Origin of the sequence: Ensifer sp. MJa1 (assembly GCF_037026475.1) — a bacterium.
GTDB lineage: Bacteria > Pseudomonadota > Alphaproteobacteria > Rhizobiales > Rhizobiaceae > Ensifer.
In genome coordinates this window covers 1-55395 of sequence record NZ_JAKUMO010000013.1, presented here as the reverse complement: position 1 = coordinate 55395, position 55395 = coordinate 1, and the positions used below count along the sequence as shown (strand labels likewise).

Below are 55395 nucleotides of genomic sequence, written 5' to 3'. Positions count from 1 at the left end.
ACGGTTTTCATGTCCGCGGACCAGGGCTGCGGCTTGTCGGTGCCGAACAGCTTTGCCCAGATGTCGGCGGCCGACAGGATCTCGAATTCCGGGTTGTCCTCGCAGAAACCGTAGACCTGGGTCTCGTTCTCCTCGGGAAGCACCGAGCAGGTCACGTAGATCAGGTGGCCGCCCGGGCGAACGAACTGGGCGGCACTCGCCAGCGCCTCTTCCTGCTGCGAGACGCGTTCTTCGAGGTTTTTCTGGTTGAGCCGCCATTTCGTGTCGGGACGGCGACGCCAGGTGCCGGTGCCGGTGCAGGGCGCGTCGACCAGCACGCGGTCGAAGCGGCCGGCAAGCGGCGCAAGACTGTCGGTGGATTCATGCACCTGGACATTGCGGGTGCCGGCACGCTTCAGCCGCTCGATGATCGGTGCGAGCCGCTTGCGGTCGGTGTCGTAGGCGTGCACCTGGCCCTTGTTGTTCATCGCCGCCGACATGGCGAGCGTCTTGCCGCCGCCGCCAGCGCAATAGTCGAGCACCTGCTCGCCCTCCTGCGGGAAGGCGAGGTCGGCGACGATCTGCGAACCTTCGTCCTGGACCTCGAACCAACCCTTCTGGAAGGAAAGCTCGGCGGTCACGTTCGGCAGGCGCGAGGCGCCTTCGCCGGCAGGAATGCGAATGCCGTTGCGGGCGATGGTCGCAGGCTCGGCGCCGCTGCGCTCCAGTGCCTTCAGCACCTTGGCGCGCGAGGCCTTCAGCGTGTTGGCACGCAGGTCGAGCGTCGGCCGGCCGGCCAGCGCCTTGGCTTCGTCGAGCCAGTCGTCGGAGAAGTTTTCCTCGAAGGAAGCCTGGACCCATTCAGGGATATCACCCTGCACATAGGCGGGCGCATCTTCGAGGCGCCGTGTCGTAAAGGCCTGCATGCGGTCGGCAGAGGGAGCCTCCGGCGCGAACTTGTCGCCATCGAGTTCGGCAGCGAGCGCCTCCGGGGTGAAACCCCATTGCCGGTACATCACGGCATGGCCGAGTGCTGCGGCGCTGTCGCTGTCCATCAGATAGGCGTGGGAGAGTTTCATGCGAAGGGCGTCGTAGACGATGTTGCCGATCGCGGAGCGGTCGCCGGAACCGGCGAAGCGGTGGGAGAGGCCCCAATCCTTGAGCGCGTCTGCGACCGGGCGCTTCCGCTTTTCGATATCCTCAAGAACCTCAATGGCTCCAGCGAGCCTGCCGCCCAAACGCATCTTCGATCAACTCCTTTTTCGCCGTGGTAACGGCGATGGCATCGAAGAGCAAGACGGCGGAGAAGATTAACCGCGAAGAACGGTCTTTCTCAAGTAAAGCCACCCGACGACCGGTCGGACAACAGTATATCAAAAATCAGGAATTGATGACGCGATAACAGATGCTGGCGTGGCCGGAGCGGACCATGCCGATCTGCGAGGCGGCTGCCTTGGAAAGATCGATCACACGGCCACGAATGAACGGCCCACGGTCGTTGATGCGAACGATCACGCTCTTGCCGTTGCGCTTGTTGGTGACCTGAACCTTGGTTCCGAATTTCAGGCTGCGGTGTGCGGCCGTCAGGTGAGCGGCATTCATGCGCTCCCCGGAGGCGGTCTTGGAGCTCAGCGCATACCAGGATGCGCCGCCGCAGCCGGCACCGGCTGCATGGCTATCGGAAACGGAAACGAGACCGATGGCGGTCGTGAACAGTGCTGCAGCGGCAGCCGTCTTGAACTTCGCTGGCGTCAAACTGGCGATCCCCTCGGTCAAACGGTTGTTTAAATTCTTCTAGGAACCGCTAATTGGGGCGAAAAATGGCGAAAACAAGCTTCAACCATTTACGTTCTATTAGGATTTATTAAAAAAGGACGAAAATTCAAAAACGAAGATCGTTTGAAATAGTTTAAATGAACCCCGGAAGTTCTTTGGAATCAGCGGTTGAACGCTGCCAGCCTTCCGCACGCAGGCTCAACTCAGTGGTAAACGAAAAATTTCATTAAAAATTTCGAATTGCACGAAATTTCTGGAATCCACATGGTCGAAAATTCATTACTAGCGCACAGGTTGTATTCAATTCGTCAAGTATCGAACGAATATCCAGAGAAAGTCACAATTGCGGCGCCTCCGCTCCCGCCGTTACTGACGATCTGACTGTCGGCTTGCTGTAATTCTAATGGGTTATGTTATCGCCCGGGCGCAGAGTTGCGTTTCACGCCTCGCGCCACGTGCCGGATTGCCAAAGCTGCGCAAGCGAAACGCGATAATCGGGATACGCGAATTCGAAGCCGGTGGCGCGCATGCGGGCATTCGAAACCCGCTTGTTTTCACCGTAGAAGGAGCGGGCCATCGGCGACAGCTCGGCCTCTTCGAACGGGGTTTCCGGTGGGGGCTCGACGCCCATCAGCCGCGCGGCTTCCGCAACCACGTCCTGCGGCGGCGCCGGCTCGTTGTCGGTGATGTTGAAGACGCCGCTCGTGCCGTTGTTGGCGAGGAACAGCGTGGCTGCGCCGATGTCTTCGACGCGGATGCGGTTGAATACCTGACCGGGCTTGATCAGCCGCCGGGCGGTGCCATTGGCAAGATTGCAGAAGGCGTTGCGCCCGGGACCATAGATGCCGGCAAGCCTGAGGACTGCGACGGGGATGTCTTTCCGTGCGCCGAAGGCGATCCAGGCATCCTCCGCCTCCACCCGCTCGACCGAACGGGCCGAAACCGGCTTGCGCAGCATGTCCTCGGTGACCCATTGCCCCCCGTGGTCGCCATAGACCCCGACCGTCGAGAGGTAACCGATCCAGCGAAGGTTTGGTGCCAGTTGCGCCAGGTCCGGGCTCGAGGCTCGGAACATCGGATCGCCGTCCCGTCCAGGGGCGATCGACTGGATCAGGTGCGTTGCCTGGCCGAAGGCAGCGGCAAGCTCGTCGGAAATCGTTTCGCCGTCGAAAACGAGCGGGCGGACGCCGGCCTTCTCCAGTTTCGCTGCCTTCTCGGCCGAGCGGGTCGTGCCGGTCACGCTGTCTGCCGTTGGAGCCATTGCGCGGGCGATCGCCGTGCCGGAATAGCCGGCGCCAAGGATTAGGACATGCATCGGCTCACTCCTGCCATCTGCCATTCGTTCAGGACCTCGTCGTCCGTCTCTGGCTCGCATTGTTCGGCAATTTGCGCAAGCGCTGCCGGCGCGACCAGTCGCGACAGCGCCCACACCGCCATCGCCCGTACCACCGGTGAAGTGTCGCCGATGCGCGCCATGACCACAGGAACCAGCGTCTGGTCACCGGAGTTGCCGGCCGCGATCAGCACGTTTCTGACGAAGCGGTCGCGTCCGATGCGCTTGACCGGCGAGCCCGAAAACAGGCTGCGGAAGCCGGGATCATCCAGGCTGAGCAGTGCTTCGAGCTTCGGTTCTTTCAGGTCCTCGCGTGCCTTCAGCTTCATTTCCGAGGCCGTCTGCGCGAACTTGTTCCAGGGGCAGGCGGCAAGACAGTCATCGCAGCCATAGATCCGGTTGCCGATCAACGGCCTGAGGTCGCGATCGATCGGCCCCTTGTGCTCGATCGTCAGGTACGAAATGCAGCGCCGCGCGTCGATCCGGTAGGGTGCCGGGAAGGCATCGGTCGGGCAGGCGTCGAGACAGGCGTGGCAGGAGCCGCAATGATCGCGCTCGGGCAGGTCGAGGTCGAGTTCGGCCGTGGTGAACAGACTGCCGAGAAACAGCCAGGAGCCGTATTCGCGGCTGACGAGATTGGTGTGCTTGCCTTGCCAACCGAGACCAGCCTTCTCGGCGAGCGGCTTTTCCATCACGGGCGCGGTGTCGACGAAGACCTTGACGTCCTCGCCGGCGCGGGCGGCAAAGCGGGTCGCGACTTCCTTGAGTTTGCCCTTGATGATGTCGTGGTAATCGCGGTTTTGCGCATAGACCGAGATCGCGCCGCGGTCGGCCTGCTCAAGAATACCGCGCGGATCTTCGTCCGGGCCGTAGTTCATCGCGAACATGACGACGGAACGCACTTCGCTCCAGAGCGTGCGCGGATCGGAACGCCGCTCGGCCGTGTCGGCGAGCCACTCCATGGTGCCGTGAAAGCCTTCGTCGAGAAAGTCTTTGAGCCGCGCCGGCGCATGCGGAATGGCATCCGGTCGCGTGACGCGACAGAGGTCAAAGCCCTTGTCGGCCGCCTCAGCCTTCAGAAAGGCGGTCAGCTTCAGCCGCCGCCGTTCCGCATTGTCTGCCTTGGCATCAATGCCGGGCACTGTCGTCGCCTCAGAAATCGAGATCCGCATAGTGCGGAACCGGGGTCACGCCGCGCACGCGCTCGGCAAGCAGCGGCCGGAACGAAGGGCGGGATTTCAGCCGCTGATACCACTCCTTGGCGCTCGGCGCGTCCGACCAGTCGATCTCGCCGAGATAATCGAGCACGGACACGGTCGCGGCGGCTGCAAGATCCGCATAGGAAATCCGGTCGCCGGCAAGCCAGGTGCGCGAGCCGGCAAGCCAGGAGAGATACTTCATGTGCTGGCGGATATTGGCGCGCGAGGTGCGCAGGATCTTGCTGTCGGGCGCGCCGCCGCCCTGGTCGGGCGTCATCTGCAGCTTGTAGATCCGCTCGCGTACCAGCGGCCGCGTGACGTCGGCCTCCATCTTCTGCAGGAACCATTCGACCAGACGTCGGATTTCCGCGCGCTGGAACGGGTCTTCGGCGAGAAGCCGGCGATCTCGCTTCATGATGCCGTTCGTCTCGTCGAGATATTCCGAGATGATCGTGGCGCCACAGAGCGCCCGCATGCTGTCATCGACATAGACGGGCAGCGTTCCGGCCGGGTTCAGCGCCAGGAAGTCGCGCCGGTTCTCCCAGGGCTGCTCCTCCGTCAGTTCCGTCTGGTAACCGTACTCCGACAGGATCAGGCGAACGAACCGTGAAGCGGCGGACATGGGGTGATGGTACAGTGTCGGCATCGATGATCTGGCTTCTCAGAGGCTTTTTGCTGGGGGCGTGAGCGTGGCGGCGCAAGCGTCTGGCCACGGCTCATGTGTTAGAGCTATAGAAATTTGCGGTGGCAAACACAAGCGAATCAGCCTTTTCCTCCCACTCCAAAACTTGTCAGGAAAATCTCATATATGGCGGATCAATCGATCATCAGCGCGCTCGTCCTTGGGCTTATCGAGGGCTTGACGGAGTTTATCCCTGTCTCGTCGACGGCGCACGTCCTCCTTGCCGGCCACTTTCTCGGTTTCAAGTCGCCGGGCAACACCTTTGCGGTGTTGATCCAGCTCGGTGCCATTCTGGCGATCCTGCTCGTTTATTTCCAGCGGCTTCTTTCGATCGCCCTGGCATTGCCCACAAGCCTCAAGGCGCGCCGCTTCGTCGTCTGCGTGCTGATCGCCTTCTTGCCGGCGGCCATCATCGGCGCGATCGCCCATGATTTCATCAAGACGGTGCTGTTCGAAACGCCCATGCTGATCTGCGTCGTGCTGATTGTCGGCGGCATCATCCTATACGCAATCGATCACCTGCCGCTGAAGCCGCGCTACACCGACGTGATGGACTATCCGCCGTCGCTGGCGTTGAAGATCGGCCTGTTCCAGTGCCTGGCGATGATCCCCGGCACCTCGCGCTCCGGTGCCACGATCGCCGGCGCGCTGCTGATGGGAACCGACAAGCGCTCGGCGGCAGAGTTCTCCTTCTTCCTGGCGATGCCGACGATGCTCGGCGCGTTCACGCTGGATCTCTACAAGAACCGCGACGCTCTCTCCTTCGACGATTTCACCCTGATCGCCGTCGGCTTCATCGCCGCCTTTGTGGCCGGCATCTTTGTCGTTCGCTCGCTGCTCGATTTCGTCTCGCGTCGCGGTTTCACGCCGTTTGCCATCTGGCGCATCATCGTCGGAACGGCGGGCCTGATCGGCCTCTGGCTGCTCGGCTGAGGGGGACCTTTATCCGATGTGAAAAAGGCGCGTCACTGGCGCGCCTTTTCTTTTGGCTCATGGCCAAGCCCAAAACAAAACCGCGTGCGTTTCAAGCTGAAACGCACGCGGCTCCTGGCCCCCGCCAATAACTTCAAATTTGCCCTTCCAAAGCAATTCCAGGAAAAGTGCGAAGCGGTTTTCCGTCCGGAACTGCGTGATCTAAAGGGCGCCGGCTTACTTGCCGGAAAGATCGATCGATGCCGTCGTGCATGGATCGACGCCATAGGCCGGTGCGCAATCCTTGCCGCTGCTCGCGACCGTGTTCGGCGCGATGAATGAGCCAGCCAAAATGATCAGTGCCGCACACGCAAAAAAGATTGCGATCGACTTGCCCATGGACGCCATGCCTTTCGAGATTGATGCTGCCGCCGCCGTCATGCCTTGGGATCGGGGCGCGAGGCGGTGTGTATTCGCTGGATATGTCATGATCAATATCAGGACATGTTGAATTTGCGGTAAATGCCATTCGTTTTCTTAACTGCGGCAGAACTGCAACGCTGTTGCTCGGATGCTACAGCAAAACGGCCGCAGGCGAATGCCAGCGGCCGTTGGAACAGGATGAAACCGGGTCGCGTCAGGCGGCGCGGCCGCTCCGGGTATACTGGCCCTGCGGGCGATAGCGCACCAGATAGGTCGGCAGGATCGGCTCCAGCATCGTCGGTTCGATGCCGATACCTGAAAGCGTGCGTCCTTCCGAAACCGCCTTTGCCGAGACGACATTGTCTGATTTCAGCAACACTACCTGGTCGGAGGTGAGCGGCGGCGCGACGAAGGGGATCATCGACGCGATGCTGCCGATGAAGGACGCGATGCCGAAGGGCAGCGACACCAGCGTGCGCTTGCGGTCGATCGTATTCAGAATGATCTCGAGACAGTCGCGGAAGCTCAATACATCCGGGCCGCCGAGTTCATAGGTCTTGCCCTTGGCGATCTTGCCGTCGACGGCGCGCGCCACGGCTTCGGCCACGTCGGTCACATAAACGGGCTGGAACTTGGTGTGGCCGCCGCCGATCAATGGCAGCACCGGCGAAAAGCGGGCCATGTCGGCAAACTTGTTGAAGAAGCCATCCTCCGGCCCGAAGACGATCGATGGGCGCAGGATGATCGCGTCTGGCAGCGTTTCGCGGATCGCAGCCTCGGCGCGGCCCTTGCTGCGGGCGTAGTGCGACGGCGAGGAGGCATCCGCTCCGATTGCCGAGATGTGCGTCAGCGTCGCGCCGACCGAGCGCGCTGCTTCCGCGACGGCGCGGGCGCCGAAGTCCTGCACGGCGTCGAAGGTGTTGCGGCCGCTTTCAAACAGAACGCCGACGCAGTTTATGACGTGGTCAGAGCCTTCGACGGCGCGATCGACCGACTTGCGGTAGCGCAGGTTGGCCTGGACGAAGGAGATCTGGCCGACATTGCCGAGTGGCTGCAGGTGGCCGGCAAGGTCAGGCCGGCGAACGGCGACGCGAATGCGATAGCCACGCTTGGCGAGCGCTCGCACGACATGACGGCCGACGAACCCGGATCCGCCGAAAATCGTCACCAGCGGCGGAAGGTTGGACAAGGTCATGGGACATGCACTCCTGATCGCAGAGGTAAGAATTGATTGCTACATAGCTGAAGTGCCGCAAGAGGTGAAGGCCAATCCATGCGACTTGCCGAAGCCAGCTGAAAGGCCGTCACTCAGGCGTCACACGCCTTCGACAACCACCATTTCGGCATCAGCGACTTCGTGGCGGATCGCCGCGGCAATCTGGTACTCTGGCGAATTATAACAGTCGTAGGCCGCCTGCAGCGAGGGGAATTCGATGACGACGTTGCGGGCGCGAACGCCGCCTTCCAGGCGATGGTAGTCGCCACCGCGGGCGAGGAAGTTTGCGCCGTATTTCTCGAAGGCAGGCTTGGCGGCTGCCACATAGTCCTTGTAGCGCTCCGGGTCGCGGACATCGACCCTGGCAATCCAGTATCCCTTGGCCATCTTGAGCTCCTCGTCGTTCTGCACTGAGGCTGACGGGAGTGTTTCTTCCGGCAAATTTAGGTTGAGGTCAAGCGGATCGCTACGCGCTGTCGCGCCGGCTGGCACGGGGCAGGCGATATCGGTGCAGGGGAACCCGCATTAGCGGGCAAGCGCACCGTTCATTTCCGCAAGAATGGCCCGGGCGGCGGCGAGCGGCTCAGCGGCTGCGACGATTGGGCGCGCGACGACGAGGTGGCTGGATCCGGCCTTCAGGGCCTCCGACGGCGTCATCACCCGCTTCTGGTCGCCCTTATCAGTGCCGGCCGGGCGGATGCCGGGTGTGACGAGCGCCATATCCGGTCCGATGATCTTGCGGACGGCCGCCGATTCTTCCGCCGAGCAGACGATGCCGCCCATGCCGGCGGCGCGCGCCTGTTCGGCCCGGCGCAACACCAGCGTATGCGGGTCGTATTCGTAGCCGGCGTCGATCACGTCCTGCTCGTCCATCGAGGTGAGCACGGTGACGCCGAGCAGGCAGAGATCGGAGCCCTTGGCGGCCTCGACGGCCGCCTTCATCGCCTTCGGGTAGGCGTGCAGGGTCAGCATCGACATGCCCATCTTGGCGATGTTCTCGACGCCCTTGGCGACCGTGTTGTCGATGTCCAAGAGCTTCATGTCGAGAAAGACCTCCTTGCCGCTTGCGGCAAGGTCTCGCGCGAATTCGAGCCCGCCGGCAAAGACCAACTGATAGCCGATCTTGTAGAAGGAGACGTCGTTGCCGAGCGTCGACACGATCTTCTCCGCATCCGCGATCGTCGGAAGGTCGAGGCCTACGATCAGTCTGTCGCGCGCGCTTTCGGTCATGTCGATATCCCCTGCCAGAATTCCATCGGGGTCCAGTCGCATGTGACGGACCGATCTGCAAGGCGGAAAGCGAAGAGGTTGCCGCCGCCGCCACCCTTCTGGTCGGCGGCGCGCGAGATCGGTGCGCCGAGGAGCCGGCATTTCAGCAAGGTGCCGACGCCGCCGTGACCGACGAAGGCGATCGGAACTTTCGGATCGTGACCTTCGAGGACGTTGAAGACGGCATCCGAAATCCGCCTCTGGGCGTCGATCGCACGCTCCCAGCCCTTGAAGCTCTCGGTGGGATTGGCGAAGAACCAGTCTGCTGCCTTTTCGAACTCCGGCGGCGGCAGGAAGCCGGTGGCCGAGCGATCGTTCTCGCCCATGGCATGCTGGATTTCGACAGTCACGCCGGCCGCCTCGGCGAGCACGTGCGCCGTTTCGATCGCCTTGGTCTCGTCGCTCGAAACGACCCGGCCGATCGAGCGCACCCAGGTCAAGCTGGCCGCCTTGGCCGCACGCTCGCGGCCAAGTGGTGAAAGTCCCCATTGGGGTACGGGTACGTCCGGATCGATCTGGACCTGCGGGTGCGTGACGTAGACGCCAAACATCCGGTCAGTGCGCCCGGCGATAGACCCAGAGCTGTGCCGGCGGGATATTGCGGACCACGAAGTCGAGGTGCTGGATGCTGTAGCGGTCCGGCATGGCGACGACAGGCGACAGCGGCCCATAGGAAATCTGGACGACCGGACGGCCGACCGGGATGCGCGACAGGAGGTCGTCGATCAGTTCGACGCGACGGTGCATCGGGAAGTTCAGAAGCGGCACAGCGGAAACGACGCTGTCGAAGGTCTGGTCCTTCAGCGCACCGAGCGTATGCTCCAGGTCGAATGCATCACCATTGACGAAGTTGACGCCGGCGAAGTTGGCCTTGAGCTGGTTGTAGAAGTCGGTGGAATACTCGACCGACACCAGGTTCGAAGCCGGCAGGCCGCGTTCCAGGATCGCCTTGGTGATGACGCCGGTGCCGGGGCCAAGCTCGAGAACGGGAAGGCCCGAGGCGGGATTGATGACGCTCGCCATCCGGCGCGCGGTGATGGAAGAGGTCGGCAGGATTGCGCCGACGGCCTTTGCGTTGCTCATCCACCCCTTGAAAAAGCGGATCTCCTCGTCGAACTTCCGTCCGAGCCGTTCCTTCACCTTGACGCGCAAATTCATTGAACCCCTCAAAACCGTTGTCCTCTCCTCGTACGGGCCGCCCGCCAAATTCCCCGCTCGCCGATTCGAGCTGGCTGGGGCGGCGATCATCATAATGTGTCCCCATCTGCGGCAAAAACAAGTCTATCTGCGCCTGAAAGAGTTCTCTTATCAACAGCCCCCAAATGCAGCGACCAACAAAAAACCCGCCACGCACGGGCGTGACGGGTTGGCATTTCGCGCCGCGTCAGGCCCGGTTAAACGCGCATCGGCATCAGCACGTAGAGTGCGTCCTCGGCAGCAAGATCACGAACGAGCGTCGGCGAGCCCGGATCGGCGAGCATGAAGATCGCGTCGGTGCCGGTCAGCTGCGAGGTGATGTCGAGCAGGTACTTGGCGTTGAAGCCGATTTCGAGTGGATCGTGTTCGTAGCCGACGGGCAGTTCTTCGGTAGCACTGCCGGAATCCGGATTGTTGACCGTTAGCGTCATCTGGCCATCGGTGAGCGCCAGCTTGACGGCGCGGCCGCGCTCCGACGAGATCGTCGAAACACGGTCGACGGCCTGGGCGAAGGACTGGCAATCGACGCGCAGTTCCTTGTCGTTGTTGGCCGGGATGACGCGCTGGTAGTCGGGGAAGGTGCCGTCGATAAGCTTCGATGTCATGACGATGGAGCCCATCGTCAGGCGGATCTTGGCGTCCGACACTTCGACCGTGGCGACGAGATCCGGGTTGTCGAGCAGCTTCTGCAATTCGCTGACGGTCTTGCGCGGGATGATGATGCCCGGCATGCCCTCGGAGCCGGACGGGGCTTCCACGTCGGCGCGGGCGAGGCGGTGACCGTCGGTGGCGACGGCGCGCAGCTTCAATTCGCCCTTGCTTTCCACCGTGTGGATGAAAATGCCGTTGAGGTAGTAGCGGGTTTCCTCGGTCGAGATCGCAAACTGGGTGCGATCGATCAGCATCTTGAGGTCGGTCGCCTTGAGGCGGAAGGAGTGCGAGAAGCTGCCGGCGGTGAGATCCGGGAAGTCGGATTGCGGCAGGCACTGCAGCGAGAACTTCGAGCGGCCGGAGGCGACCGTCATCGCCGTGCCCTCGGCATTGGTGGCGAGTAGCACTTCCGAACCGTCGGGCAGCTTGCGCACGATGTCATAAAGCAGATGCGCCGGTACGGTCGTTGCGCCGGACTGTTCGACCTGCGCCGGCGTCGCCTCGGTGATCTCGAGGTCGAGGTCGGTCGCCTTCATCTCAAGGCTTGCGCCATCGGAGCGCAAAAGCACGTTCGAGAGGATCGGGATCGTGTTTCGCCGCTCGACCACGCGGTGCACGTGGTTCAGCGATTTCAGGAGGTTGGACCGCTCGAGAGTAATGCGCATGGGATGCTACCGCTTTCAACCGTTGCCCGGCGGACGAGGCGCCCGCCTGAGCGTCAACTGCGAGTGTCCCGGCCGACCGACCGGAAAGATGTGGACCGGCAAAATGGCAGAAACATCGCCCGGAAAGCAAGGGGTTTGAGCGGGTCTGTCCCCAGATGCAACGCGCCGGCCCGCCGTGTGGCCCTTGCTCTGCCATGCCGGCTCACTCATAAAGACCGGACCGGCGCATCGGTGAGCACGATCAGGACGTTACAGGTGGAAAAGCAGAAAGCACCCGAACCATCAGAAGGACAGCGGCAACGCGGCTACCGTCTGCACAATGTCAGCGTGCCTGCCCGTCCGCTCGATGCGGCGCTCTATCTGGTAGCGACCCCGATCGGTAATCTCGGCGACATTACGCTGCGCGCGCTGGAAACGCTGGCCGGCGCCGACGTGCTTGCCTGCGAGGATACGCGGGTGACGCGCGTGCTTCTCGACCGCTACGGCATCACCAATCGTCCCTACGCCTATCATGAACACAATGCCGACGAGGCTGGGCCGCGGCTGCTGGCAGCCCTTGCTGAAGGGCGCTCGGTGGCTCTCGTCTCCGATGCCGGCACCCCGCTGGTCTCGGACCCCGGCTACCGACTGGCGCAACTCGCGATCGAGGCCGGGCACCGCGTGGTGCCCATCCCGGGGGCTTCCGCGCCGCTCGCAGCCCTCGTCGGCTCAGGCCTTCCGAATGATGCTTTCCTGTTTGCCGGCTTTCTGCCGACCAAGGACAAGGCCAAGCGCGATCGGCTGAGGGAGTTCGCCGCAGTGCCGGCGACCATCATGTTCTTTGAATCGCCGCACCGCATTGCCGCGACGGTCGCGGCCGCGGCCGACGTGCTGGGCGAGGGGAGAAAGGCCTCCGTCTGCCGTGAACTCACCAAAACCTTCGAGGAGTTTCGCCGCGGCACGCTCGGTGAGCTTGCCGCGCATTACGAGCAGGCGGGTTCAGTCAAGGGCGAGATCGTGCTCGTCATCGGCCCGCCGGACGCGGCTCCCGAGCCGGAAGCTGCTGATGTCGACGCGCTGCTTTCGCGCCTTGTCGCTGACATGCCGGCCGGAAAGGCGGCGACCGAGGCCGCCCGCCAGACGGGCCTGCCGCGCAAGGAGCTCTACGACCGCTTGCTGCAACTGAAGGAGCGCCATGGCGAGTGACGGCGAAAAGCGGCGGCTGAAGGCGCTCAGACGGGGACGGCTGGCGGAGTACCGCGCCGCGCTCTGCCTGTTGCTCAAGGGCTACCGCATCGTCGCCATGCGCCACCGCACCAAACTTGGCGAGATTGACATCATCGCCCGTCGCGGCGATCTCATTGCCTGCGTCGAGGTCAAGGCACGCCGCTCGACCGAGGATGGCGTCTTTGCCGTAACCGCAACGGCTGAGAGGCGCATCCGCGCCGCAAGTGACCTGTGGCTCGCCAAACAGCCCGACTTCAGCCGGCTTTCCGTGCGCTATGACATCGTCACGGTGACGCCATGGGGATGGCCGCGGCATCTGCCCGACGCCTTCTGACCCCGTCGCGAAGCGAGGCAAAATGATTGCTGTGTTCCATCCACACCCCATCCTGGAACATATTCGCGAATTTGTAATCGTTCCGACACAAAAGCGTAACTAGCCTGTCATTGAAGGTCACTAGTCCACTGCCATCCGCAACCCGGTGGAGAGGATTAGTCATGTTCAAGAAGTTTTCGCTCGCAGCCCTTACCCTTGCTTTCTCGGCAACCTCGTCATTTGCCGCAACCAACATTACCTGGTGGCACGGCATGGCCGGCCGCAATGGCGAAGTCATCAACGAAGTTTCCAAGAAGTTCAACGAAGCCCAGAGCGCCTGCGCGCTGACCCCGGTTTCCAAGGGCACCTATGAGGAAGCGCTTGCTTCCGGCATCGCAGCCTTCCGCTCGGGCGAGCAGCCGAATATCCTGCAGGTCTTCGACGCCGGTGCAGCCACCATCATCAACGCCAAGGGCGCGGTCATCCCGGCTGAAGACCTGATCATCAAGGCTGGCCACAACTTCGACCGCAACGCCTTCATCGACGGCGTGCGCTACTTCTACGCCGACAGCGAAGGCAAGTTCGTCGGCATGCCGTTCAACTCCTCCGCACCAATCATGTACATCAACGACGAAGCGCTGAAGAAGGCCGGCGTCGAAGCGCCGAAGACCTGGGAAGAATTCGAAGCCGTTGCGCCGAAGCTGAAAGAGGCCGGCTACATCCCGCTCGTCCAGTCGCAGCTCACCTGGCAGTTCACCGAAAACTTCTTCTCGCGCAACAACATCCAGTTCGCCACCAACAACAACGGCTATGACGCCGTCGTCGATACCGAGCTGAAGGTCACCGACCCGAACCTCGTCATGATGTTCGACAAGCTGAAAGCTTGGAAGGATGAAGGCTACTTCGCTTTCTACGGCGCTGGCTGGAACGACAACCAGAAGGTCTTCGAAGAAGGCAAGGCCGCCTTCTGGATCGGTTCGTCGGGCTCCTTCGGTGGCCTGCAGAAGACCGCCCAGATGCCGTTCTCGGCAACCTTCCTGCCCTACTGGGGCTCGATCAAGGGTGCGGGCACCAACTCCTTCATCGGCGGCGCTGCTCTCTTTGCCATGGCCGGCAAGTCGGATGAGGAAAACAAGTGCGTTGCCGATTTCTTCCAGTTCCTGACCTCGCCGGAAGTCCAGTACTTCTACCACAAGGCCACCGGCTATGTGGCCATCACCAAGGCAGCCTACGAGCTTGCCCAGAAGGACGGCTACTACAAGGAAAAGCCGGTTGCCGAAGTCGGCATCAAGCAGCTGCTGCTGCCGGCCGGCGAATGGTCGAAGGGCTACCGCCTCGGCTTCTACCCGCAGATCCGCGAAATCATGGAGCGCGAATACGGCCGCATCTTCTCGGGCGAAACGACCGTCAAGGACGCTTTCGACACGATCGAGAAGGAAGGCAACGAGCTGCTCGCCCGTTTCGCCAAGACGGCTGGCTGATTTCCATGACGACCGCGACAGATCTCCTCCCCGCATCGCGGGGAGGGACCGGAACAACGACCGGGGGGCGTCGCTTCGGCGCCTTCCGGCTTTTCGGTGGCCAGTCGAGTGGTGGAGGTGAGAGCGCGGCAAAACGCGTTCAGTTCTCCTCGCCGTTCCTGCCCTACCTCTTTCTCGCGCCGCAGCTCGCGATCATCTTCATCTTCTTCTACTGGCCGTCCGTCCAGGCGATCCAGTCGTCCTTCTATCTCGAAGACCCCTTCGGCTTCGGCTCGACCTTCGTCGGCATGACCAACTACACCGACGTCTTGAAGTCAGGCGAATATCTCGGCATTGCCCGCTTCACGGCGGTCTTCACGGCGCTCGTCACCTTCTTTGCGCTGTCGATCGGCCTGCTGCTCGCCGTCAAGGCCGATGGCGTCATTCGCGGCAACGCCGCCTACAAGACGCTGCTGATCTGGGTCTATGCCATCGCCCCGCCGGTTGCCGGCCTCATCGGCATGATGTTCTTCGACCAGCATATCGGCCCGATCGTCGAGCTTGCCCGCTGGTTCGGCTGGGACATCAAGGTCGGTCTCAACTACTTCGACACCGCCTTTTCCATGGTGGTGGTCTCGGTCTGGAAACAGATCCCCTACAATTTCATCTTCTTCCTCTCAGGGCTCCAGGGCATTCCGGTCTCGGTGCGCGAGGCGGCGGCGATCGACTGCCGCTCGGGCTTCCGCCGTTTCTGGACGGTCATCCTGCCGCTGCTCGCACCGACCGCCTTCTTCCTTCTGATCATCAACGTCACCTACGCGCTGTTCGACACCTTCGGCGTCATCGACGTGATGGTGAAGGACAAGGCCGCCAACAACCCGATCACCCTTGTCTACAAGGTCTACATGGACGGTTTCCGCGGCAACGATCTTGGCGGCTCGTCGGCCCAGTCGGTGATCCTGATGCTGATCGTCTTCGTTCTCACCATCTTCCAGTTCCGCTTCATCGAGCGGCGCGTGCACTACAACTGAGGTGGGGCCGATGTATCGCACCAAGATTTTCGACCACGTCATCCTCATGTTCGGCGTCTTCATCATGGTGGCGCCGGTTGTCGTCGCCTTCATGACCTCGACGCACGAGGCAGCCGACATTCACCGCAACGGTCTCAGCCTCAGCTGGGGCGGCCATTTCGTCGAGACGTACAAGACGGTTCTGACGCGTGAGGGCGGTTTCACCGGAAAGATCACCGGCTTCAACATGATGCTGAACTCGATGATCCTGGGTCTAGGCTTTGCGGTCGGCAAGATCGTGCTGTCAATGATGGCAGCCTATGCGCTGGTCTATTTCCGCTTTCCGCTCGCGACCTTCTTCTTCTGGGTGATCTTCACCACGCTGCTCCTGCCGCTCGAAGTGCGCATCCTTCCGTCCTACGAAGTGATGAACACGCTGAAGCTGACGAACACCTATACCGGTCTGATCGTACCGCTCTTGGCGTCGGCGACCGGCACCTTCTACTTCCGCCAGTTCTTCAAGTCGGTGCCGGACGAGCTGCTTGAGGCAGCACGCATCGACGGCGCCGGACCGTTCAAGTTCTTCGTCGACGTGCTGGTGCCGCTCTCGCGCACCATGATGGCGGCGATCTTCATCATCATGTTCGTCTATGGCTGGAACCAGTATCTCTGGCCCACCCTGATGACCACCGACGAAGGCTTCTTCACGCTGGTGCGCGGCATCAAGCAGATCCTGCTCGTCTGGGTCGGCTCCAACATCCCCGACTACAACGAGGCCTTTGCGCTGGCGATCCTCGCCATGCTGCCGCCCGTCATGATCGTGGTGATCTTCCAGCGCTGGTTCATCAAGGGCCTGACGGAAAGCGACAAGTAAGCGGAGTGGCGGCGGGGCAAGTGTCCCGTCCGCTCCTGAAACGACACCAATTTCACGGAGGCAGCCATGGCGGCCATTACCATCGCCGAGGTCTCGAAGATCTATCACGGCAATGTCGAGGCGGTAAAATCCGTCTCGATCGATATCGAGGACGGCGAATTCATCGTGCTCGTCGGCCCATCCGGCTGCGGCAAGTCCACGCTCCTGCGCATGGTCGCGGGGCTGGAGACGATTTCCAAGGGGACCGTGACGATCGGCTCGCGGGTCATCAATGACGTCGACCCGGCCGAGCGCGACATCGCCATGGTCTTCCAGAACTACGCGCTCTATCCGCATATGACCGTCTACGAAAACCTCGCCTACGGCCTGAAGAACCGCAAGACGCCGAAGGCCGAGATCGACGCCCGGGTTGCCGAAGCGGCCCGCATGCTGGAGATCGAGCCCTATCTCTCCCGAAAGCCCCGTGCGCTCTCGGGCGGCCAGCGCCAGCGCGTCGCCATGGGCCGCGCCATCGTGCGCAAGCCGGCGGCCTTCCTGTTCGACGAGCCGCTTTCCAACCTCGACGCCAAGCTGCGCGTCTCCATGCGCGGCGAGATCAAGCGGCTGCAGAAGCGCCTTGGCACCACCTCGCTCTATGTTACCCACGACCAGCTCGAGGCGATGACGCTTGCCGACAGGCTGGTGGTCTTGAACGGCGGCCGCATCGAGCAGATCGGCCGCCCGCTCGATGTCTATCACCGCCCGGCCTCGACCTTCGTCGCGAGCTTCATCGGCTCGCCGGCGATGAACCTGATCAAGGGCCAGATCGAAGGCGGCAACCTGCAGATCGGTCTCTACAAGATCGAACTCGGCAACCGCGCGCCAGCGGAAGGTCCGGTCACCGTCGGCCTGCGCGCCGAGGATCTGAAGCTCGCCGGCGTCGGCGAAGATGCCATGCTGTTCCAGGTCGACTACGTCGAGGAACTCGGCGCCCAGCGGCTCGTGCATGGCACCATCGAAGGACAGGCGCTGACGATCGCGCTTTCTCCGGAAACGCCGCTCTCCGGCGATCTCGCTGTGACCATCGCGGTTGATCGCCTGCATTTCTTCGCGCCGGACAGCGGCAAGCGGCTCGAACGCGGCGCTTCCTTTGCGAGCGACGCTCCGGTCGAGACCCACCGTCTGGAGACGGCATCGTGATCCGCGAAACCGTCGAACAGCTTGCCGTTCCATCGCCCGAAATTCGTGCCGGCTTTGCCGACATTGTGCGCACGATTGCGGCCCATGACGCAGCCATGGCCGCACGCCCGGAGATGAACAGCATCGAGGTCGGCGGTGCGCATTCCTTAACTGCGCCGCTTGCCTTCCCCTTCACCGTCGCGGCCTGGAACCTGGAGCGCTGCCTGTTTGCGGCTGAAAGTGCTGCGCACCTTGCCGAGACGCGGGCGCTCGTCGTGTTGCTTTCGGAAATGGACAACGGCATGGCCCGCACCGGCCAGCGTCATCCGACCGCCGAGGTGGCAGCTCATCTCGGCATGACCTATGCCTATGGCATCGAATTCATCGAGCTTGGGCTTGGCTCCGATACCGAGCGCGAATTCTGCGAGGACGAATTCAATGCCAAGGGCTTCCATGGCAACGCGCTGATGGCCGCGGTGCCGCTTGGCCATCCGTTCCTTCTGCGTCTCTGGGGCGAACGCCTCTGGTTTACCGATGGCGAGCAGCCGCGCCTCGGCGAGCGCTTTGCCATCGGCGCGGTGATCGAGACCGAGGCCGGCCCTTTCGTTGCGGTCTCCACCCATCTCGAAAGTGCCACGACCGCCGCCTATCGCGAACGGCAGGTGAAGGAACTGATCGACGCGATCGACGAGGCCTTCCCCGGTTTTCCCGTCTTGATCGGCGGCGATCTCAACACCGGCAACCATGCCGGCGGCGACTTCGAGGCCGAGGGGCTCTTTGCCATGAGCGCTGCCCGCGGCTTCTCACGCCACGGAGGACCGCTCGAGGTGATGACCACCCGGCCGAGCCTGATCACCCGCTGGCCGGAGCGCGCGATGAAGCTCGACTGGTTCCTGTCGCGCGGGCTTAAAATCGGCGAAACCAGGATCATTCCCTCGCTCGACGTGTCCGACCGGCCGCTCTCCGATCACGACCTCATCACCTGTGTCGTCGAAGGCTTCGAATAGCCTCGCCTCTCCTTGCCTAAGGCCCGCCCGCATTCTACATGTTGCGGGCTTTCCAGAGCGGAACGTGGACCTCGGTTGCTCGCGGACGTCCCCCTCTGGCACTTGAAATCGATCGCGCGTGGCCGCGATCCATAGGGGACGGGAAGATGGCGAAAATCGTCAATGTCGGGATCCAGATGGACCATGTGTCGGGCATCAACATTGCGGGGGATTCGACCTTCGCGATGAGCCTCGAGGCACAGGCGCGCGGCTACCGGCTTTTCCACTACACGCCCGAAAAGCTATCGCTGCGTGACGGCAAGGTCTATGCGAGCGCGCAGCAGATGACGCTGCGCGACGTCAAGGGCGACCACTATACGCTCGGCGAGCCGGAGCGTGTCGATCTTTCGACCATGGACGTCATCCTGCTTCGCCAGGACCCGCCCTTCGACATGGCCTACATCACCTCGACGCATCTGCTCGAGCGCCTGCACCCGAAGACGCTCGTCGTCAACGATCCGGCCTGGGTGCGCAATTCGCCGGAGAAGATCTTCGTCACCGAGTTCGCCGACCTGATGCCGAAGACGCTGATCACGCGCGATCCCGCGGAGATCGCCAGCTTCCGCCAGGAGATGGGCGACATCATCCTGAAGCCGCTCTACGGCAATGGCGGCGCCGGCGTTTTCCACTCCACTCGTGACGACCGCAACCTGTCGTCTCTGCTCGAAATGTTCGGTCAGATGTTCCGCGAGCCCTTCATCGCCCAGGAATACCTGCCGGCGGTGCGCAAGGGCGACAAGCGCATCCTGCTCGTCGACGGCGAGCCGGTCGGCGCCATCAACCGCGTTCCGGCCGAGCACGACGCCCGCTCCAACATGCATGCCGGCGGCCGCCCCGAGCCGACCGAGCTGACTGCCCGCGAAAAGGAAATCTGCGCCCGTATCGCACCGGCGCTGAAAGCCCGCGGCTTCCTCTTCGTCGGCATCGACGTCATCGGCGACTACATGACCGAGATCAACGTGACCTCGCCGACGGGCATCCGCGAAGTCAAGAAGTTCGGCGGTGCCGACGTTGCAAGTCTTCTCTGGGATGCGATCGAGCGCAAGCGCGCCTGAACGCAGAGGGCCGGTACCTTCTGTCGATGCGGTGGGGTTCGAAGGAGCGAAATGTTCCTTCACCCGATCTGCCGATGTCGCGGCTGCCCTCCGCGTCGGCGCTGTAAAAAACTGTCGGTCAGAGGCCGTTTAACACAGCGTCCAGCACAACCCGCAGCCGGCGGAGACGTCTGAGGTCGCCGTGGTAGCCGACCCAGGCATCGCGTGTTGGCGGCGGCGGTTCGATGGCGATGCGAACGAGTCCGGGCATGTGCTGCGCGAGCAGGTTTGGCAGGACGGCGATGCCAGCGCCGGAAAGGACGGCTTTCGCCTGGACCTCCCGATTGTTGCTGCGAAAGCCGATGCTTGCCTGCGGGAACGTCTCCCGAAGCCAAGTGGCGTCGGGTAGCGTCTCGAACGCGTGGTCCATCGTCACCAGCCTGATGCCGGATCCGCCTGAGATCCCGGGATCGGCCGTGCCGGCTATCCCGTAGAGCCCATAGTCGAGCCGGGTCAGCTTGCGCTGGATCACGCCGCTCTCCTTGAACGGGGTGATCCGGAACGCCAGATCCGCCTCGCGCCGGGCGAGGCTGAAGATGCGGGCATCGGTCAGAAGCTCGATCGTTAGCTGCCGGTGTTCCGCCACGAGCTTCGCGAGGAGCGGCGTCAGCACATAAGTCCCGAACCACTCCGAACTGGCAATCCGCACTGTGCCTTCAAGCTGTTTGCCCTGACCGTCGAGCTCCCGCTCGAACGACAGTGCCTCTTCCTCCATTCGTTCGGCATGCGCCAAAACGGCGGACCCTTCGTCGGTCAGCACGAAGCCGTCACTCGTGCGCTGAAACAGCGCGTGGCCGACCGCCTCTTCCAGTGCCTTCAGGCGTCGCCCCATGGTCGGCTGGCTCTGCCCGAGCGCGCGGGCGGCCGCACCCAGTGTGCCGTTTCGTGCGATAGCCAGGAAGATCTTGACGTCGCTCCAGTCCATACTTCTGTCCATGCGATTTTGAATGGGAAGCAGTCGAAGTCGTAAGTTTCAAACAGAAGCATCTACGCCCATCTTCGTCTCGTCAACAGCGCGACGGAGATAGAGAGATGTCCAAGAAGCAAAAGACGATGCGTGCAGCCCTGCTCGAAGCCCATGGCGGACCGTTCAGGCTGGCTGAGATTGCCCGGCCGGAACCCGGCCAGGGCGAAGTTCTGGTGCGGATCCATGCAAGCGGCGTCAACCCGTTGGACATCAAGATCCGCGCCGGCACCGCCGCGCACGCCAGGCATCCCCTGCCGGCGATCCTGGGCATCGATCTCGCCGGCGTGGTCGAGGCCGTTGGGGCCGAAGTGAAAGCATTTCGCCCGGGAGACGAAGTTTACGGAATGACCGGAGGGGTCGGTGGTATTCAGGGATCGCTTGCTGAGTACGCCGCCGTCGATGCACGTCTCATCGCCCGCAAGCCGGCCAATCTCGGCTTTGGCGAGGCAGCGGCCTTGCCGCTCGTTTTCATCACCGCCTGGGAAGGGCTTGTGGATCGAGCCGGCGTGCGCGCCGGCCACAAAGTGCTGATCCAGGGTGGCGCCGGCGGCGTCGGCCATGTCGCCGTCCAGATCGCGCGCGCCTTCGGGGCCGATGTCTATGCCACCGGCAGTGCCGGACAGCGGCAAGCGATCGAAACGCTTGGAGCGACCGCGATCGACTACCGCGCTGAGACGGTCGAGGACTATGTCGCCGCCCATACCGACGGCGCGGGCTTTGACACTGCCTATGACACCGGCGGTGGCGCCATCCTCGATGCGTCTTTTGCGGCGATCAGGCGCTTCGGTCATGTCGTCAGTTGCCTTGGCTGGGGCAATCACGCGCTGGCGCCCCTGTCGTTTCGGGGTGGCAGTTATTCCGGCGTCTTCACGCTGCTGCCGCTTTTGACCGGGATCGGGCGGGAGCATCATGGCGCCATCCTGGCTGAGGCGACCCGCCTGGCGGAGGCGGGCAAGCTCGCGCCGATCGTCGAAGCCAGGTCATTCTCCCTTGGCGAGGTCGCGGCTGCGCACGTCATAGTCGAGGACCGTAGTGCGCGCGGCAAGGTCGTGGTGGATGTGACGCGCTGAAAGCATGGTCCCGGGCGAGCCAGGAGGCAATCGGCCACCGGGCTTACGGCCAAATGTTCTTTAATTGTTCTTGTTTTTGTACGCGAACCGTGCAAGACTCCATTCTGCAACCCAGAGCGGTTGCGGGGCGAGGGAGCAAACATGGTCGCGCGTGTCAGCACGGTCGCATTTCAGGGTATCGAGGGTGTTCCGGTCGATGTTCAGGTGATGGTTGCACCCGGCAAGGTCGGCATGCAGATCGTCGGCCTGCCCGACAAGGCGGTCGCCGAAAGCCGAGAGCGGGTGCAGGCGGCCCTTCATGCCTCCGGCCTCGCTCTGCCGGCCAAGCGCGTCACCGTCAATCTGGCGCCTGCCGACCTGCCCAAGGAGGGCAGCCATTTCGACCTCGCAATCGCGCTTGGACTGATGGCAGCACTCGGCGCCATCCCCGGCGATGCGCTTGCCCCCTATGTCGTGATCGGCGAGCTCAATCTCGATGGCACCATTGCCGCCGTCGCCGGTGCGCTTCCCGCTGCGATCGGCGCGAATGCGCTCGGCAAGGGGCTGATCTGCCCGGCCGAAAGCGGGCCGGAAGCGGCCTGGGCGGGTGCGGAGATCGACATTCTCGCGCCGCGCAGCCTGATCGCGATCGCCAATCACTTTCGCGGAACGCAGGTGCTGTCGCGGCCCGAGGCTGCGATCCGCTCAAGCGCAGCCAACCTGCCCGATCTCGGCGACATCAAGGGCCAGGAAAGCGCCAAGCGGGCGCTGGAGGTGGCGGCCGCCGGCAACCACAATCTGCTGATGGTCGGCCCGCCCGGTTCGGGCAAGTCGATGCTCGCCGCCCGCCTGCCGTCGATCCTGCCGCCGCTCAATCCGGCCGAGCTGCTCGAAGTGTCGATGATCCACTCGATCGCCGGGCAATTGCCGGGCGGCAAGCTCTCGGACCGGCGGCCGTTCCGCACGCCGCATCATTCCGCAACCATGGCGGCCATGGTCGGCGGTGGCTTGCGTGCCAAGCCCGGCGAAGCCTCGCTTGCCCACAACGGTGTGCTGTTCCTCGACGAGTTTCCGGAGTTTACGCCACAGGTTCTCGACGCGCTACGCCAGCCGCTCGAAACCGCCGAGTGCATCATTGCGCGGGCCAACCACCGTGTCAGCTATCCCGCGGCAATCCAGCTCGTCGCCGCCATGAACCCCTGCCGCTGCGGCATGGCGGGTGAACCCGGCCGCAGCTGCGCCCGCGGTCCGCGCTGCATGGCCGACTATCAGGCGCGTATCTCCGGGCCGTTGATGGACCGGATCGACATCCGCATCGACGTGCCGGCCGTCAGCGCCGCCGATCTCCTGAAGCCGGCCGCGGCCGAAAACAGCGAGGTGGTCGCGCGGAGGGTTGCCCGGGCCCGCGCCCTGCAGGGCGACCGCTTTGCCACCCTCGGCCACGCGGATCTGACGAGCAACGCCCGGGCGTCGACCACGATAATCGAAAAGATCGCCGCTCCCGATGCGTCGGGACTGCAGCTTCTGCGCGACGCCGCCGAGAAGATGAAGTTCTCTGCCCGCGGCTACCATCGGGTGCTCAAGGTGGCGCGCACGCTCGCCGATCTCGACGGTGCGATCACCGTCGGCCGCATCCATCTCGCCGAGGCGATTTCCTATCGCATCGCCGGCGAACGCCTGCAGGCGGCGGCTTAGCAAACGCCTGCACGATCCATGTCGCCAGTCTTGCGAGACCCTGCCTATTGGTCGGGTCGGTGATGAACACAGCCGGACGAGGTTGCTCAATGTGGTTCCGCCAGAAACAGAGGCTGGCCGAAGTCACGCTACGCATCTGTTTTTCGTGAACGAGAGACGCGCTCCTTCCCGCACAGGAGGCACTTCAGCAGATGTTGGAAACAAAAAGGGCGCCTCGGGGCGCCCCTTCCGAACGTTGAAGATTAAAACCTGATCAGCCGCCGAGGCCTTCAAACAGCGCCGTAGAGAGATAGCGCTCGGCGAAGGACGGAATGATGACGACGATGGTCTTGCCGGCGTTTTCCTCGCGCTGGCCGACCTCGATCGCCGCAGTGAGTGCGGCGCCGGCGGAAATGCCGACCGGCACGCCCTCGAGCTTGGCGACAAGGCGGGCGACCTCGATCGCTTCGCCGCTGTTGACGGTGACGATCTCGTCATAGATCGAGGTGTCGAGGATCGCTGGCGCAAAGCCCGCGCCGATTCCCTGGATCTTGTGCGGGCCGGGCGTGCCGCCGGAAAGGACAGGGGATTCCTCCGGTTCGACCGCAATCACCTTGATCGAGGGCTTGCGTGCCTTCAGCACCTGGCCGGCGCCGGTGATCGTGCCGCCGGTGCCAATGCCCGACACGAAGATGTCGACGGCGCCGTCCGTGTCGTTCCAGATCTCTTCAGCGGTCGTCTTGCGATGGATTTCCGGGTTGGCCGGGTTTTCGAACTGCTGCGGGATGATGGCGTCGGGCAGGGTCTCGACCAGTTCCTGCGCCTTGGCGATCGCGCCCTTCATGCCCTTGGCGCCTTCGGTCAGCACCAATTCGGCACCCAAGAGCGCCAGCATCTTGCGTCGCTCGACCGACATGGTCTCCGGCATCGTCAAGATCAGCTTGTAGCCCTTGGCGGCGGCGACGAAGGCAAGCGCGATGCCGGTATTGCCCGAGGTCGGCTCGACCAGCGTCGTGCGGCCGGGCACGATCTTGCCCTGGGCTTCAAGGCTCTCGATCATCGCCACGCCGATGCGGTCCTTGACCGAGGCGATCGGGTTGAAGAATTCGAGCTTGGCGAGCAGGTTTGCCTTCACGCCCTTTTCCTTCGCCAGCTTGTCCAGCCGCACAATGGGAGTATCGCCGATCGTTTCCGTAATCGAGGAATAGACGCGGCCGCGGCCGGGCTTGCGTGTGTCGGACATCAAGTTTCTCCCTTGGACGTAAAATGTTCAGGATATGAGAATAGGGACTACCTCTGCCCTATTCCAGAACAGCAACGACGAAGCAACGATCCGCCGGAGGAAAAAGCACCGGCGAAGTCGTTGTTCGGGAAAAGTTTTTTCAGCTCGCGCGGACGGCGATATAGGCGGCCGTGCCGGCAAGCACGCTAGCAGCGACCCGGTTCAGCGCCTTGAGGGCTTTCGGTTGCTTCAGCAGCAGTCGCGCGCGTGATGCGAGCAGCATGTAAGGTACGAGCACCGCCAGAAGCACAAGGAAGGTTGCCGTCAGAAGCAGGCCGTAATCGCTTGGGCCGATCGCCTGGATGTCGATCAGCGTCGGCACCAGCGCGACGTAAAACAGCATCGTCTTCGGATTGCCGAGCGTGATCAGCAGGCCGGACAGGAAAGACATGGCGGCACTCGTCGAGGGCTTCGCCTTGATATCCTCCGGCAGCAGGCCTGCGCTCCAGAGCTTCCAGGCGATGTAGCCGAGATAAAGGACGCCGGCGAACTTCACCACCAGGAACACTGTCGTGAAGGATTGCGCGATCAGCGCCAGCCCAAGAACGACGGCCGTCAGATAGACCATGTCGCCGAGCGCGATGCCGAGCCCCATGAAGAAGGTTTCGCGGAAGCTGGAGCCGAGCGCACGGGCGACCAGAGCTGTGACGCCGGGACCTGGAATGGCCGCAGCGATGAAGAGTGCGCCGCTATAGGCGATGAGTGCCGCGAGCGTCATGGACGATCCTTCCGATGGTGATGCAGCCTTTTAGCGCAAAGCGCTAAAAAAGGGAATTCACGGAACGACGGCTTGTCGGTGCTTCGCGACAAAATTGACCGGGTGACAAGTCTGGCATTGTCGGTTGTCGCGGGATGCGTAGAGCTGCATGAAACGAGCAAAAAGGCGTCCCCATGCCCGAATTGAAAGACATGATCGGTTTTGCCCTCTTGGCTCTCGGCATGGTGCTGACACCGGGGCCGAACATGATCTACCTGATCTCGAGGTCGATCAGCCAGGGGCCCGCGGCTGGATTGATTTCGCTTGGCGGCGTGGCGCTCGGTTTCGTCGTCTACATGGTTTCGGCAGCGCTCGGCATCACGGCGCTGCTCCTCGCCGTGCCCTTCGCCTATGATGCGCTGAGGATTGCCGGCGCCGGTTACCTTCTTTATTTGGCCTGGCAGGCGGTAAAGCCCGGCGGACGCTCGCCGTTTCAGGTTCGCCATCTGCCGAAGGACGGGCCGAGGAAGCTGTTTGTCATGGGCTTTCTGACCAGCTTGCTCAATCCCAAGGTGGCAGTTCTCTACCTGTCCCTGCTGCCGCAGTTCATCCGGCCGGAGCTTGGCAACGTGCTCGGCCAGTCGCTGGTCTTCGGTTCGATCCAGATCATGACCAGTGTTTCCGTCAATGCGATGATCGCGCTTGCCGCCAGCGGCATTTCGGCCTTCCTCGCCGGACGGCCGCTGTTCATGGTGGTCCAGCGCTGGGCAATGGGCACGGCGCTCTTCGGCTTCGCACTCAGCATGGCGGCCGAAGCGCGGCGCTAGTTCCGATGCCGTTCGGCCTTATTCGAATACGGGCCGCATGAAGCTGCGCTCGTAGCTTAGGATGCAGCGGGTCTTTTCGGCATAGGCGAAAGCCTCCCGGCACTCCGTATCAGCGGCCATCTCTTTCCGATAGGCCTCATAGGCAGCAAGGCTCGGGAAGCTGAAGAGGGCGAGCGCGATGTTGTTTGCCCCTTCATGCGGCAAGAAATAGCCGTGATGCGTGCCGCCGAGGCGATTGACGAGCGGGATCCAAAGTCTGGCGTAGTGTTCGAATTCGGCGGCCTTGTAGGGGTCGATGACGTATTTGAGGTAGCAGGTGATCATGCGGTTCTCCCTTCGCGTTGCCGCTTGATAGAAGAGGGAAGACGAAGTTTCCAGCCGAGATTCATGCCGGCGGCGGCGATCAGGATCGCGACGGAGCCGAGGATCTGGATGGGCTGCAATTGATGGCCGAAGGCTAGGCGATCGACGACGACGGCGGCGATCGGATAGACGAAAGACAGCGCTCCGGTCATGTGCGTCGGCAGCCGCTGGATCGCACCATAGAGCAGCACATACATCAGCCCTGTATGGATGACGCCGACAGCGACGAGGATCGACCATTGCGCGGCACCTGACGGGGCAGGGGCGGTCAACGCCAGTGGCGCGAGCATCAGCGTCCCGGTGATCACCTGGATCAGCGCGATCAGGTGTGGCGGCGTGCCCTTGAGCAGCTTCGTCGCAATCGCCGCGATCGCATAGAAGAAGGCGGCGCCGATCGAAAGCGCAATGCCGATCAGATAGCTCTCCGTGGCGGAACCATGGCCCGGCTTGGCTGCGACGATCGCCAGCATGCCGGCGAAGGAGACGGAGAGCCAGAAGATCTTCATGGCCGTGATCTTCTCGCCGAGAAACAGGGCGCCAAGCCCCAAGAGCATGAAGGGCTGCGTGTTGTAGACCATGGTGGCGATCGAGATCGATGCGTGGGAGTAGGCGGCAAAGAGCAGCAGCCAATTGACGACGATGGCGATGCCGCCGGCAACCGACAGCAACAGCATGCGACGGCTGAAATGGCGGCGGTCAAGCAGGCCGAGGAACCACGCAATGCCAACGAGCGTCGCGGCCCCGAAGACGCAGCGCCAGAAAACGACGCTCGTCACCGGCTGGCCCGACATCAGCACGAACCAGCCGATGGTGCCTGAGATCAGCATCGCTGCCGTCATCTCGATGCTGCCGCGTCTGAGTTCCGAATTCATGGTCATCGCTCCCTGATTTGTGATCCGAGAATAACCGGCTGGGCCAGCGTTTTCCATGGATCGCAAAAGGCAGATATGCCACAATGCCTAATCTTTTAAGGCAAGTTTGCAGCATTAACTCACGGTGATGTGATGTTGGATGAGATAGACCGGCGAATCCTCGATATCCTGTCGGGCAACGCGCGAGTTTCGCTGAAGGATCTGGCGCAGGAGGCGGGGTTGTCCTCGCCGAGTGCTGCCGATCGGCTGCGTAAGCTGGAAGAGCGCGGCATTCTCGACGGCTTCACCATCGCGCTCAATCCGCTGAAGCTCGGCTATCCGCTGCAGGCGGTGATCCGCGTGCGCCCGATGCCGGGCATGCTGCACATCGTCGAGCGGCTCATTCAGGACACGCCCGAAATCGTCGAATGCGACAAGGTCACCGGCGACGATTGCTTTATCGCCAAGCTCTTCGTGCGCGACATGGCGCAATTGGACACGATCCTCGATCGGATCGCCGAGAAGGCGCAGACCAACACCTCGATCGTCAAGTCGTCGCCGGTGAAGCGTCGTCTGCCGCCCTTGATCTAAAAGCAATTCCAGGAAAAGTGCGAAGCGGTTTTCCGTCCGGATTTGCGGAGCTTGAACTCAATTCCAGGAAAAGTGCGAAGCGGTTTTCCGTCCGGAATCGCGTCGCTCAGACCCCGGTCGAGCCGAAACCGCCAGCGCCACGCATTGTCTCGCTGGCATTGTCGGTTTCACGCACGTCGACCTGGGTCACCGGCGCGATCACCATCTGCGCAATGCGCATGTCGCGCGCGATGAGGAAATCCTCGTCGCCGAGATTGACGAGCAGCACTTTCACCTCGCCGCGATAGTCGCTGTCGATCGTGCCTGGCGTGTTGAGGCAAGTGATGCCGTGCTTGAAGGCAAGGCCTGAGCGCGGGCGGATCTGGGCTTCATAGCCCGCCGGCACCTCGAAAACGAAGCCCGTCGGCACCAGCGCGCGCTTGCCAGGCATCAGCATCAGCGGCCGGTCGGCAGGGACAGCGGCGCGCAGATCCATGCCGGCGGCGCCCGAAGTCTCATAAGCGGGCAGGTCCAGGCCCTCGCCATGCGACAGGCGAACGAGGTTGAGGGTCGGGCGAGATTCGGAAGTGTGCGTGCTCATGGGGCCATAAGCCGGGCGGTGGGCGTCTCGGTCAATTGCATAATCGGGCCTGAGCCTGTAAAGGACGCGGCAACTCACAGGATTCTACGACATGGCTGAAACTCTCGCCGAGGCGGTCTCCCGCCGCCGCACATTTGCGATTATTGCCCACCCGGACGCCGGTAAGACCACGCTCACCGAAAAGCTGCTGCTGTTCGGCGGCGCCATCCAGCTCGCCGGTGAAGTCAAGGCCAAGAAAGATCGCATCCAGACCCGTTCGGACTGGATGAAGATCGAGCGCGAGCGCGGCATCTCGGTCGTCACCTCGGTCATGACCTTCGAGTATGGCGGCAACGTCTTCAACATTCTCGATACGCCCGGTCACGAAGACTTCGCTGACGACACCTATCGCACGCTGACGGCGGTGGATGCGGCCGTCATGGTCATCGACGCCGCCAAGGGTATCGAGCCGCGCACGCTGAAGCTCTTCGAAGTCTGCCGCATGCGCGATATCCCGATCATCACCTTCGTCAACAAGATGGACCGCGAGAGCCGCGATCCCTTCGAGATCCTCGACGAAGTCGAGGAAAAGCTGGCGCTCGACTGCGCGCCGGTCACCTGGCCGATCGGCCGCTCGAAGACCTTCTGCGGTTCCTATCACCTCGCCAACAACACGGTGCGCGGTTCTGACACGCAGGAAATCCCGACCAAGGTCAACGGCCCGGAGATGGCCTCGCACCGCCTGCCGGAAAACGAGCGCGACGCCTTCACCGACGAGCTGTCGCTGGCGATCGAGGCCTGCAAGCCCTTCGACAAGAAGGCCTTCCTCGAAGGTCACCTGACGCCGGTCTTCTTCGGCTCGGCGCTGCGCAACTTCGGTGTGCGCGACCTCATCAACGCGCTCGGCGACATCGCGCCGCCGCCGCGCGACCAGGTCGCCGACATCCGCACGGTGCACGCAACCGACGACAAGATGACGGCCTTCGTCTTCAAGATCCAGGCCAACATGGACCCGAACCACCGCGACCGTATCGCCTTTGCCCGCGTCTGCTCCGGCAAGCTCGAGCGCGGTATGAAGGCCCGCCTGTCGCGCACCGGCAAGCAGCTGGGCCTCAGCGCCCCGCAGTTCTTCTTCGCCTCGCAGCGCCAGCTCGCAGACACGGCTTACGCCGGCGACGTCGTCGGCATCCCCAACCATGGCACACTGCGTATCGGCGACACGCTGACCGAGGGCGAGCCGCTTGTGTTCCAGGGCGTTCCGAACTTCTCGCCGGAAATCCTGCGCCGCGTGCGGCTTGAGGATGCGATGAAGGCAAAGAAGCTGAAGGAAGCGCTGCAGCAGATGGCCGAAGAAGGCGTCGTGCAGCTCTTCTCACCCGAGGACGGCTCTCCGGCGATCGTCGGCGTCGTCGGCGCGCTGCAGCTCGACGTGTTGAAGGAGCGCCTCAGCGCCGAATACGGCCTTCCGGTGTCCTTCGAAATGTCGCGCTTCTCCGTCTGCCGCTGGATTTCGGCCGACCAGCCGGCCGAACTCGACAAGTTCGTCACGGCCCGCCGCGGCGACATCGCCCGCGATCTCGATGGCGACCCGGTGTTCCTGGCGCAGGACAGCTTCTCGCTGCGCTACGAAGCCGAGCGCTATCCGGCGATCAAGATGGTCGCGATCAAGGAATATCACGTCGCCAAGGCGGCCTGATCAATTTGCTTTGCCGGCCAGCGCCTGAAGCGCCGGCCGGTTTTCCGGCCGCCGATGCGCCGCGCCTCTTTGTCCCTAGATCAAAAAATCGAACCGCGGTGACGAACGACCGAGCATTGCCATGCTCGGACGAACGCCCCAACTCTCATCGATTGCCTGAGAGAGAGCTGCAATCAGCCGCTCAATATCCGCTCGCCCCGTCTCGTGCAGCGCTTCGGCAACGATCAGCGCGCGCGTCGTCTCGGGCCGGATCGCCGACAGGCCGCTCTGGCGGTTGGTCCAGCGCCGGGCATGCGCCCGTCCTTCGGCATCGGAAAAGATCACCTCGCCCGGCTCGGGGTTTTCCATTGCACCGGCAAAGGTCAGATAGGTCTCGTTTCCGAGCGCCCGGCGGACATGCAGGTGACCGGCAGCCTGGTCGAGGTCGAAGACGGCGATCGGGATGGCAAATGCAAGCGAGGCGGCGTTGCAGAGATCGATCAGCGGGTGGATCGAGGGCAGGTTGCCCTCCTTGCGAAAACGTCTGAGCAGCGCCTCGGAGGCGGAGCGATACTGCGTCGGCTTCAGTCCCATCTTCGTGAACGTTCGGCGCCAGGCCTGGATCTCCGGCAGATCGCTTTCAGGCCCGCTGCCGAGGCGCTCGGCGGCGACCGCCTGAAAGCGCAGGAGCGCTTCAGTAACGGACACGTTGCGCTGCACATTATCTAGGAACAGCGCGCCGGCGCTGAGTTCCGGAAAATCGCGCCAGATGTCGTCTGCGTGTTGGAAATGCATGGAAGCCTTCGAATCCTCTGCGTTCATGATGGTTCAAACCTTTCCCACCGGGCGTGGCAGGGCGCTTGCGGTTCTCCGATTGGAGACTATCTGGGGCAGGCTCAGCCCAAGAACAGCGGCAAGCACGCAGCCGATGCCTGCCATCTGAAAGAGCCCGACCGGCTCGCCAAGCAGAAGGAAGGCGAAGGCGACCGCCGAGACCGGCGCCAGCGCCGTGAAGACCGAAGCCTCGGTACCGCTCACGCGTGCCGCTCCGGCATACCAGAGCAGGAAGCCGGCGACTGTCGGCACCAGGGCGTAATAGAGGACAGCCGTGATAGCGCCTGTTTCAAGCGGTGTGTCCCAGGGCGTCTCGAAGAGCGCAGGCACAAATGCCACGGCAAAGCCGAGGCCTGCCATCAGCGTCGAAAGGGCAAGGGGCGAGATCTCTGTGCGGACCCGCTTGTTGATCAGGATAAACAGGCCTTCGCAGACAACGGCGCCGAAGATGAGCGCGATGCCGAGCGGCGAATGGGCTGCGCCGTCGCCAGGCTTGAAGACGATGGTGAGCACCCCGAAGCCGGCAAGCGCGATCGCCGCAAGCATCCGGCGATCGGGACGCTCGCCGAGAAGCAGAATGGCGATGGCGGCGGACACGACCGGCAGCGTCCCGATCACCACGCCAGCATCGGTCGCAGACGTCAGGCTGAGGCCGGCGATCAGCAAGGTCGTGTAGCCGACGCCGCCGGCGCCCGCCTGGGCAACGAGGATCAGCCAGTCGCGGCGCCCGAGCTTCGGCCATGCTGTCCTGGTCAGTCGCATCAGAACCAGAAAGAGCGGCAAAGCCAACGCAAAGCGCAGGGCGGTGGCCGAAAACGGGGGAAGGCCCGTGGCGATGATCTTGCTGGCAATGACCGTACTGCCGACGAGGATCATCGCCAGCGACAGATAGAGATAACCCCGGACCTTTTCCGACATGTCTTCCTCTCGCGAAGCTGAGCTTGTGGCCTCAGCAATGCGCTGGAGCAGGACCGGGGGTCTTGAACGGAATTGCGGGGGTGTTATCGGGCCGCCTCGGCATAGACGCCGGGTGAAAGGCCGTATTTGCTGACGAAGACACGCGTCATATGGCTTTGGTCGGCAAAACCGGCGGCGAACGCCGCTTCCGCGAGCGGCATGCCCTTGCCGATCAGCCGACGGGCAAGGTCGATCCGGCGCTGGACGATATAGGCGTGCGGTGTCAGTCCGACCGCCTTGGCGAAGTGACGGACGAGTTGGAAGCGGCTGAGCCCTGCCTCGGTCGCTAGATCGGCAAGCGTGATTGGAGCTGTCGGATCATCGTCGATCATCATCTTGGCCGACGTGACTGCCGCTTGCTTTTGCGAGCGCTGCGCCCTGCCGGTGGCAAGCAGACTGCCAAGGAGCAGCAGAAGTCCTTCCTCTTGGCGGATCGTCTCGTCATGTGCCGTTGGAGCGGTGAGCGCTGCAAAGAGCGCGCGGAATTGCTTTGCCGTTTCCGCATCGTGGAAAGCGGGCGCGGTAAATTCACCGGCAGATGTCCACCCATGGCTGATATCTTCGGCGGCAGCCGAGACGACGGACGGATCGAGATAGAGCATGCGCCAGGAGCGCCCGGCATCGCCGATCGGCGCGCCGTCATGGACCTCGCCGGGATTGACGGTGATCATGTCACCGGCGCCAGCCTCCACCATGCCGCGGCCGCTGAGTGACTTCTGGGCGCCCTGGTAGATGAGGCCGATGCCGAACTGGTCGTGGGTGTGGCGGGCGAAGGAATGGCGCGTATCGGCCTCGACCGCGTCTATGCCCGCGACCGCGCTGCGCAGCATCCTGAACTGACCTTTTGCCATCCGTGCGCCCGATCCGTTTTCGTCTCTCTTGTACATCGCGCCCGCGCGAGCGGCTATCCCATTGTTCTCACGTCCTCGTTCGGTGTCCGGCCGCAGGTCGGTGCTGGTTGTTGCCTCGCCCGTCAATTCCTAGGCGTTCCGGGTGCAGCCGCTACGGGAGCCATTTTTCGCAAGCGCGCCTTGCTTGCCGAGGCCTGGCTTGCGCCACGTTGCATTCACGCGCCACCTGCTTCAGTTTCCGCGACGAAAGATGATGACGACCGGAGGCATCTGCCATGCTGGACCTGCGCGTTCACTTCCTCGAGGCGGACGGATCGCTTGCGCCCTGGCGCGAACAGATTCTCGCGCAAGTACGGGAAACGGCTGCGCGCGTCGGTACGCGGGTGCCCGCCTCCGACAGCGCCGCGCCGATCGACGTCATTGTCGAACGCAGGGTCGGCGAGGGCATTCCCGAGTTCGGCATCGACGGTGGCTGCTATCGCAGGGGGCTCATCTTCCTGACGCTCGACCCGGACAACGACAATTTCGATGCCAGCCTGAGCGCGGGAGAGCTGCGCAAGACGCTGACGCACGAATTGCATCATTCCTTCCGCCATGCCACCCGCGGCTACGGCACCCAGCTTGGCGAAGCTCTGATTACCGAGGGTCTCGCTGACGCCTTCGATGCCGAGATCAACGGCGGCGACGGCCATCCATGGAACCATGCGATTGCCGTCGGCGATTGGGCAGGCGTGCTGGAACGCGCCGAGAGGGAACTCTGGGCTGATGACTATGACCACGCAGGCTGGTTCCTTGGCAGTGATCCCACCCTGCCGCGCTGGGCCGGCTATACGATCGGCTACCATCTGGTCAGGGCGTATCTTGCGGCGAACCCGCAGGCTCGTCCGTCACAGATGACGGCAACGCCCGCCGCTGTGGTGATCGGCGCAGCCTGGACACGAATGAGGGAACGCCTGTCGACGGCACACTGACGGCGCGCTTTCAGGCGTACGGAGCCTCGTCGCGGTCGCGGCCCGGCAAGCGCCTGACGTCGCCGATCCAGGATAGCGCCGAGGAACACCAGATCTGTGACCGCGGCCTCAAATCCCGGCGCTGGTTGATGGTGCCGACCCGGATGCCGACTTCGAGGGCATCCTCGTCCGTCCCGGTGGTATAGATCGGTGAGCCGCAGTTCGGGCAGAAGAACTGCAACCTTTGCCGACCATTGGCACCGGTCTTGGTATAGAGCTTGGGCTCGCCGCCGGTGAGCCTGAAGTTCTCGCGCGCAGCCCCCGCGGTCACGCGATAGGCAGATCCCGTCAGTTGCTGGCAATCGGTGCAATGACAGATCGCGACATCCGCCGGATCTATCTCGGCCTCATAGGTGACGAAGCCGCAATGGCATTGGCCGTCGATGTGCATGGAGGTCTCCCTGAAAGCAGGGGAACTAGGGCGGGGAGGGCAAAAGTGTATGCGCTGCCCCGCCTGGCCCGCACTTTTCGGGGTGGCCGACCTGATCTGCTTGCCGCCGCTCTGCGCGGCGACAATCGTGATGGAAGGGAGGGGCGCGGGTTAGACGCCGGTGAACAGCCACTCGTGTTCGCGGGCGTTGTGGAATTTCCAGATGCGCCTCGGTCCGGCCATGACGTTCAAGTAATAGACGTCGTAGCCGTGCACGGCGGCAACCGGGTGATAGCCCCTCGGCACCAGCGTCACGTCGCCGTCCTCGACCGCCATGGTCTCGTCGAGCGAGCGATCGTCGGTGTAGACGCGTTGCATGGCAAAGCCTTGCGGCGGGTTGAGGCGGTGGTAATAGGTCTCTTCCAGATAGCTTTCGGCCGGCAGGTCGTCCTGGTCGTGCTTGTGCGGCGGATAGGAAGAGGTGTGACCGCCGGGCGTGATCACCTCGACGACCAGCAGCGACTGGGCCGACCCATCGTCCTCCGGCATGATGTTGGTGACATAGCGGGTGTTGGTGTTCTTGCCGCGGGTCATCTGCGGATGCGTGCCCGGCGGGATGACCTTCGCCTTGAAGCCGTCGCCGCCCGGCGCCGAGCAGATGGCGAGGTCGAGGTCCGAGGTGGCCGTTGCCTGCCAATGGCTGCCCTTCGGCACATAGACGGCATAGGGCTGGCCCTCGAAGGGCGTCATGCGCTCGCCAAGTTCGCCGAAGCCTTCGCCATTGACGGAAACCTTCGCCTTGCCGGAAACCAGCACCAGGCAGACTTCCTTGTCGCCGGTCTCGCCCTCTGTCGTTTCGCCTGATTTCAGTCGTTCGAGCGCAAAGCCGACATAGGTCCAGCCGGCGCTCTCCGGCGTCACGTTTTGCATCAGGCCGGACTTGGCCTTCGGTTTGACGAGCAGCTTGGACATGTCGGTCTCCCTTATTCTTTTCCCGGGGGCGCTCCACGTGTGTGGTTTGCCCCTCACCCTAACCCTCTCCCCGCAGGCGGGGAGAGGGGATTGTCGAGATCGCCGCTACTCTCAGCCACGTCAGAGCGGGAGAGGGCCACGGTGCGGCATATCCCTTCTCCCCGCTTGCGGGGAGAAGATGGCGGCAGCCGGATGAGGGGCTTCCTCACCGTGCGGATGAGGGGCATTCCCATCACCGAGCAACCGAAAGCGGTAGCTTACTTGTCGAGCCCTGCTTCCTTGGCGAAGGCCTTCAGCGACTTCAGCCCGAGCGACTGGTATTCGAACGGGTTGCGCACGGCCGAATCCTGCTCAGCCTCGATCACCAGCCAGCCGGAATAGTTGTGCTCGGCGGCAATTTTGAGCACGGGCAGGAAGTCGACGCCGCCTTCGCTGTCGCCAGGCACGGTGAAGACGCCCCGGCGCACACCTTCGAGGAAGGAGAGGCCCTCGCCTTCGACGACCTTGCGCACGGCGGGGCGCACGTTCTTGGCATGGATGTGGCGGACGCGGTGCATGTATTTCTTCGCGACCTCAGCCGGATCGGAGCCGCCGAACCAGGCATGACCGGTATCGAGCAAAAGCTTGGTCGCAGGCCCGGTGTTCTGCATCAAAAGGTCGATCTCCTCACCGGTCTGGACGATCGTGCCCATGTGGTGGTGGTAGACCAGATCGATGCCCTGGTCGGCGCAATACTGCGCGATCGCTTCGAGGTCGGCACCGAACTTCTTCCACTGGTCGGCCGGCAGCACCGGCTTGTCGCCGGCAACCGACTTGCTGTCGTCGCCATGGATCGCGTTCGAGGTTTCGCAGACGATCGCCACCTTGCAGCCATTGTGCTTCAAGAGGTCGAGATGCGGCTGGATCGCCTTCTTCTCGGCCTCGACATCATGGGTCAGCAAATTGGTCGAGTGCCAGCCGGAAACGAAGACGAGATCGTAGGAGCCAAGCTTCTGCTTCAGCGCCTCCGGATCAGCAGGCATCTTGTGGCCTTTCTCGATGCCGTCGAAGCCGATCTTCTGGCAATCGGACAGGCAGTCCTCGAGCGTCAGATGCGCGCCGATCGAATGATCGTCGTCATTGCTCCAGGCGATCGGGTTGGTTCCGTAGCGGATCATGTCTTTCACTTTCTGTCTGCTGAAGCGGTTGCTTCGTCGTTATCTCTTCTAGTGCCCAGTCGGCCCCTCATCCGCCCGGTGAGGGGAGTGCCCCTCATCCGGCTGCCGCCACCTTCTCCCCGCCTGCGGGGAGAAGGCATATGCGGCGCCCTCTGCGTTTCCTCTCCGCTTGTGGGAAGGGAAGCGCCGCGCTCTCCGCAGTCCCCTCTCCCCGCAAGCGGGGAGAGGGTTAGGGTGAGGGGCATAAAGGCAAAATAGCGCCCGCGCAGAAAACGCGAGCGCTATGTTCTTGATCAGCCGAAGCGCTGGGCGGAGAGCGCCGTCTCATAGCCCTTGCGCGCCTCGTTGACCTGGCTACGGCCCGACACCTCGGGCACCGCGACATCCCACCAGTGGCCGCCGGCCTCAGTGGTGATCAGCGGATCTGTGTCGATGACGATCACGGTCGTTCGCGTTTCGCCCGCGGTTTCCTTGAGTGCGGCTTCGAGTTCGGAGATCGAGCCGACCTTGCGGGTGACGGCGCCCATGGCGCCGGCATGGGCCGCGAAATCGATCTGCGGCAGTTCGACGTGGTGCGTGTCCTTCAAGAGATTGTTGAAGTTGGCGCCGCCGGTGCCCATCTGCAGCCGATTGATGCAGCCGTAGCCGGCATTGTCGAGCAGCACGATGGTGAACTTGGCGCCGAGCATGATCGAGGAGGCGATCTCCGAGTTCAGCATCATGTAGCTGCCGTCGCCGACCATGACGATGACATCGCTCTCGGGCTTGGCGAGCTTGACACCGAGACCGCCGGCGACCTCGTAGCCCATGGTCGAGAAGCCGTATTCCATGTGATAGCCGCCGGGCTCTTCCGCCTGCCAGAGTTTGTGCAATTCGCCCGGCAGACCGCCGGCGGCGCAGACGAGCGTCGTGTTCTTGGCTCCGCGGGCGCGCTGCACGGCGCCGATCACCTGGGCATCGGAGGGAAGCGCGGCATTGGTCGTGGCCGTCGCCTTGTCGGCAGCCGCCAGCCATTCGGCCTTGCCGGCCTTCGCCTTCGCGGTCCAGCTCGGATCGGCCTTGTAGCCGCCAAGGCCGCCGGAGATGCGGTTGAGACCTGCGCGTGCGTCGGTAATCAGCGGCAGGGCGTTGTGCTTGCCGGCATCGAAAGGCTGGACGTTGAGGCCGATGATCTTCAGGCCGTCATTCTTGAAAAGCGCCCAGGAGCCTGTCGTGAAATCCTGCAGCCGCGAGCCGACGACGAGAACCACGTCGGCGTCCTCGGCAAGCACGTTGGAGGCGGAGGTGCCGGTCACGCCGACCGAGCCCATGTTGAGCGAATGCGAATGCGGCAGCGCCGACTTGCCGGCCTGGGTCTCGACAACAGGAATGCCGTGACGCTCGGCGAAGTCTGCGAGGTCCTTGCTCGCTTCCGAATAGAGCACGCCGCCGCCGGCGATGATGATCGGCTTCTTCGCTGCTTTGAGCGCGGCGATTGCGGTCGCCAGTTCGTCGAGATCGGGTTCGATCCGGCGCGGCACCCAGACCTTCTCGTCGAAGAAGTTCTCTGGATAGTCGTAGGCTTCCGCCTGGACGTCCTGGCAAAGAGAGAGGGTGACTGGGCCGCAATCGGCCGGATCCGTCAGCACCTGCATGGCGCGGCGCAGCGCCGGGACGATCTGCTCGGGACGAGTGATACGGTCGAAATAGCGCGACACCGGCCGGAAGCAGTCATTGGCCGAGATCGTGCCGTCGCCAAAGCTTTCGACCTGCTGCAGCACCGGATCGGGGCGGCGGTTGGCAAAGACATCGCCGGGCAGGAACAGCACCGGCAGGCGGTTGACATGGGCAAGGGCTGCCGAGGTCACCATGTTGAGCGCGCCGGGGCCGATCGAGGTGGTGCAGGCCATGAAGCGGCGGCGGAAGCTTGCCTTGGCAAAGGCGATCGCGGCATTCGCCATGCCCTGCTCGTTCTGGGCGCGGTAGGTCGGCAGCGTCTCCTTGATCGCGTGCAGCGCCTCGCCGACGCCGGCGACGTTGCCGTGGCCGAAGATGGCGAAGACGCCGCCGAAGATCGGTACCTTCTTGCCGTCAATCACGGTCATCTGGCGGGTCAGGAACCGCGCCACGGCCTGGGCCATGGTCAGGCGCACGGTCTTCTGGCTCATTGTCTGTTTCCTCCTCGTGGGCGAAATCGTCCCGTTCCGCCCTGTCTGCAGCATCGTTGGCAGTGTTCGCCGATCCTATGCAGCCTTTGTTTCACCCAGTTGCAGCCAGAGATCGACCAGCGCCCCGAACTTTCCGGCCATGTCGGCGATCGCCTGCTCGTCTGTCATCGTGCCGCCGAGCCAGGCCTTGCCGGCATCGGCGAAAATCGTGCGGCCGACGGCGAAGCCCTTGACGGTCTTCGAAGTGCGGGCGGCCGCAAAGCCATCCTTGAGCTGCTCATAGGGCGCCTCAAGGCCGAGCAGCACCACGCCGCGGCAGAGAGGGTCGCGTGCCTCGATGACGGCGTCGATCGCGCCCCAAGCGCTGCGGCTTGCCTGCGGCTCGAGCTTCCACCAGTCCGGCTTGAGGCCGGCGTCGTAAAGTTCGTTGAGCGCGCGCGGAATGGTCTGGTCGTCGAGCTTGCCGTGCTTGCCGGCGATGATCTCGATCAGGATTTCGCGGCCCACCTTGCGCGCTGCCTCGAAGGCCGAGCGCAGCTTTGCCACCTGCTGTGCCTTGAGGTCTGCCGGATCGTCCGGATGGTAGAAGGAGAGCACCTTGATGCAATGATCAACCGGCCAATCGATGAGCCGGCTACCGAGATCCTGGCTGAATTCGAACTGCAGCGGCCGCGAGCCCGGCAGCTCGATCGGCTTGCCGATCCAGAAATCGCGGTGGGCGCCGGCGGCATAGAGCGCGTCGCGGCCATACTTGTCGTCGATCAGCATCCCGAAGCCGGAGCGCCCTGCCGCAACCTGTGCGGCAGCCTTGACCGCCAGCACCTTGAAGGCGGGAATACGGTCGAGCAGTGCCTGGTCGCCGGCGGCGATGTCTTCAAGCTGGCTGCGATGGTCGATGGCGAGCGCCATCAGGAGCGGAATGTCGCGGCGGCGCGTGGTCGCCCAGTGCACGTGGTTGATCGCCTCGTCCTTACGCAGCGCCCGCTCCTTGCTACCCTTTTCGAGGAAGAACTTGAGTTCCGTCCAGGTCGGGATCTCCGGCGCGCAGAGCAGGCGTGAGACCGCAAAGGCGCCGCAGGCATTGGCCCAGGTGGCGGACGTCGCATGCGGTTCGTCACGAAGCCAGCCGCGCAAGAAGCCGGACATGAAAGCGTCGCCGGCGCCAAGCACGTTGTAGACCTCGATCGGGAAGCCCTTGCCGACGATGCCGTCTTCGAGATTGTCGGAGATCGGGCCGTCATAGACGATGCAGCCCATCGGGCCGCGCTTCAGAACGATCGTTGCCTTGGACAGCGAGCGGATCGTCTTCAGCGCCTGAAGCAAGTCGCTTTCGCCCGAGGCGATCAGCACTTCCTCTTCGGTGCCGACGATCAGGTCGCAATCGGCAAGAACCGTCTTCAGGTGCGCAGAGACGCGGTCGGAGGCGATGTAGCGGCTTTCGCCGGCGTCATGGCCGGCGAGACCCCACAGGTTCGGGCGGTAGTCGATGTCGAAGACGATCTTGGCGCCGCTTTCCTTGGCTATACGGATCGCCTTGCGCTGGGCGGCGTCAGTGTTCGGCTTGGAAAAATGCGTGCCGGAGACGAGGATCGCGCGCGCCGAGCGGATGAATTCTTCCGAAACATCGTCTTCGCAGAGCGCGTTGTCGGCGCAGTTGTCGCGGTAGAACAGAAGAGGGAAAGACTTGTCGTTCTCGACCGCGAGAATGGCGAGCGCCGTCAGCCGCTCCGGGTCGGTAACTATGCCGCGGGTTTCTACGCCCTCGCGGGTGAGCTGCTCGCGGATGAAGCGGCCCATCTGCTCGTTGCCGACGCGGGTGAGCAGCGCTGACTTCAGGCCGAGGCGGGCGGTGCCGACGGAAATGTTGCAGGGGCAGCCGCCAACCGACTTGGCGAAACTTGAAACGTCTTCAAGCCGCGTGCCGATCTGCTGGCCGTAAAGATCGACCGAGGCTCGGCCGATGGTGATCAGGTCGAGCGGCTTTGCTCCCTGTGCCGAAACGTTCTGGCTCACTGCTTCCTCCCCGCGGACACCTTGGCGGGCCCGACCATTTTCGTACTGTGGGTGATGGCAGTATGAAACATAAGTTCCGACGTTTCGTCAATATGGAATTTTCATTCTATCTGTTCCGTTTGGCTTTAATCGTCTTCGGCAAACTGGCGCCGCTTCTCGGCGATCGCCACTGTCAGTGCCATGGCAAAGGCCATGCTGGCCGAAAGCGAGCGGAATCCCGCATGGTCGGCCTCGACGAGTTCGAACCAGACCTTCGAGGATTCCGCGAGTGGCGAGAAGGCCGAATCCGTGAGCGATACGACCGGCACCTTGCGCTCGGCGAGCAGCCGCGCCTGGGCAGCACTTTCAGACGCATAGGGCGAGAAGCTGACAGCAAAAGCGGCGTCGTCGCTCGTCGCCATCGCCAGCATGTCGTCGTCGATGCCGGCGGCCGTGCCGACCAACTGGTACTTTACTTTCAGCTTGCCGAAGGCATAGGCCATGTAGCTCGATATCGGGTAGGAGCGGCGCTTGGCGATCAGATAGACCGTGTCGGCCTTGGCGAGAATGTCGACGGCGCGTTCGAACGCTTCCGGATCGACCGACGAGGCGATGTTGTCGAGCGAGCGGTGGGCGGCCGCGACGAAGCCGTTGAAGATCGAGCCGCTTTCGAGCTTGCTGTGGTCGTTGGCGCTGAGCGCCTTCAACCGGTCTTCATAGCCCGGCGTTCTCTCACGCAACCGCGCGCGAAAAATCTGCTGCAGGCTGGAGAAACCCTCGAAACCGAAATGCTGGGCGAAGCGCACGAGCGTCGAAGGTTGCACCTCGGCGGAAGTCGCGATGCTTGCGGCCGTGCCGAAGGCGATCTCATCGGGATTGTCGAGCGAGTAGGCGGCCACCTGGCGCAGCCGCTTCGGCAGCTGCGCCTTGCGTTCCAGGATCGCGGCCTTCAGTGCCTCGAAATCCTGCGGCACTTCTGTCGTCGTTTCCGGCATGGCCATGTCTTGCTCGTCTCCCTCGATCGTTTGTGCGGCCTCACCCTAATCGATTGGTTGGGAACGGGATAGAACAGGCGTTCTATTTCTCGAGGCATTTCCAGCAAAAGTGCGTAGCGGTTTTGCATCCGGAATGCGCAACACTGGAACCTTCAGATCTGCACCCATTCGTTCGTCTTGGCCGACTGATAGGTGGCCGAAAGAACCTTCTGCACTTCGTAACCTTCGCGGAAGTCGGTCGACGGCGACTTGCCGCCGGCGATGGCGTCGAGGAACTCCTTGACCTCGATCGCCTTCAGGTCGTTGAAGCCGATCTGGTGACCGGGTGCCACGCAGAAGGCGCCATAGGGCGGATGCTCCGGCCCGGCCCAGATGGTGCGGAAACCGCGGGTGCGGATATCGTCGCCGGTCTTGTAGAGCCGGATCTCGTTCAGCCGCTCCTGGGTAAAGACGATGCTACCCTTCGACCCATAGATCTCGAAATCATGCTGCATCTTGCGACCGGTCGCGATCCAGCTTGCCTCGAAGCTGCCGGTGGCACCGTTTTCAAAGCGCACGAAGGCGCGGGTGATGTCGTCGACCTCGACCGCGCGGCTTTCGCTGGAGCCATGAGCGATCGGGCGCTCCGGGATCTGGATAATGGTCTCGGCGAGCACCTTTTTGATTGGGCCGACGAGATGGCGCATGGAGGCGATGATGTGGCTGCCGATATCGGCAAGCGCGCCGCCGCCGCTGGCCGGATTCAGGCGCCAGCCCCACGGAACGCTTTCGTCCGCCATGAAGTCTTCGGCGTGGATGCCGCGCATGGAGCGGATCTCGCCGATCTCGCCGCTGTCGATGATGTCCTTGGCGAGGAAGGTCAGCGGGTTCTTGAGGTAGTTGAAGCCGACCTGGGTGACCACGCCGGCCTTTTCGGCGGCTTCGACCATTTCGCGGCATTCGGCAACGGTCGGCGCCAGCGGCTTTTCGCAATAGACGTGCTTGCCATGGGCGATCGCTGCCAGAGCCATCTCCTTATGCAGGAGGTTCGGCGTGGTGATGTCGATGATGTCGATATCCGGATCGGTCAAGAGCTCCCGCCAGTCGGCGGTCGCCTTGCGAAAGCCGAGTTGGCCACGAGCCCGTTCGGCGCTTTCGACCGTGACGTCGGCAACAGAAACCAGGTCGATCTCGAAGGGCAGATCGAAGACCCTTGCGGCAATGGTGAAGCCGAGCGCATGGGCCTTGCCCATGAAGCCCGTGCCGATCAGGCCGATCCCGAGTTTGCGCTTGCTGCCCATGCCGAATTCCTCCCTGGCCGTATCGGCTCGAAATGAAATGTTTTGTGCACGATTTGTCAATATGGAATATTTGTTCGAAATGCGGCAGTGATAGGGCGTCGGTGCCGGTGGAAACAGCCAAATCTGTGTGTTGCGGCTAAGCTCGACTTGACGAAGGGGGAATGTGTTAACGCATTTTTACCATGTTCCGTTGGAACATCGCGCTTCGTCATGGTTAACGAATCGCTCCGACGACAACGGGGCGGAGCTGGAGTGAAATCAGCATGTGCCGCTGGGCAGCCTATCGCGGGGAGCCGCTCTATCTCGAGGAACTGGTAACCTCTCCTGCGCACTCGCTGATCGAACAGTCCCATTGCGCGACGCGCGCCAAGACTGCCACCAACGGCGACGGCTTCGGCGTTGCCTGGTATGGCGACCATCCGGAACCCGGCCGTTACCGTGATATCCTGCCCGCCTGGTCCGACTGCAATTTGAAGAGCATTGCCCGGCAGATCCGTTCTCCGCTCTTCCTCGCCCATGTGCGCGCGGCGACCGGTGGCGGTACGCGGCGCGACAACTGTCATCCCTTCGTCTTTGGCCGCTGGTCCTTCATGCACAACGGCCAGATCGGCGATTTCGAGCATCTGCGCCGGCCGATGGAGAGCATGCTCGACAATGATCTCTATTCTGCCCGCACCGGCACGACCGACTCGGAGCTTCTGTTCCTGCTCGCCATGCAGTTCGGGCTCGATCGCGATCCGCTCGGCGCGATCGCCGAAGCGCTTGCCTTCATTGAGCAGCTTGCCGAACATCTGGAGCGCCAGGTGCTGGTGCGTTTCACCGCCGCCTTCTCCGATGGCCACGATCTCTATGCCGTGCGCTACGCCTCGGACTGGAAGGCGCCGACACTCTACGCGGCGCCGATGGGCCCGAGCGGCGGCTATTGCCTCGTCTCCGAACCGCTCAACGACGACGACAGCGCCTGGGTGGAGATCCCCGATGGCACGGCCGTCATCGTCGGCGAAAACGGCGTCGATGTCCGGCTGTTTTCGACCAAGGGCGCGCCGGTGAGGTCGCGGCACCTCGCCTGAGGCAACCGCTCCACAAGCGTGAGCCCCTCATCCGGCTGCCGCCCTCTCCCGATTCTATCTGCTTGCTGCGAACACGTCGTTCACGCAAGGCACGTCCCCTCGCCCCGCCCGCGGGGAGAGGGTTAGGGTGAGGAGGGACACGCCGCTTGTTCAGCCCTTGTCGGCCCGCGCCAACTCGTCGGCAACCATCGCCGCAAGCTTCTCCGCCACGGCATCCTTGTCCATGTCAGGCCAGTCGTCGTTCCCGGCTGCCGAGATCAGCTTCACCTTGTTGCGGTCGCCGCCCATGATGCCGGTCGCCGGCGAGACGTCGTTGGCGACAATGAAGTCGGCACCCTTGCGCTCGAGCTTGACGCGGCCGTTGTCGGCGACGTTCTCGGTTTCGGCGGCAAAGCCGATGACGAGCTTCGGCCGCTTCGCATGATGGCCGACGGTTTTCAGGATGTCGGGGTTCTCCGCAAGCTGTAGCGGCGGCGGCGCCTCGCCCGGCTTCTTCTTGATCTTGTTGCCGGCAGCACTCGCCACCCGCCAGTCGGCGACGGCTGCGACCATCACGGCGACATCGGCGGGCAGGGCGGCAAGCACTGCATCGCGCATCTCCTCGGCCCGCTCGACATGCACGACCTTGACGCCCGCCGGATCCGGGATCGTCACCGGACCGGAGACGAGCGTCACGTCGGCGCCCAGTTTCGCCAGCGCCGCGGCAATCGCGTGGCCCTGTTTGCCGGAAGAGCGGTTGGCGATGTAGCGCACCGGGTCGATGGGCTCATGCGTCGGACCTGAGGTGACGATGGCCTTGCGGCCTGCGAGCGGCTTCGGCGTAGCGTCGCAGAGATCCTCGACCGCGGCAAGGATGGCGAGCGGCTCGCTCATGCGGCCTTCGCCTGCCTCGCCGCTTTCCGCCATTTCGCCCGCCTCCGGGCCAATGAAACGGATGCCGTCCTTGGCGAGCGTCGCGCGGTTGCGCCGCGTTGCCGGATGCCCCCACATTTTCGGGTTCATCGCCGGTGCAACCAGCACTGGACGGTCAGTCGCAAGCAGGATGGTGGAGGCGAGATCGTCGGCATGGCCATTTGCCATCTTCGCCATCAGGTCGGCGGTTGCCGGCGCGACGACGATCAGGTCGCATTCGCGCGCCAGCCGGATATGGCCGACATCCTGTTCGTCCTCGCGCGAAAAGAGATCGAGATAGACGTGCGAGGCAGACAACGCACCGACGGCAAGCGGCGTCACGAATTGCTGCGCACCTGCCGTCATCACCGGCCGCACGCTCGCGCCGCGTTCCCTGAGGCGACGAATGAGGTCGAGGCTCTTGTAGGCCGCGATGCCGCCGGAGATGATGAGGAGAATACGCTTGCCCGACAGTGTCATTTGCATCCGGCCCTTCGGCCGTCCTCTCGCCCGGCATGGGCCGCCGGGTCCTACGCGATACCAGATCAATGTTGCGGTCTTGCCTGAGCGAACCCGCCTGCAATCGAACCTACTTGAGCGATCCGCCGGGTGCAATGTGTGGGGCGGACGCAGACACGCCACTGAAGCAGCGCTCCGTTAGGCTGGCCTTGGCCATCATTCCGCTCAGCCTCAGCGTCGCCGCTGTTGCCGAAGCCGGGCAATGCGGTTAATGCGCTCTCAATCCGCGGGGGCTATGCTTCATTCCATGCGAATAAATGCGATCACCAACTGGGCCTACGGCATAACCGTTCTCTTGACCGGGCTTTCGGGTGCGGCCTTCATCCTGTCGACCGACAGCGCGATCAAGGAGCGCCAGGCGGTCGAGCAGCACCTTGCGCTCGACACACTTGGCGAAGAGCTCGCACTGGGGGCCGAGATGCGCAGCGACGAGGCGCGTCTCTACGTGATGCGCGGTGACGAGCGCCATCTCGACGCCTTCCATCGCGCCGAGGAAGAGGAGCGCCGGCGCGAGGAAGCGGTCAAGACCGCTCCGAATTTCGGTGCTTCAGCGGGTGAGATGGCCGTCCTTCAGGAGATTGTGCGCGACGCCGAGGCACTCGACAGGGTCGAGGTTGCCGGCATCGCGGCCTATCAGGAGGGTGATCGGGTGGGCGCTCAGGAGAAACTCTTCGGTCCCGAGCATGAGCGTCTTCAAACGGCGCTTCTCGATACCGTTGCCCGGTTTCGTGACCTGACCGATGTCCGCACCGGCGCGGCGCTGAACGATGCGCAGGCGCGCAGCGACTGGTTCGCCGTTGCCGCCAAGACCATGCTCGGCATCACCGCAGCGCTGTTCCTGAGCGTGCTCTACTTCATCCTCAAGCGTCGCGTTGCCATGCCGCTCAGCCGCATGAGCGGCATTGTGACGAGGCTTGCGGAGCAGGACTATGCGGTCGAGGTTCCGGTCGACCGGCGCCGCGATGAAATCGGCGAGATGAACCAGGCGATCCACATTTTCCGGGAAAACGGTATCGAGCGTGACCGTCTGGACGCGGAACGGCGTCAGGACCAGCAGACCAAGGACCTGATCCTGCAGATGATGCATCGGCTGCAGGCGTGCCAGAGCCAGGACGAACTGGCCGAGGTCGTCGCCCGTTTCGCACCGCAGATCTTTCCCAATCTTGCAGGGCATCTCTATGTGCTCAACGACAGCCGCACGCTGTTGACGCGCGTCGGGACCTGGCTTGATCCGCAGCACTCGGCACCCTCTTTCCCGTCGAGCGCCTGCTGGGGGCTTCGCCGCGGCCGGCCGCATGTCAGCAATCGCGGCAAGAGCGACATCGCCTGCCAGCATCTCGAAGACCATGGCGCAGTCGGTCTCTGCGTGCCGCTGACGGCCCAGGGCGATACGATCGGGCTCCTCTATTTCGAGGAACAGGCGCAGGAAGAGTTCACGGTCGAAACATCCCGCCTTTATCTCGAACTGATTGCCGAGAATATCGGGCTCGCCGTCGCCAACCTGCAACTGCGCGAGAAGCTGACCAATCTGGCGGTGCGTGATGCGCTGACGGGGTTGCTCAACCGGCGTTGCCTCGACGAGGCGCTGAACCGGCAGCCGCGCGGCCAGGGCGGCAAGCCGCTCACCTGCCTGATGGTCGACATCGACCACTTCAAGCGTTTCAACGACGAGTTCGGCCATGATGCTGGCGACGTCGTCATGCAATATGTGGCGCAGATCATTGTCGACACGGTGGCAGATGCCGGCAACGCTTACCGCTTCGGCGGCGAAGAGTTCACCGTGCTTCTGCCGGAAGCAGGCGAAGCTGCAGGTTTCGAACTTGCCGAGCGGCTGAGAACCCGGATCGGCACGACGCCGCTCACCCATCGTGGCCGCATTCTTGGCGCGGTGTCGGTCTCGGTCGGCGTCGCCTCGGCTCCGGACGATGGTCCCGCTGCCACCTTGCTCACCCGCGCCGATGCGGCGCTTCTCGACGCCAAGAGGCAGGGCCGCAATCGCACCGTCTTGGCGTCCGGGCTTGCATTGGGCGAGTGCGGTGAGCGGCGCAGTCACGCTTGAGCGGCAGATGACCGGCCGCACGCTGCCCCTGCCGCCTTGAAACGGGCGCATTCGCTGCCATCTATATAGCCGATAGGAATCTTGAACAGGATACACGCATCGATGGATTTCACCCTGAACGCCAAGCCGAACCGTCTTGCCATCAGGGAATCCCGTATCCATGCCTGCCTCGATATCACTCTCCCGTCTTTCGTGGTCAACGCCTGAGGGCCGAAGCCTCTTTTCCGATCTCAATCTGACTTTTGGTCCCGTGCGAACCGGCCTTGTCGGTCGCAATGGCGTGGGCAAATCCACGCTGCTGCGGTTGATTTCCGGAGCGCTCCGGCCGCAATCAGGCAAGCTCTGTGTCGAGGGAAGCCTCGGTTTGCTGAGCCAGACCGTTCAGGTCGCGGCCGGTGAAACAGTGGCCGACCTCTTCGGCGTAGACGAGGGGCTTGCCCTCCTCCGGAGGGCGGAGGAGGGACGGGCGACGATAGATGAACTCGCTGTCGCCGATTGGACCCTTGAAACCCGGATGGCGGAGGCCATGGCCCGTGTCGGCCTCGACGCGTCGCCGAAAACCCGCCTTGCTTTCCTTTCCGGCGGTCAGATGACGCGCATCAAGCTTGCCGCGCTCGTCTTCAACGGTCCGGATTTCATTCTGCTCGACGAGCCCACCAACAATCTCGACCGGGAGGGCCGGGCGGCCGTTGCTGCGCTGATGGCCGGCTGGCGCGGCGGCGCCATCGTCGTCAGCCACGACCGCGAACTGCTCGATGAGATGGATGCTATCGTCGAACTGACGGCGATAAGCGCTACGACCTATGGTGGCAACTGGAGCCACTATCGCGAGCGCAAGGCGATCGAACTTTCGTCCGCTCGCCACGATCTGGCGGATGCCGAGCGTCGTCTGCTGGAACTCGAGCGCAAGACCCAGGAGATGGCCGAACGCAAGGCACGCAAGGATGCCGCCGGCCGCCGCAAGCGCGCCAAGGGCGACGCGCCGCTGCTGCTGCTCGACGCCAAGAAGGAGCGCAGCGAGAAGACCGGCGGTGACAATGCCCGGTTGGCCGAGCGCCGGCGCGACCAGGCGATCGGCGATCTCATCGAGGCGCGCGGGCGCATCGAGATCCTGCAACCACTGACCGTGCGCCTGCCGCCGACGGGCCTGCCCGCGGGGCGAAGCGTGCTTCAGGTTGATGACGTCAGTGTCGGCTACGATCCGGGAACCCCCATTCTCGATTGCCTGACGCTCTCGATCGTCGGCCCCGAACGGGTGGCGCTCACCGGCCGCAACGGCTCCGGCAAGACGACATTTTTGTCGCTACTGACTGGGAAGCTTAAGCCCTGGTCGGGAAGCATCCGGGTTCAAGTCGATCATGCCATGCTCGATCAACAGGTGAGCCTGCTCGATCCCGCGCTCTCGATCCGCGACAATTTCCGGCGTCTCAACCCGGATGCCAAAGAGAATGCCTGCCGGGCCGCACTTGCCCGCTTCATGTTTCGTGCGGACGCTGCCTTGCAGATTGCAGGAAGCCTCAGCGGCGGCCAGATGCTGCGTGCGGGGCTTGCCTGCGTGCTCGGCGGCAACAGTCCGCCGCAGTTCCTGATCCTCGACGAGCCGACCAACCATCTGGATGTCGAATCCATCGATGCGGTCGAGGCGGGCCTCAGCGCCTATGACGGCGCGCTGCTCGTCGTCAGCCACGACCGGGCTTTTCTGGAGGCGATCGGGATTACGCGGCGGGTCGAGCTTTCCTGAGCGCAAGGGCGGCCGCGCGGATCATTCCGCCCACTGCGCCTCGCCGGTAAATGCGATCGTCAGCCAACGGTCGTGGCCGGGATCGCCGATCTCCTCGCCGATCTCGGCGCGGATCCGGTCGAGGTCGGCGAGCGTGCCGACCTTTGTTTCTGGCGTCCCGATCAGATGCACTTCGATTGTCCGGGAACGCCCGACCTTGGGCGACATGGGTGCGATAGTCGGCAAAGCCGTGGCGGGTGACAGCATTGCTTGCCGCCTGTCGCACGCGCTCGTCCAGTTCTGCCGGCGCGACGAGGAAGATCTCCTTCAACGCCTGAAAGACAGTGCGGATCGGCAACGGAAGGAGGCAAAGCGTCAGCACGATCAGGATCGCCGGGTCGACATAGGGCGTCCAGTGTTCGTAGGCCGTACCCTTCAGCGCCGCGGCGGTGAGGAAGGCGACGAGCAAGGCGGCCGTGATCGTGCCGGACATCGCCCAGGCGCGCACGTCAAGCGCCAGGAACTCCGAGCCGATCGCTCGGTTTGCGCGGCGCATGTAGAAGAACATGAAAAGGCAGATCACCACGACGACGGCCGCATAGGCGATCGCCCAGTCGAAGGCGAGATGGTTACCGCCTGACAGAAGCGAGCCGACGGCGTTTACCATCGCATAGAAGGAAAGCAGCGTCAGAAGGCCGGCATTGAACAGCAGCACCATCGGCTCGATGTGCCAAAAGCCCATCTGGAACCGTTTGCTCTGTTTCGGGATGAGCTGTGTGACGCCAAGAGCAAGCAGCGTCATCGAGGCGTCGACGGCCGAAAAGACGCCGTCGAAGACGATGGAGACCGAGCCTGAGAGCAGACCGAAGAGCACGCCTGTCGCTCCGACGACGACGGTGGCCGCGATCGATCGCTTGAGGAATGTTTGTTCGGTTTGGACACTCATGATGCTGTTTTTACGCCTGTTTTGGCACGGTGCTTAGGGGTTGGCGGTGTCGAAATGGTGGCAACGGCCGCAAACATAGCCGTTTGCCCGCGTTCAGGACAGTTGTTGTGCGCGCCCGCTAATAAAGCGAGGCGTTGTATTTTGGGGTCTCTACGCTCAGTATTGCCGGCAGTATCGGCGACCGGCGGAGGGGAAAATGATCGTCGAGATATTGCTCGGTGCCCTCTTCATTTTCGGCACGGTCGCCTTGACGCTCGCCGCCTATTTCCTGATGCGGTTGATCATGGGGAGCGAGGCGGAAGGCCATGAAAAGGAACTTGCGAGCTCCATTATCTTCCGGGTCGCAGCGCTGCACGGCCTGATCCTCGCGCTCGTCTTCGCGCAGGAGATGGTCGAGTACCAGCAGCTCAAATACACGATGGCCATCGAAGCCGGCGCCATCGCCGACATCTACTTCGATGCCGGGCGCTACGGCGAGACCTACAAGGCGCCGATCGAGCAGGCGATCTCCGCCTATGCGGCCGAGGTGATCGACGGCGAATGGCAGTCGCTGGGGGACAAGGGACGTCTTTCACAACAGGCTTGGGTGTACTGGGATGCAGCCTATCAGCACGTGCTGAACCTGGTCCCGGTCAACAAGCGCCAGGAGAGCCTGCGCAGCCAGATGCTGGAGCGTCTGCACGACATTTCACAAAGCCGGACCAAGCGGGAAAGCAATGTCGCGGATTCGATCGACAGCATCTTCTGGTTCGCGGCCCTAGCAGGCGTCATCTTCATCGCGCTCGCCTACTATTCCTTCCCGCCGATGCCGCGCAATCTGCTGCTGCTTTGCCTGTTCGGCGCCTATACCGGCATCATCCTGTTCCTGATCTACGCCTTCTCCAATCCCTACCAGCCACCGGCGGCGCTGGCGCCGGGGCCGCTTGAACGGGTGCAGCAACAGATCAGCGCGTCGACATCCGCGACCGGCGGATAATCGCAAGGCCTATGCGAATTGGCCGCGCCGCAGAAGATCGCCGTTGACGGCTTCTCTGCCGGACGCATGGGCGCGCACGGTCTCAGGGCGCGGCGGCGGCATGGAGTGGCCGATCGCAAACAGCAGCGCGCTTGCTGCCGAAAGCAGCGCAAACAGCAGGAACATGCCGGCGCCGCCGAGAGTACCAAGCGCGAGACCGCCGATGAGCGGTCCGAGGAAGTTTCCAACCGTCGAAAGCGAGTGCGCACCAAAATAGGTGCCGCGATTGCCGGCGTCCGAGATGCCATCGACCAGCATGTATTCCGAGGGCACGACCAGCACTTCGCCGATGGTGAAGAGGATCATCGAGGCAATGAGCATTTCCGCGCCGGACGAGGCCGCAAAACCGATCTCGCCGATCAGGAACAGCAGGCAGCCGAGCGACAGCGCCCGCAAGGCACCGATCCTCTCGATGACGAAGCGGGCGGGCGTGCTGGCGACCAGCACCGTCGCGGCATTGGTGGAAACCAAAAGCGCAAACAGGGTGACGCCATCCTCGAAACCGGCGCTCAGATATTGAGACAGGGTCACTGACCACTGACCGTGAACGGCGAGAAGCAAGGTTCCGCCGATGACGAAGAGTACCAAGCGTCGGTCGCGCAAGGCCGCGACAAGTCCACGCCAGCCGCTGCCTGCCCGTGGTGCCTGCTCGGTCGCGATCACCGGCCTGTTGTTTCCTTCGGGGACGGTGGCGAAAAGTACGAGACCGAAGGCTGCGTGCATGGCGCCGGCGATGAGGAACAGTGTCGAATAGGCCGCACCCACCCAAACGCCGATCAACGGTCCGATGGCCCAGCCGGCATTGATCGCGAGATAGCGCCAGGAGAAAATCTTAAGCCGCAGATGCTCGGGCGCTGCATCGCTCATCAGGGCGCGCGCGACCGGTTCATAGACGGCGGCTGCGACGGCAGAGACGATGTGCGCAAGCGCGAAGGCGGCGACAGATTGCGCCAGTCCGAGCCCGGCCAGCGCCAGCCCGGCCATCAAGAGCGCTGCGGTCAGAACGCCTTTTCGGCCGACCCGGTCGGACAGCGTGCCGGCAAAGGGACTGACGATGGCGCCGAGCAGCGGACCCGCGCCGATCAGCGCGCCGATGCTGGCGGGGCTGAGGCCGAAATCCGCCTGCAGGCGGAGCGCGAGGAAGGTCAGGCTCATGCCCTTGGCGATCGTGACGACACCGGAGCCGGCGATCAGAAGCAGCGCGACAAGGCGGCCCGCCTTTTGGGAATAGGCATTCATCTCAGGTACCTGCAGGTGGAGGCCGCTCGGTTCCCTTGGGAAGCACTGTGCGGCGAGAAAGGCGAGAAACTCCTGTTACGATTACAGCCGTCGCGTGTGCTTCGGCAAGGGGCATCGGCGATCGGACGGTCGGATCGAGCGGAGAGCGGTTGCCTTCGCATCAGGCCGCGGTGTGGACGGAAGAGCAGGGGCGACCACAGGCTGTGGCCGACCCGCAACTGTTTCATAAATCCCTGGCTGGTCCCGCCGGCATCGTCGGCCGGTCAGTCCTTGTCCTGCTGCCGTTGCCAGGTCACATAGAGTGGCGCCGCGCTGGTGTCCTCGACCGGAACGTGGCGGAAACGCATTGCCTGCTCGGCAAGCGGCTTTGCGAGTTCCGCATAGATCGCTGCCGTCGACAGGCCGAACGGTTCGGCGTCCGCGTTCGAATGCGCATAGGCGATCTCGGTGATGCCGGCCATGCGCATGGCGGCAAGGCACATCGGGCAGGGCTGGCCGCTGGCATAGACCAACGCCCCTTCAAGCCGCGGGGATCCAAGTTTCCGCGCCGCGGCGCGAAGCGCGTTGAGTTCGGCATGCGAGGTCGGGTCGCCGGTCGACAGCATCTCGTTGACACCGCGGCCTATGACCTCTCCACCCCTCACGACGACCGCGCCAAACGGTCGTCCGCCGGTCTCGATGTTGCTGCGTGCGAGCGCGACGGCTTCGGCGAGGTAGGTCTGTTCCTGGTTCATGGGAATTCTCTCTAACGGGCGCCGGCATCGACCAGCAGCGTCTCGATCCGGCCGTAGCCGCGTTGGCGGGCGTGCGCCAGCGGGCTGACGCCTTCGCCGTCGGCAAGGTTGACGTCGGCGCCGGCCTTGATCAGGAGCCGCACGATTTCCGTGTGTTTCTCTCCGCCGCTGCCAAGAATGATGGCTTCGAGCAGCGCGGTCCAGCCGAGTCGGTTGACATGGTCGACATTGACGCCGGCTTCGATCAACGTCCTTACCGTCTCGACATGTCCGCGTTCGGAGGCAGGGATCAGCGCCGTTCCGCCATAGCGGTTGATGCTCTTGAGGTCGGCGCCGTTGGCGAGCGTCAATTTCAGGATCTCCAGGTGTCCGCGAGCGCCGGCATAGAGATAGGGGCTGTCCTGGATCTTGTCCTTGGCGTTGACGTCGGCGCCGGCCTCGATCAGCGCGCGGGCCACATCAACGCGGTTTTCGTGGGTTGCCACGAGCAGCGCCGTTGCGCCGCTGGCGTCGCGCGCTTCGATGCTGGCGCCCTCTTGCAGCAGCGCCTTGACCTTGCGCACGTCACCGGTTTCGGCTGCGGAAATCAGCTGGCTTTCGAGCATGGAAGCTCCCACGAATGCAGGTGAAAGGCTGAGGGCGGCAATCGATGCGCCGACCAGCGAGCCGAAAATTCTTGATCGCATTTCGTCATTCCGATCATGCGGGTCAGTCGGATGATCGACCGACCGCGGTGGTTCCGGTTGCGTCGGGATCTGGAAGAACCTCGCCTCGCTCACCGCGGTTACTTGAGGCGGTCCGCAACCTTTTCAAGGGCAAGGCACGTGTCGTTCGCCGAACGTAACCCGCGCCGCCTGTGGCCCTCGGTCCAGACCATAGGCAACCGTCGGTCCATCTGGAAATTAAATGATTGGATGATGGTGAGTGGAAGTTTGAATAGACCGATCCGGATCGCCGGCGCATCAGCGATCCCAGCCCTGCCTTCAGTCAGTATGCCATCGGCGACCGGATGGCGGCAGCTCCCACGGCCTCTTCGTCTATGATCGGTATCGGCGCGTTGATCGCCAGCGGGCTCGGCAACCTGGCTCCCGTCACAGCATCGAACGGCTGAGGCCGCCATCGACGGGCAGGGCGATGCCGGTGATGTAGGCCGCTTGCCGGCTGGCAAGAAACGCCGCGGCTGCGCCGAATTCGGCCGGCGTGCCATAGCGTCCAAGCGGGATCTCTCGCTGGCTGCGGGCCGCGACCGTTGCGATATCGACGCCCTCGCTCTCGGCGTCGATGCGGTCGAAACTGAGCGTCCGGTCCGTCGCCAGCCGCCCCGGAAGCAGCATGTTGACGGTCACGCCATCGGCCGCGACTTCGCCGGCAAGCGTCTTCAGCCAGCCTGCAACGGCGCTTCGAAGAGAATTTGAGGCGGTCAGGCCGGCGATCGGCTCGCGGATGCTGGTGGAGGCGACGGAGATGATGCGGCCGAACCGGCGCGCGCGCATGCCGGGCAGCAGCCGGCCGGTGATGCGCATGCCTGAAAGCACCATGGTTTCGAACTGGGCACGCCAGAATTCGGGCGCGATCTCTGACGCAGGCGAGGGTGGCGGTCCGCCACCGTTCAGGACGAGAATGTCGATCGTTCCGAAATCGGCTTCCAGGTGGTCGAGAAATCCGTCGAGGCTTTCGGGCTTGGAGAGATCAAGGGCATAGCCCCGCGCGGATGGTGCAATCTCGGTTGCGGCCTTTGCCGAAAGATCGGCGTCGCGACCGGTCAGTGCCACCAGCACGCCTTCGCTCGCCAGTGCTTCGGCAATGCCGCGCCCGAGCCCCTTGCTGCCGCCAAGCACAAGCGCACGTTTTCCAGCGATACCAAGATCCATGAGCGATCCTCCCTCGATGCGGATTTCAGAATTGTCCAGGCGCTGGGTTACAACAGAATGCCCAGGACCGGAACTGATTTGAGGGCATCAGGGCTCGAGAGCCGCCGCGGCGCGCGAACGAAAAAAGCCCGGCCGAAACGGCCGGGCTCAGACTGCTGACAAACCCCTGGCGAGAGCTGGGGGTTTGTGATTCAGTGGGCCATGTTGAAGAAACCCGGCCCCGAACAGACCGCGCTCAACGGCCGGCCGCCGCTCGATCCGACCTTGATGTTCAAGGCTTTGTTCATCGGTTACCTGTTCGGCATCCGCTCCGAGCGCCAGCTGGTGCGCGAGATCGAGGTCAATGTCGCCTATCGCTGGTTTTTGCGGCTGAAGCTGACGGATGGGGTGTTCGACGCCTCGACGCTGTCGCAGAACCGGCGGCGGCGTTTCAACGACACGGATGTGGCGCAGGCGATCTTCGATCATATCGTCGAGCAGGCGATCGGCCATGGGCTGGTCGACGGCACGGTGCTCTATACCGACTCGACCCATCTGAAGGCCAATGCCAACAAGGGCAAATACGATCTGGCGATGGTCGAGAAGTCCCGCGCCGACTACTGGGCCGACCTCGACCGGGCGATTGAGGCCGAGCGGAGGCTGCATGGTCAGAACCCGTTGAAGGAGAAGGAGCGCGCGCCTGAGGTGAAGGAGACCAAGGTGTCGCGCACCGATCCCGACAGCGGCTACATGGTGCGCGACGGCAAACCGAAGGGTTTCTTCTATCTC

General features: G+C 63.3%; 54 protein-coding genes (1 of these 54 only partly in view). 20 read left to right on the top strand and 34 right to left on the bottom strand.

What is annotated here, in order from left to right; all coding sequences use genetic code 11:
- The 5 genes from MKZ91_RS18100 to MKZ91_RS18080 form a co-directional block, all read right to left on the bottom strand.
- Nucleotides 1-1223: the 5' portion of an RsmB/NOP family class I SAM-dependent RNA methyltransferase gene (locus MKZ91_RS18100; protein ID WP_336172452.1), read on the bottom strand. Its footprint begins 67 nt before the window's first position; only the first 1223 of its 1290 coding nucleotides appear in the window; its start codon is at nt 1221-1223; its stop codon lies off the left edge, out of view.
- 136 nt (nt 1224-1359) lie between these two features.
- Nucleotides 1360-1734, bottom strand: coding sequence for a septal ring lytic transglycosylase RlpA family protein (locus MKZ91_RS18095; protein WP_336172451.1), 375 nt, complete (start codon nt 1732-1734; stop codon nt 1360-1362).
- A 460-nt stretch (nt 1735-2194) separates the two neighbouring features.
- Entirely contained in the window at nt 2195-3070 is an 876-nt protein-coding gene (locus MKZ91_RS18090; protein ID WP_336172450.1) for an SDR family oxidoreductase, read from the bottom strand.
- The gene (gene queG / locus MKZ91_RS18085; RefSeq protein WP_336172449.1) at nt 3058-4230 is read right to left on the bottom strand and encodes a tRNA epoxyqueuosine(34) reductase QueG; all 1173 of its coding nucleotides are present in this window, start codon (nt 4228-4230) and stop codon (nt 3058-3060) included. The genes MKZ91_RS18090 and queG overlap by 13 nt, the downstream gene beginning before the upstream one ends.
- Nucleotides 4231-4240: 10 nt before the next feature.
- The gene (locus MKZ91_RS18080) at nt 4241-4933 is read right to left on the bottom strand and encodes a glutathione S-transferase family protein (protein WP_336172448.1); all 693 of its coding nucleotides are present in this window, start codon (nt 4931-4933) and stop codon (nt 4241-4243) included.
- Between the two features lie 162 nt (nt 4934-5095).
- Between MKZ91_RS18080 and MKZ91_RS18075 the strand changes: the two genes are divergently transcribed.
- On the top strand, nt 5096-5902 hold the full coding sequence (locus tag MKZ91_RS18075; protein ID WP_336172447.1) for an undecaprenyl-diphosphate phosphatase: 807 nt from the start codon (nt 5096-5098) through the stop codon (nt 5900-5902).
- A gap of 216 nt (nt 5903-6118) precedes the next feature.
- On the opposite strand, the gene MKZ91_RS18070 is transcribed toward MKZ91_RS18075, so the two are convergent.
- From MKZ91_RS18070 to dnaN, 7 genes are all read right to left on the bottom strand, one after another.
- Nucleotides 6119-6280 (bottom strand): hypothetical protein, encoded by a 162-nt coding sequence (locus MKZ91_RS18070; protein ID WP_336172446.1) that lies wholly within the window; start codon nt 6278-6280, stop codon nt 6119-6121.
- Between the two features lie 238 nt (nt 6281-6518).
- Complete coding sequence (locus tag MKZ91_RS18065; RefSeq protein WP_336172445.1) at nt 6519-7499, bottom strand: complex I NDUFA9 subunit family protein; 981 nt, start codon at nt 7497-7499, stop codon at nt 6519-6521.
- A gap of 120 nt (nt 7500-7619) precedes the next feature.
- Complete coding sequence (locus MKZ91_RS18060) at nt 7620-7907, bottom strand: DUF1330 domain-containing protein (protein WP_336172444.1); 288 nt, start codon at nt 7905-7907, stop codon at nt 7620-7622.
- 138 nt (nt 7908-8045) lie between these two features.
- On the bottom strand, nt 8046-8750 hold the full coding sequence (gene pyrF / locus MKZ91_RS18055; protein WP_336172443.1) for an orotidine-5'-phosphate decarboxylase: 705 nt from the start codon (nt 8748-8750) through the stop codon (nt 8046-8048).
- Nucleotides 8747-9340 carry a histidine phosphatase family protein gene (locus MKZ91_RS18050; RefSeq protein ID WP_336172442.1) on the bottom strand — a complete coding sequence of 198 codons (594 nt, stop codon included), beginning with the start codon at nt 9338-9340 and terminating at the stop codon, nt 8747-8749. The genes pyrF and MKZ91_RS18050 overlap by 4 nt, the downstream gene beginning before the upstream one ends.
- 4 nt (nt 9341-9344) lie before the next feature.
- Nucleotides 9345-9947: a phospholipid N-methyltransferase PmtA gene (gene pmtA / locus MKZ91_RS18045; RefSeq protein WP_336172441.1), complete on the bottom strand. Its 603-nt coding sequence runs from the start codon at nt 9945-9947 to the stop codon at nt 9345-9347.
- A 236-nt stretch (nt 9948-10183) separates the two neighbouring features.
- Nucleotides 10184-11302 carry a DNA polymerase III subunit beta gene (gene dnaN, locus MKZ91_RS18040; RefSeq protein ID WP_336172440.1) on the bottom strand — a complete coding sequence of 373 codons (1119 nt, stop codon included), beginning with the start codon at nt 11300-11302 and terminating at the stop codon, nt 10184-10186.
- Between the two features lie 255 nt (nt 11303-11557).
- Here dnaN and rsmI point away from each other — a divergent pair, with 255 nt between their 5' ends.
- From rsmI to gshB, 8 genes are all read left to right on the top strand, one after another.
- Entirely contained in the window at nt 11558-12487 is a 930-nt protein-coding gene (rsmI, locus tag MKZ91_RS18035; RefSeq protein WP_336172439.1) for a 16S rRNA (cytidine(1402)-2'-O)-methyltransferase, read from the top strand.
- Nucleotides 12477-12842, top strand: coding sequence for a YraN family protein (locus tag MKZ91_RS18030; protein ID WP_336172438.1), 366 nt, complete (start codon nt 12477-12479; stop codon nt 12840-12842). The genes rsmI and MKZ91_RS18030 overlap by 11 nt, the downstream gene beginning before the upstream one ends.
- Nucleotides 12843-13003: 161 nt before the next feature.
- A complete protein-coding gene (locus MKZ91_RS18025) occupies nt 13004-14302 on the top strand; it encodes an extracellular solute-binding protein (protein WP_336172437.1) in 1299 nt (432 codons plus the stop codon).
- Nucleotides 14303-14307: 5 nt separating this feature from the next.
- Nucleotides 14308-15312 (top strand): ABC transporter permease subunit, encoded by a 1005-nt coding sequence (locus tag MKZ91_RS18020; RefSeq protein WP_336172436.1) that lies wholly within the window; start codon nt 14308-14310, stop codon nt 15310-15312.
- Between the two features lie 10 nt (nt 15313-15322).
- Nucleotides 15323-16165 (top strand): sn-glycerol-3-phosphate ABC transporter permease UgpE, encoded by an 843-nt coding sequence (ugpE, locus tag MKZ91_RS18015; protein ID WP_336172435.1) that lies wholly within the window; start codon nt 15323-15325, stop codon nt 16163-16165.
- A gap of 66 nt (nt 16166-16231) precedes the next feature.
- On the top strand, nt 16232-17344 hold the full coding sequence (locus MKZ91_RS18010) for a sn-glycerol-3-phosphate import ATP-binding protein UgpC (protein WP_336172434.1): 1113 nt from the start codon (nt 16232-16234) through the stop codon (nt 17342-17344).
- A complete protein-coding gene (locus tag MKZ91_RS18005) occupies nt 17341-18330 on the top strand; it encodes an endonuclease (RefSeq protein WP_336172433.1) in 990 nt (329 codons plus the stop codon). Before MKZ91_RS18010 ends, MKZ91_RS18005 begins: the two co-directional genes overlap by 4 nt.
- A gap of 146 nt (nt 18331-18476) precedes the next feature.
- Nucleotides 18477-19424: a glutathione synthase gene (gshB, locus tag MKZ91_RS18000; RefSeq protein ID WP_336172432.1), complete on the top strand. Its 948-nt coding sequence runs from the start codon at nt 18477-18479 to the stop codon at nt 19422-19424.
- A gap of 118 nt (nt 19425-19542) precedes the next feature.
- Here the strand turns inward: gshB and MKZ91_RS17995 are convergent, their stop codons facing one another.
- Nucleotides 19543-20388, bottom strand: coding sequence for a LysR family transcriptional regulator (locus MKZ91_RS17995; RefSeq protein ID WP_336172431.1), 846 nt, complete (start codon nt 20386-20388; stop codon nt 19543-19545).
- A gap of 128 nt (nt 20389-20516) precedes the next feature.
- Here MKZ91_RS17995 and MKZ91_RS17990 point away from each other — a divergent pair, with 128 nt between their 5' ends.
- Nucleotides 20517-21500, top strand: coding sequence for a zinc-dependent alcohol dehydrogenase family protein (locus MKZ91_RS17990; RefSeq protein ID WP_336172567.1), 984 nt, complete (start codon nt 20517-20519; stop codon nt 21498-21500).
- Nucleotides 21501-21641: 141 nt separating this feature from the next.
- Nucleotides 21642-23174 carry a YifB family Mg chelatase-like AAA ATPase gene (locus tag MKZ91_RS17985; RefSeq protein ID WP_336172430.1) on the top strand — a complete coding sequence of 511 codons (1533 nt, stop codon included), beginning with the start codon at nt 21642-21644 and terminating at the stop codon, nt 23172-23174.
- Nucleotides 23175-23427: 253 nt separating this feature from the next.
- Here MKZ91_RS17985 and cysK read toward each other — a convergent pair whose 3' ends face one another.
- Complete coding sequence (gene cysK, locus MKZ91_RS17980; protein ID WP_336172429.1) at nt 23428-24396, bottom strand: cysteine synthase A; 969 nt, start codon at nt 24394-24396, stop codon at nt 23428-23430.
- A 139-nt stretch (nt 24397-24535) separates the two neighbouring features.
- Nucleotides 24536-25153 carry a LysE family translocator gene (locus tag MKZ91_RS17975; protein WP_336172428.1) on the bottom strand — a complete coding sequence of 206 codons (618 nt, stop codon included), beginning with the start codon at nt 25151-25153 and terminating at the stop codon, nt 24536-24538.
- A 173-nt stretch (nt 25154-25326) separates the two neighbouring features.
- Between MKZ91_RS17975 and MKZ91_RS17970 the strand changes: the two genes are divergently transcribed.
- Complete coding sequence (locus MKZ91_RS17970; protein ID WP_336172427.1) at nt 25327-25959, top strand: LysE family translocator; 633 nt, start codon at nt 25327-25329, stop codon at nt 25957-25959.
- 18 nt (nt 25960-25977) lie between these two features.
- Here the strand turns inward: MKZ91_RS17970 and MKZ91_RS17965 are convergent, their stop codons facing one another.
- Together MKZ91_RS17965 and MKZ91_RS17960 are read right to left on the bottom strand one after the other, a co-directional pair.
- Nucleotides 25978-26283, bottom strand: a complete 306-nt coding sequence (locus tag MKZ91_RS17965) for an NIPSNAP family protein (protein WP_336172426.1) — start codon at nt 26281-26283, stop codon at nt 25978-25980.
- Nucleotides 26280-27194, bottom strand: coding sequence for a DMT family transporter (locus tag MKZ91_RS17960; RefSeq protein WP_336172425.1), 915 nt, complete (start codon nt 27192-27194; stop codon nt 26280-26282). The genes MKZ91_RS17965 and MKZ91_RS17960 overlap by 4 nt, the downstream gene beginning before the upstream one ends.
- Nucleotides 27195-27326: 132 nt before the next feature.
- Between MKZ91_RS17960 and MKZ91_RS17955 the strand changes: the two genes are divergently transcribed.
- The gene (locus tag MKZ91_RS17955; protein ID WP_336172424.1) at nt 27327-27764 is read left to right on the top strand and encodes an Lrp/AsnC family transcriptional regulator; all 438 of its coding nucleotides are present in this window, start codon (nt 27327-27329) and stop codon (nt 27762-27764) included.
- A gap of 106 nt (nt 27765-27870) precedes the next feature.
- Here MKZ91_RS17955 and dut read toward each other — a convergent pair whose 3' ends face one another.
- Nucleotides 27871-28344, bottom strand: coding sequence for a dUTP diphosphatase (dut, locus tag MKZ91_RS17950; RefSeq protein ID WP_336172423.1), 474 nt, complete (start codon nt 28342-28344; stop codon nt 27871-27873).
- Nucleotides 28345-28435: 91 nt separating this feature from the next.
- Between dut and MKZ91_RS17945 the strand changes: the two genes are divergently transcribed.
- Entirely contained in the window at nt 28436-30019 is a 1584-nt protein-coding gene (locus MKZ91_RS17945) for a peptide chain release factor 3 (RefSeq protein ID WP_336172422.1), read from the top strand.
- Between the two features lie 75 nt (nt 30020-30094).
- Here the strand turns inward: MKZ91_RS17945 and MKZ91_RS17940 are convergent, their stop codons facing one another.
- The 3 genes from MKZ91_RS17940 to MKZ91_RS17930 form a co-directional block, all read right to left on the bottom strand.
- Nucleotides 30095-30793 carry a B3/B4 domain-containing protein gene (locus MKZ91_RS17940; protein WP_336172421.1) on the bottom strand — a complete coding sequence of 233 codons (699 nt, stop codon included), beginning with the start codon at nt 30791-30793 and terminating at the stop codon, nt 30095-30097.
- Nucleotides 30794-30826: 33 nt separating this feature from the next.
- Entirely contained in the window at nt 30827-31750 is a 924-nt protein-coding gene (locus MKZ91_RS17935; protein ID WP_336172420.1) for a DMT family transporter, read from the bottom strand.
- 83 nt (nt 31751-31833) lie between these two features.
- On the bottom strand, nt 31834-32640 hold the full coding sequence (locus tag MKZ91_RS17930; RefSeq protein ID WP_336172419.1) for an AraC family transcriptional regulator: 807 nt from the start codon (nt 32638-32640) through the stop codon (nt 31834-31836).
- Between the two features lie 275 nt (nt 32641-32915).
- Here MKZ91_RS17930 and MKZ91_RS17925 point away from each other — a divergent pair, with 275 nt between their 5' ends.
- On the top strand, nt 32916-33611 hold the full coding sequence (locus tag MKZ91_RS17925) for a DUF2268 domain-containing putative Zn-dependent protease (RefSeq protein ID WP_336172418.1): 696 nt from the start codon (nt 32916-32918) through the stop codon (nt 33609-33611).
- Nucleotides 33612-33621: 10 nt separating this feature from the next.
- Here MKZ91_RS17925 and MKZ91_RS17920 read toward each other — a convergent pair whose 3' ends face one another.
- The 7 genes from MKZ91_RS17920 to MKZ91_RS17890 form a co-directional block, all read right to left on the bottom strand.
- A complete protein-coding gene (locus MKZ91_RS17920) occupies nt 33622-34041 on the bottom strand; it encodes a GFA family protein (RefSeq protein ID WP_336172417.1) in 420 nt (139 codons plus the stop codon).
- Between the two features lie 150 nt (nt 34042-34191).
- Nucleotides 34192-34992 (bottom strand): 5-deoxy-glucuronate isomerase, encoded by an 801-nt coding sequence (iolB, locus tag MKZ91_RS17915; protein ID WP_336172416.1) that lies wholly within the window; start codon nt 34990-34992, stop codon nt 34192-34194.
- Nucleotides 34993-35249: 257 nt separating this feature from the next.
- Nucleotides 35250-36149, bottom strand: a complete 900-nt coding sequence (gene iolE / locus MKZ91_RS17910) for a myo-inosose-2 dehydratase (RefSeq protein ID WP_336172566.1) — start codon at nt 36147-36149, stop codon at nt 35250-35252.
- 293 nt (nt 36150-36442) lie between these two features.
- Nucleotides 36443-38296, bottom strand: coding sequence for a 3D-(3,5/4)-trihydroxycyclohexane-1,2-dione acylhydrolase (decyclizing) (gene iolD, locus MKZ91_RS17905; RefSeq protein ID WP_336172415.1), 1854 nt, complete (start codon nt 38294-38296; stop codon nt 36443-36445).
- Nucleotides 38297-38371: 75 nt separating this feature from the next.
- Nucleotides 38372-40309: a bifunctional 5-dehydro-2-deoxygluconokinase/5-dehydro-2-deoxyphosphogluconate aldolase gene (locus tag MKZ91_RS17900; protein ID WP_336172414.1), complete on the bottom strand. Its 1938-nt coding sequence runs from the start codon at nt 40307-40309 to the stop codon at nt 38372-38374.
- A 125-nt stretch (nt 40310-40434) separates the two neighbouring features.
- Nucleotides 40435-41289 (bottom strand): MurR/RpiR family transcriptional regulator, encoded by an 855-nt coding sequence (locus MKZ91_RS17895; protein WP_336172413.1) that lies wholly within the window; start codon nt 41287-41289, stop codon nt 40435-40437.
- A 146-nt stretch (nt 41290-41435) separates the two neighbouring features.
- The gene (locus MKZ91_RS17890; protein WP_336172412.1) at nt 41436-42563 is read right to left on the bottom strand and encodes a Gfo/Idh/MocA family protein; all 1128 of its coding nucleotides are present in this window, start codon (nt 42561-42563) and stop codon (nt 41436-41438) included.
- Between the two features lie 263 nt (nt 42564-42826).
- Between MKZ91_RS17890 and MKZ91_RS17885 the strand changes: the two genes are divergently transcribed.
- Nucleotides 42827-43633 (top strand): class II glutamine amidotransferase, encoded by an 807-nt coding sequence (locus MKZ91_RS17885; protein WP_065775963.1) that lies wholly within the window; start codon nt 42827-42829, stop codon nt 43631-43633.
- A gap of 150 nt (nt 43634-43783) precedes the next feature.
- Here MKZ91_RS17885 and coaBC read toward each other — a convergent pair whose 3' ends face one another.
- Nucleotides 43784-45004 carry a bifunctional phosphopantothenoylcysteine decarboxylase/phosphopantothenate--cysteine ligase CoaBC gene (gene coaBC / locus MKZ91_RS17880; protein ID WP_336172565.1) on the bottom strand — a complete coding sequence of 407 codons (1221 nt, stop codon included), beginning with the start codon at nt 45002-45004 and terminating at the stop codon, nt 43784-43786.
- A 286-nt stretch (nt 45005-45290) separates the two neighbouring features.
- Between coaBC and MKZ91_RS17875 the strand changes: the two genes are divergently transcribed.
- Together MKZ91_RS17875 and MKZ91_RS17870 are read left to right on the top strand one after the other, a co-directional pair.
- Nucleotides 45291-47102, top strand: coding sequence for a diguanylate cyclase (locus MKZ91_RS17875; protein WP_336172564.1), 1812 nt, complete (start codon nt 45291-45293; stop codon nt 47100-47102).
- 160 nt (nt 47103-47262) lie between these two features.
- Nucleotides 47263-48843 carry an ABC-F family ATP-binding cassette domain-containing protein gene (locus MKZ91_RS17870; RefSeq protein ID WP_336172411.1) on the top strand — a complete coding sequence of 527 codons (1581 nt, stop codon included), beginning with the start codon at nt 47263-47265 and terminating at the stop codon, nt 48841-48843.
- Here MKZ91_RS17870 and MKZ91_RS17865 read toward each other — a convergent pair.
- Nucleotides 48818-49768 carry a cation diffusion facilitator family transporter gene (locus tag MKZ91_RS17865; protein WP_336172410.1) on the bottom strand — a complete coding sequence of 317 codons (951 nt, stop codon included), beginning with the start codon at nt 49766-49768 and terminating at the stop codon, nt 48818-48820. The two genes, MKZ91_RS17870 and MKZ91_RS17865, sit on opposite strands and share 26 nt — an antisense overlap.
- Before the next feature lie 196 nt (nt 49769-49964).
- On the opposite strand from MKZ91_RS17865, the gene MKZ91_RS17860 reads away from it, so the two are divergent.
- The gene (locus MKZ91_RS17860) at nt 49965-50744 is read left to right on the top strand and encodes a bestrophin-like domain (RefSeq protein ID WP_336172409.1); all 780 of its coding nucleotides are present in this window, start codon (nt 49965-49967) and stop codon (nt 50742-50744) included.
- A gap of 9 nt (nt 50745-50753) precedes the next feature.
- Here MKZ91_RS17860 and MKZ91_RS17855 read toward each other — a convergent pair whose 3' ends face one another.
- From MKZ91_RS17855 to MKZ91_RS17840, 4 genes are all read right to left on the bottom strand, one after another.
- Nucleotides 50754-52022 (bottom strand): MFS transporter, encoded by a 1269-nt coding sequence (locus tag MKZ91_RS17855; RefSeq protein WP_336172408.1) that lies wholly within the window; start codon nt 52020-52022, stop codon nt 50754-50756.
- Between the two features lie 263 nt (nt 52023-52285).
- A complete protein-coding gene (locus MKZ91_RS17850) occupies nt 52286-52756 on the bottom strand; it encodes a nucleoside deaminase (protein ID WP_336172407.1) in 471 nt (156 codons plus the stop codon).
- 11 nt (nt 52757-52767) lie between these two features.
- On the bottom strand, nt 52768-53361 hold the full coding sequence (locus tag MKZ91_RS17845) for an ankyrin repeat domain-containing protein (protein WP_336172563.1): 594 nt from the start codon (nt 53359-53361) through the stop codon (nt 52768-52770).
- Nucleotides 53362-53847: 486 nt separating this feature from the next.
- Nucleotides 53848-54627, bottom strand: a complete 780-nt coding sequence (locus tag MKZ91_RS17840; protein WP_336172406.1) for an SDR family oxidoreductase — start codon at nt 54625-54627, stop codon at nt 53848-53850.
- Between the two features lie 201 nt (nt 54628-54828).
- On the opposite strand from MKZ91_RS17840, the gene MKZ91_RS17835 reads away from it, so the two are divergent.
- Nucleotides 54829-55395 (top strand): transposase (locus MKZ91_RS17835; RefSeq protein ID WP_336172405.1); only part of this gene is annotated, 567 nt, incomplete at its 3' end.

What these genes read in the sequence shown, in the direction of transcription:
- MKZ91_RS18050 (WP_336172442.1), bottom strand. Translation starts at nt 9,340, where the DNA reads ATGTTTGGCGTCTACGTCACGCACCCGCAGGTCCAGATCGATCCGGAC.
- ugpE (WP_336172435.1), top strand. Translation starts at nt 15,323, where the DNA reads ATGTATCGCACCAAGATTTTCGACCACGTCATCCTCATGTTCGGCGTC.
- MKZ91_RS17930 (WP_336172419.1), bottom strand. Translation starts at nt 32,640, where the DNA reads ATGGCAAAAGGTCAGTTCAGGATGCTGCGCAGCGCGGTCGCGGGCATA.
- MKZ91_RS18080 (WP_336172448.1), bottom strand. Translation starts at nt 4,933, where the DNA reads ATGCCGACACTGTACCATCACCCCATGTCCGCCGCTTCACGGTTCGTT.
- MKZ91_RS17955 (WP_336172424.1), top strand. Translation starts at nt 27,327, where the DNA reads ATGTTGGATGAGATAGACCGGCGAATCCTCGATATCCTGTCGGGCAAC.
- gshB (WP_336172432.1), top strand. Translation starts at nt 18,477, where the DNA reads ATGGCGAAAATCGTCAATGTCGGGATCCAGATGGACCATGTGTCGGGC.
- MKZ91_RS17840 (WP_336172406.1), bottom strand. Translation starts at nt 54,627, where the DNA reads ATGGATCTTGGTATCGCTGGAAAACGTGCGCTTGTGCTTGGCGGCAGC.
- MKZ91_RS17940 (WP_336172421.1), bottom strand. Translation starts at nt 30,793, where the DNA reads ATGCATTTCCAACACGCAGACGACATCTGGCGCGATTTTCCGGAACTC.
- MKZ91_RS17945 (WP_336172422.1), top strand. Translation starts at nt 28,436, where the DNA reads ATGGCTGAAACTCTCGCCGAGGCGGTCTCCCGCCGCCGCACATTTGCG.
- MKZ91_RS17895 (WP_336172413.1), bottom strand. Translation starts at nt 41,289, where the DNA reads ATGGCCATGCCGGAAACGACGACAGAAGTGCCGCAGGATTTCGAGGCA.
- MKZ91_RS17965 (WP_336172426.1), bottom strand. Translation starts at nt 26,283, where the DNA reads ATGATCACCTGCTACCTCAAATACGTCATCGACCCCTACAAGGCCGCC.
- dut (WP_336172423.1), bottom strand. Translation starts at nt 28,344, where the DNA reads ATGAGCACGCACACTTCCGAATCTCGCCCGACCCTCAACCTCGTTCGC.
- MKZ91_RS17850 (WP_336172407.1), bottom strand. Translation starts at nt 52,756, where the DNA reads ATGAACCAGGAACAGACCTACCTCGCCGAAGCCGTCGCGCTCGCACGC.
- MKZ91_RS18025 (WP_336172437.1), top strand. Translation starts at nt 13,004, where the DNA reads ATGTTCAAGAAGTTTTCGCTCGCAGCCCTTACCCTTGCTTTCTCGGCA.
- MKZ91_RS18070 (WP_336172446.1), bottom strand. Translation starts at nt 6,280, where the DNA reads ATGGGCAAGTCGATCGCAATCTTTTTTGCGTGTGCGGCACTGATCATT.
- dnaN (WP_336172440.1), bottom strand. Translation starts at nt 11,302, where the DNA reads ATGCGCATTACTCTCGAGCGGTCCAACCTCCTGAAATCGCTGAACCAC.
- MKZ91_RS17925 (WP_336172418.1), top strand. Translation starts at nt 32,916, where the DNA reads ATGCTGGACCTGCGCGTTCACTTCCTCGAGGCGGACGGATCGCTTGCG.
- MKZ91_RS17990 (WP_336172567.1), top strand. Translation starts at nt 20,517, where the DNA reads ATGCGTGCAGCCCTGCTCGAAGCCCATGGCGGACCGTTCAGGCTGGCT.
- MKZ91_RS17845 (WP_336172563.1), bottom strand. Translation starts at nt 53,361, where the DNA reads ATGCTCGAAAGCCAGCTGATTTCCGCAGCCGAAACCGGTGACGTGCGC.
- MKZ91_RS17890 (WP_336172412.1), bottom strand. Translation starts at nt 42,563, where the DNA reads ATGGGCAGCAAGCGCAAACTCGGGATCGGCCTGATCGGCACGGGCTTC.
- iolD (WP_336172415.1), bottom strand. Translation starts at nt 38,296, where the DNA reads ATGAGCCAGAAGACCGTGCGCCTGACCATGGCCCAGGCCGTGGCGCGG.
- MKZ91_RS17870 (WP_336172411.1), top strand. Translation starts at nt 47,263, where the DNA reads ATGCCTGCCTCGATATCACTCTCCCGTCTTTCGTGGTCAACGCCTGAG.
- MKZ91_RS17985 (WP_336172430.1), top strand. Translation starts at nt 21,642, where the DNA reads ATGGTCGCGCGTGTCAGCACGGTCGCATTTCAGGGTATCGAGGGTGTT.
- MKZ91_RS17865 (WP_336172410.1), bottom strand. Translation starts at nt 49,768, where the DNA reads ATGAGTGTCCAAACCGAACAAACATTCCTCAAGCGATCGATCGCGGCC.
- MKZ91_RS18090 (WP_336172450.1), bottom strand. Translation starts at nt 3,070, where the DNA reads ATGCATGTCCTAATCCTTGGCGCCGGCTATTCCGGCACGGCGATCGCC.
- MKZ91_RS18020 (WP_336172436.1), top strand. Translation starts at nt 14,308, where the DNA reads ATGACGACCGCGACAGATCTCCTCCCCGCATCGCGGGGAGGGACCGGA.
- MKZ91_RS18060 (WP_336172444.1), bottom strand. Translation starts at nt 7,907, where the DNA reads ATGGCCAAGGGATACTGGATTGCCAGGGTCGATGTCCGCGACCCGGAG.
- iolB (WP_336172416.1), bottom strand. Translation starts at nt 34,992, where the DNA reads ATGTCCAAGCTGCTCGTCAAACCGAAGGCCAAGTCCGGCCTGATGCAA.
- MKZ91_RS17885 (WP_065775963.1), top strand. Translation starts at nt 42,827, where the DNA reads ATGTGCCGCTGGGCAGCCTATCGCGGGGAGCCGCTCTATCTCGAGGAA.
- MKZ91_RS18030 (WP_336172438.1), top strand. Translation starts at nt 12,477, where the DNA reads ATGGCGAGTGACGGCGAAAAGCGGCGGCTGAAGGCGCTCAGACGGGGA.
- pmtA (WP_336172441.1), bottom strand. Translation starts at nt 9,947, where the DNA reads ATGAATTTGCGCGTCAAGGTGAAGGAACGGCTCGGACGGAAGTTCGAC.
- pyrF (WP_336172443.1), bottom strand. Translation starts at nt 8,750, where the DNA reads ATGACCGAAAGCGCGCGCGACAGACTGATCGTAGGCCTCGACCTTCCG.
- MKZ91_RS18010 (WP_336172434.1), top strand. Translation starts at nt 16,232, where the DNA reads ATGGCGGCCATTACCATCGCCGAGGTCTCGAAGATCTATCACGGCAAT.
- MKZ91_RS17855 (WP_336172408.1), bottom strand. Translation starts at nt 52,022, where the DNA reads ATGAATGCCTATTCCCAAAAGGCGGGCCGCCTTGTCGCGCTGCTTCTG.
- MKZ91_RS17860 (WP_336172409.1), top strand. Translation starts at nt 49,965, where the DNA reads ATGATCGTCGAGATATTGCTCGGTGCCCTCTTCATTTTCGGCACGGTC.
- MKZ91_RS17935 (WP_336172420.1), bottom strand. Translation starts at nt 31,750, where the DNA reads ATGTCGGAAAAGGTCCGGGGTTATCTCTATCTGTCGCTGGCGATGATC.
- iolE (WP_336172566.1), bottom strand. Translation starts at nt 36,149, where the DNA reads ATGATCCGCTACGGAACCAACCCGATCGCCTGGAGCAATGACGACGAT.
- MKZ91_RS17875 (WP_336172564.1), top strand. Translation starts at nt 45,291, where the DNA reads ATGCGAATAAATGCGATCACCAACTGGGCCTACGGCATAACCGTTCTC.
- cysK (WP_336172429.1), bottom strand. Translation starts at nt 24,396, where the DNA reads ATGTCCGACACACGCAAGCCCGGCCGCGGCCGCGTCTATTCCTCGATT.
- MKZ91_RS17970 (WP_336172427.1), top strand. Translation starts at nt 25,327, where the DNA reads ATGCCCGAATTGAAAGACATGATCGGTTTTGCCCTCTTGGCTCTCGGC.
- MKZ91_RS17920 (WP_336172417.1), bottom strand. Translation starts at nt 34,041, where the DNA reads ATGCACATCGACGGCCAATGCCATTGCGGCTTCGTCACCTATGAGGCC.
- MKZ91_RS18065 (WP_336172445.1), bottom strand. Translation starts at nt 7,499, where the DNA reads ATGACCTTGTCCAACCTTCCGCCGCTGGTGACGATTTTCGGCGGATCC.
- MKZ91_RS17960 (WP_336172425.1), bottom strand. Translation starts at nt 27,194, where the DNA reads ATGAATTCGGAACTCAGACGCGGCAGCATCGAGATGACGGCAGCGATG.
- MKZ91_RS18075 (WP_336172447.1), top strand. Translation starts at nt 5,096, where the DNA reads ATGGCGGATCAATCGATCATCAGCGCGCTCGTCCTTGGGCTTATCGAG.
- MKZ91_RS17995 (WP_336172431.1), bottom strand. Translation starts at nt 20,388, where the DNA reads ATGGACTGGAGCGACGTCAAGATCTTCCTGGCTATCGCACGAAACGGC.
- coaBC (WP_336172565.1), bottom strand. Translation starts at nt 45,004, where the DNA reads ATGACACTGTCGGGCAAGCGTATTCTCCTCATCATCTCCGGCGGCATC.
- MKZ91_RS17975 (WP_336172428.1), bottom strand. Translation starts at nt 25,153, where the DNA reads ATGACGCTCGCGGCACTCATCGCCTATAGCGGCGCACTCTTCATCGCT.